Origin of the sequence: Pseudomonas fluorescens (assembly GCF_900636825.1) — a bacterium.
GTDB classification, from domain to species: domain Bacteria; phylum Pseudomonadota; class Gammaproteobacteria; order Pseudomonadales; family Pseudomonadaceae; genus Aquipseudomonas; species Aquipseudomonas fluorescens_BG.
Genome location: NZ_LR134318.1, coordinates 835172 through 888906 on the forward strand (window position 1 = coordinate 835172; position 53735 = coordinate 888906).

The 53735-nt window shown below is 56.2% G+C and carries 66 protein-coding genes and 3 pseudogenes (2 of these 69 running past the window's edge); 54 read left to right on the forward strand and 15 right to left on the reverse strand.

Features of this window, described 5'->3' with window-relative positions; translation table 11 throughout:
* Positions 1 to 453, reverse strand: partial view of a ribosomal protein S5-alanine N-acetyltransferase gene (gene rimJ / locus EL257_RS03630; RefSeq protein WP_126359909.1) — the 5' portion only. 135 nt of this gene lie to the left of the window's left edge; only the first 453 of its 588 coding nucleotides appear in the window; the start codon lies at positions 451 to 453; the stop codon falls past the left edge of the window.
* Positions 454 to 780: 327 nt separating this feature from the next.
* Between rimJ and EL257_RS03635 the strand changes: the two genes are divergently transcribed.
* From EL257_RS03635 to EL257_RS03670, 8 genes are all read left to right on the forward strand, one after another.
* Positions 781 to 1674 carry an amidohydrolase family protein gene (locus EL257_RS03635; protein WP_126359911.1) on the forward strand — a complete coding sequence of 298 codons (894 nt, stop codon included), beginning with the start codon at positions 781 to 783 and terminating at the stop codon, positions 1672 to 1674.
* Between the two features lie 35 nt (positions 1675 to 1709).
* Positions 1710 to 2684 carry an alpha/beta hydrolase gene (locus EL257_RS03640; protein ID WP_126359913.1) on the forward strand — a complete coding sequence of 325 codons (975 nt, stop codon included), beginning with the start codon at positions 1710 to 1712 and terminating at the stop codon, positions 2682 to 2684.
* A 166-nt stretch (positions 2685 to 2850) separates the two neighbouring features.
* A complete protein-coding gene (locus EL257_RS03645; RefSeq protein WP_126359915.1) occupies positions 2851 to 3846 on the forward strand; it encodes a GlxA family transcriptional regulator in 996 nt (331 codons plus the stop codon).
* 324 nt (positions 3847 to 4170) lie between these two features.
* Positions 4171 to 4860 carry an ABC transporter permease gene (locus tag EL257_RS03650; protein ID WP_126359917.1) on the forward strand — a complete coding sequence of 230 codons (690 nt, stop codon included), beginning with the start codon at positions 4171 to 4173 and terminating at the stop codon, positions 4858 to 4860.
* Complete coding sequence (locus EL257_RS03655) at positions 4857 to 5855, forward strand: ABC transporter ATP-binding protein (RefSeq protein ID WP_126359919.1); 999 nt, start codon at positions 4857 to 4859, stop codon at positions 5853 to 5855. Before EL257_RS03650 ends, EL257_RS03655 begins: the two co-directional genes overlap by 4 nt.
* A gap of 2 nt (positions 5856 to 5857) precedes the next feature.
* Positions 5858 to 6526 carry an ABC transporter permease gene (locus EL257_RS03660; protein WP_126359921.1) on the forward strand — a complete coding sequence of 223 codons (669 nt, stop codon included), beginning with the start codon at positions 5858 to 5860 and terminating at the stop codon, positions 6524 to 6526.
* Positions 6527 to 6625: 99 nt separating this feature from the next.
* Positions 6626 to 7462 (forward strand): glycine betaine ABC transporter substrate-binding protein, encoded by an 837-nt coding sequence (locus EL257_RS03665; protein ID WP_232013063.1) that lies wholly within the window; start codon positions 6626 to 6628, stop codon positions 7460 to 7462.
* Positions 7463 to 7602: 140 nt separating this feature from the next.
* Positions 7603 to 9147: an amidase family protein gene (locus EL257_RS03670; RefSeq protein WP_126359925.1), complete on the forward strand. Its 1545-nt coding sequence runs from the start codon at positions 7603 to 7605 to the stop codon at positions 9145 to 9147.
* Positions 9148 to 9592: 445 nt separating this feature from the next.
* Here the strand turns inward: EL257_RS03670 and EL257_RS03675 are convergent, their stop codons facing one another.
* Both EL257_RS03675 and EL257_RS03680 read right to left on the reverse strand, forming a co-directional pair.
* On the reverse strand, positions 9593 to 11461 hold the full coding sequence (locus tag EL257_RS03675; protein WP_126359927.1) for a DUF2075 domain-containing protein: 1869 nt from the start codon (positions 11459 to 11461) through the stop codon (positions 9593 to 9595).
* A 24-nt stretch (positions 11462 to 11485) separates the two neighbouring features.
* Positions 11486 to 11869, reverse strand: a complete 384-nt coding sequence (locus tag EL257_RS03680) for a nucleotide pyrophosphohydrolase (RefSeq protein ID WP_126359929.1) — start codon at positions 11867 to 11869, stop codon at positions 11486 to 11488.
* Between the two features lie 732 nt (positions 11870 to 12601).
* On the opposite strand from EL257_RS03680, the gene EL257_RS03685 reads away from it, so the two are divergent.
* A complete protein-coding gene (locus EL257_RS03685; RefSeq protein ID WP_126359931.1) occupies positions 12602 to 13864 on the forward strand; it encodes an AAA family ATPase in 1263 nt (420 codons plus the stop codon).
* Positions 13861 to 14592 (forward strand): HNH endonuclease, encoded by a 732-nt coding sequence (locus tag EL257_RS03690; protein ID WP_126359933.1) that lies wholly within the window; start codon positions 13861 to 13863, stop codon positions 14590 to 14592. The genes EL257_RS03685 and EL257_RS03690 overlap by 4 nt, the downstream gene beginning before the upstream one ends.
* Positions 14593 to 14905: 313 nt before the next feature.
* Here EL257_RS03690 and EL257_RS03695 read toward each other — a convergent pair whose 3' ends face one another.
* From EL257_RS03695 to EL257_RS03710, 4 genes are all read right to left on the reverse strand, one after another.
* The gene (locus EL257_RS03695; RefSeq protein ID WP_126359935.1) at positions 14906 to 15835 is read right to left on the reverse strand and encodes a sce7725 family protein; all 930 of its coding nucleotides are present in this window, start codon (positions 15833 to 15835) and stop codon (positions 14906 to 14908) included.
* On the reverse strand, positions 15796 to 16683 hold the full coding sequence (locus EL257_RS03700) for a sce7726 family protein (protein WP_126359937.1): 888 nt from the start codon (positions 16681 to 16683) through the stop codon (positions 15796 to 15798). The genes EL257_RS03695 and EL257_RS03700 overlap by 40 nt, the downstream gene beginning before the upstream one ends.
* 222 nt (positions 16684 to 16905) lie before the next feature.
* The gene (locus EL257_RS03705) at positions 16906 to 17181 is read right to left on the reverse strand and encodes a hypothetical protein (protein ID WP_126359939.1); all 276 of its coding nucleotides are present in this window, start codon (positions 17179 to 17181) and stop codon (positions 16906 to 16908) included.
* Positions 17181 to 18158, reverse strand: coding sequence for an integrase domain-containing protein (locus EL257_RS03710; RefSeq protein ID WP_126367979.1), 978 nt, complete (start codon positions 18156 to 18158; stop codon positions 17181 to 17183). Before EL257_RS03710 ends, EL257_RS03705 begins: the two co-directional genes overlap by 1 nt.
* Positions 18159 to 18788: 630 nt before the next feature.
* On the opposite strand from EL257_RS03710, the gene EL257_RS27665 reads away from it, so the two are divergent.
* Positions 18789 to 18965 (forward strand): hypothetical protein, encoded by a 177-nt coding sequence (locus tag EL257_RS27665; protein ID WP_161981172.1) that lies wholly within the window; start codon positions 18789 to 18791, stop codon positions 18963 to 18965.
* A gap of 146 nt (positions 18966 to 19111) precedes the next feature.
* On the opposite strand, the pseudogene EL257_RS03720 reads toward EL257_RS27665, so the two are convergent.
* Positions 19112 to 20193, reverse strand: a pseudogene (locus tag EL257_RS03720) (tyrosine-type recombinase/integrase).
* Positions 20194 to 20371: 178 nt separating this feature from the next.
* Here EL257_RS03720 and EL257_RS03725 point away from each other — a divergent pair.
* Entirely contained in the window at positions 20372 to 21547 is a 1176-nt protein-coding gene (locus EL257_RS03725) for a hypothetical protein (RefSeq protein ID WP_126359941.1), read from the forward strand.
* Here EL257_RS03725 and EL257_RS03730 read toward each other — a convergent pair.
* Together EL257_RS03730 and EL257_RS03740 are read right to left on the reverse strand one after the other, a co-directional pair.
* Complete coding sequence (locus tag EL257_RS03730) at positions 21537 to 22730, reverse strand: Arm DNA-binding domain-containing protein (RefSeq protein WP_126359943.1); 1194 nt, start codon at positions 22728 to 22730, stop codon at positions 21537 to 21539. The two genes, EL257_RS03725 and EL257_RS03730, sit on opposite strands and share 11 nt — an antisense overlap.
* Positions 22731 to 22889: 159 nt before the next feature.
* On the reverse strand, positions 22890 to 23150 hold the full coding sequence (locus EL257_RS03740) for a helix-turn-helix domain-containing protein (RefSeq protein ID WP_126359945.1): 261 nt from the start codon (positions 23148 to 23150) through the stop codon (positions 22890 to 22892).
* Positions 23151 to 23437: 287 nt separating this feature from the next.
* On the opposite strand from EL257_RS03740, the gene EL257_RS27865 reads away from it, so the two are divergent.
* On the forward strand, positions 23438 to 23770 hold the full coding sequence (locus EL257_RS27865) for a hypothetical protein (RefSeq protein ID WP_126359947.1): 333 nt from the start codon (positions 23438 to 23440) through the stop codon (positions 23768 to 23770).
* Here the strand turns inward: EL257_RS27865 and EL257_RS27870 are convergent.
* From EL257_RS27870 to EL257_RS03770, 5 genes and pseudogenes are all read right to left on the reverse strand, one after another.
* Entirely contained in the window at positions 23724 to 23936 is a 213-nt protein-coding gene (locus EL257_RS27870; RefSeq protein WP_126359949.1) for a hypothetical protein, read from the reverse strand. The genes EL257_RS27865 and EL257_RS27870 overlap by 47 nt on opposite strands.
* Positions 23933 to 24199, reverse strand: a complete 267-nt coding sequence (locus EL257_RS03755; RefSeq protein ID WP_126359950.1) for a hypothetical protein — start codon at positions 24197 to 24199, stop codon at positions 23933 to 23935. The genes EL257_RS27870 and EL257_RS03755 overlap by 4 nt, the downstream gene beginning before the upstream one ends.
* Positions 24200 to 24378: 179 nt before the next feature.
* Positions 24379 to 24567: pseudogene (csrA, locus tag EL257_RS27875) on the reverse strand (carbon storage regulator CsrA); the annotation flags it as partial.
* An 87-nt stretch (positions 24568 to 24654) separates the two neighbouring features.
* Positions 24655 to 25035 carry a LuxR C-terminal-related transcriptional regulator gene (locus EL257_RS03765; RefSeq protein WP_126359954.1) on the reverse strand — a complete coding sequence of 127 codons (381 nt, stop codon included), beginning with the start codon at positions 25033 to 25035 and terminating at the stop codon, positions 24655 to 24657.
* 128 nt (positions 25036 to 25163) lie between these two features.
* Positions 25164 to 25940 carry a LexA family transcriptional regulator gene (locus tag EL257_RS03770; protein WP_126359956.1) on the reverse strand — a complete coding sequence of 259 codons (777 nt, stop codon included), beginning with the start codon at positions 25938 to 25940 and terminating at the stop codon, positions 25164 to 25166.
* A gap of 61 nt (positions 25941 to 26001) precedes the next feature.
* Between EL257_RS03770 and EL257_RS28240 the strand changes: the two genes are divergently transcribed.
* The 41 genes and pseudogenes from EL257_RS28240 to EL257_RS28340 form a co-directional block, all read left to right on the forward strand.
* Positions 26002 to 26337, forward strand: coding sequence for a Cro/CI family transcriptional regulator (locus EL257_RS28240; RefSeq protein ID WP_172604534.1), 336 nt, complete (start codon positions 26002 to 26004; stop codon positions 26335 to 26337).
* Between the two features lie 472 nt (positions 26338 to 26809).
* On the forward strand, positions 26810 to 27169 hold the full coding sequence (locus EL257_RS03780) for a DUF3077 domain-containing protein (protein WP_126359958.1): 360 nt from the start codon (positions 26810 to 26812) through the stop codon (positions 27167 to 27169).
* On the forward strand, positions 27166 to 27411 hold the full coding sequence (locus EL257_RS03785) for a hypothetical protein (protein ID WP_126359960.1): 246 nt from the start codon (positions 27166 to 27168) through the stop codon (positions 27409 to 27411). The genes EL257_RS03780 and EL257_RS03785 overlap by 4 nt, the downstream gene beginning before the upstream one ends.
* The gene (locus EL257_RS03790) at positions 27408 to 27668 is read left to right on the forward strand and encodes a hypothetical protein (protein WP_126359962.1); all 261 of its coding nucleotides are present in this window, start codon (positions 27408 to 27410) and stop codon (positions 27666 to 27668) included. Before EL257_RS03785 ends, EL257_RS03790 begins: the two co-directional genes overlap by 4 nt.
* Positions 27665 to 28426, forward strand: coding sequence for a Bro-N domain-containing protein (locus EL257_RS03795; protein WP_126359964.1), 762 nt, complete (start codon positions 27665 to 27667; stop codon positions 28424 to 28426). The genes EL257_RS03790 and EL257_RS03795 overlap by 4 nt, the downstream gene beginning before the upstream one ends.
* On the forward strand, positions 28423 to 28755 hold the full coding sequence (locus EL257_RS03800; protein WP_126359966.1) for a hypothetical protein: 333 nt from the start codon (positions 28423 to 28425) through the stop codon (positions 28753 to 28755). The genes EL257_RS03795 and EL257_RS03800 overlap by 4 nt, the downstream gene beginning before the upstream one ends.
* Positions 28752 to 28976, forward strand: a complete 225-nt coding sequence (locus tag EL257_RS03805; RefSeq protein WP_126359968.1) for a hypothetical protein — start codon at positions 28752 to 28754, stop codon at positions 28974 to 28976. The genes EL257_RS03800 and EL257_RS03805 overlap by 4 nt, the downstream gene beginning before the upstream one ends.
* On the forward strand, positions 28973 to 29737 hold the full coding sequence (locus EL257_RS03810; protein WP_126359970.1) for a helix-turn-helix domain-containing protein: 765 nt from the start codon (positions 28973 to 28975) through the stop codon (positions 29735 to 29737). Before EL257_RS03805 ends, EL257_RS03810 begins: the two co-directional genes overlap by 4 nt.
* On the forward strand, positions 29718 to 30521 hold the full coding sequence (locus tag EL257_RS03815) for an ATP-binding protein (RefSeq protein ID WP_126359972.1): 804 nt from the start codon (positions 29718 to 29720) through the stop codon (positions 30519 to 30521). The genes EL257_RS03810 and EL257_RS03815 overlap by 20 nt, the downstream gene beginning before the upstream one ends.
* Entirely contained in the window at positions 30518 to 31894 is a 1377-nt protein-coding gene (locus EL257_RS03820) for a replicative DNA helicase (protein WP_126359974.1), read from the forward strand. The genes EL257_RS03815 and EL257_RS03820 overlap by 4 nt, the downstream gene beginning before the upstream one ends.
* A complete protein-coding gene (locus EL257_RS03825) occupies positions 31891 to 33255 on the forward strand; it encodes a tyrosine-type recombinase/integrase (RefSeq protein WP_331852528.1) in 1365 nt (454 codons plus the stop codon). Before EL257_RS03820 ends, EL257_RS03825 begins: the two co-directional genes overlap by 4 nt.
* Positions 33248 to 33547, forward strand: a complete 300-nt coding sequence (locus EL257_RS03830) for a hypothetical protein (protein ID WP_126359976.1) — start codon at positions 33248 to 33250, stop codon at positions 33545 to 33547. The genes EL257_RS03825 and EL257_RS03830 overlap by 8 nt, the downstream gene beginning before the upstream one ends.
* Positions 33547 to 34095, forward strand: a complete 549-nt coding sequence (locus EL257_RS03835; RefSeq protein WP_126359978.1) for a hypothetical protein — start codon at positions 33547 to 33549, stop codon at positions 34093 to 34095. Before EL257_RS03830 ends, EL257_RS03835 begins: the two co-directional genes overlap by 1 nt.
* 111 nt (positions 34096 to 34206) lie before the next feature.
* The gene (locus EL257_RS03840; protein WP_126359980.1) at positions 34207 to 34485 is read left to right on the forward strand and encodes a hypothetical protein; all 279 of its coding nucleotides are present in this window, start codon (positions 34207 to 34209) and stop codon (positions 34483 to 34485) included.
* A gap of 91 nt (positions 34486 to 34576) precedes the next feature.
* Positions 34577 to 35044, forward strand: coding sequence for a hypothetical protein (locus tag EL257_RS03845; protein ID WP_126359983.1), 468 nt, complete (start codon positions 34577 to 34579; stop codon positions 35042 to 35044).
* Between the two features lie 67 nt (positions 35045 to 35111).
* Positions 35112 to 35483 (forward strand): chemotaxis protein, encoded by a 372-nt coding sequence (locus EL257_RS03850; RefSeq protein ID WP_126359984.1) that lies wholly within the window; start codon positions 35112 to 35114, stop codon positions 35481 to 35483.
* Positions 35483 to 35821, forward strand: coding sequence for a hypothetical protein (locus EL257_RS03855; protein ID WP_126359986.1), 339 nt, complete (start codon positions 35483 to 35485; stop codon positions 35819 to 35821). Before EL257_RS03850 ends, EL257_RS03855 begins: the two co-directional genes overlap by 1 nt.
* A 27-nt stretch (positions 35822 to 35848) precedes the next feature.
* On the forward strand, positions 35849 to 36190 hold the full coding sequence (locus EL257_RS03860) for an HNH endonuclease (RefSeq protein WP_126359988.1): 342 nt from the start codon (positions 35849 to 35851) through the stop codon (positions 36188 to 36190).
* 147 nt (positions 36191 to 36337) lie between these two features.
* Positions 36338 to 36823 carry a terminase small subunit gene (locus EL257_RS03865; protein WP_126359990.1) on the forward strand — a complete coding sequence of 162 codons (486 nt, stop codon included), beginning with the start codon at positions 36338 to 36340 and terminating at the stop codon, positions 36821 to 36823.
* Between the two features lies 1 nt (position 36824).
* Positions 36825 to 38519 carry a terminase large subunit gene (locus EL257_RS03870; RefSeq protein ID WP_126359992.1) on the forward strand — a complete coding sequence of 565 codons (1695 nt, stop codon included), beginning with the start codon at positions 36825 to 36827 and terminating at the stop codon, positions 38517 to 38519.
* 7 nt (positions 38520 to 38526) lie between these two features.
* On the forward strand, positions 38527 to 39738 hold the full coding sequence (locus tag EL257_RS03875) for a phage portal protein (protein ID WP_126359994.1): 1212 nt from the start codon (positions 38527 to 38529) through the stop codon (positions 39736 to 39738).
* On the forward strand, positions 39725 to 40366 hold the full coding sequence (locus tag EL257_RS03880) for an HK97 family phage prohead protease (protein ID WP_126359996.1): 642 nt from the start codon (positions 39725 to 39727) through the stop codon (positions 40364 to 40366). The genes EL257_RS03875 and EL257_RS03880 overlap by 14 nt, the downstream gene beginning before the upstream one ends.
* Positions 40363 to 41568: a phage major capsid protein gene (locus tag EL257_RS03885; RefSeq protein WP_126359998.1), complete on the forward strand. Its 1206-nt coding sequence runs from the start codon at positions 40363 to 40365 to the stop codon at positions 41566 to 41568. Before EL257_RS03880 ends, EL257_RS03885 begins: the two co-directional genes overlap by 4 nt.
* A gap of 57 nt (positions 41569 to 41625) precedes the next feature.
* Positions 41626 to 41844 (forward strand): DUF7302 family protein, encoded by a 219-nt coding sequence (locus EL257_RS03890; protein ID WP_126360000.1) that lies wholly within the window; start codon positions 41626 to 41628, stop codon positions 41842 to 41844.
* A complete protein-coding gene (locus tag EL257_RS03895) occupies positions 41845 to 42153 on the forward strand; it encodes a head-tail connector protein (protein ID WP_126360002.1) in 309 nt (102 codons plus the stop codon).
* A 9-nt stretch (positions 42154 to 42162) separates the two neighbouring features.
* Positions 42163 to 42573, forward strand: coding sequence for a head-tail adaptor protein (locus EL257_RS03900; protein ID WP_126360004.1), 411 nt, complete (start codon positions 42163 to 42165; stop codon positions 42571 to 42573).
* Positions 42566 to 43087 (forward strand): hypothetical protein, encoded by a 522-nt coding sequence (locus tag EL257_RS03905; protein WP_126360006.1) that lies wholly within the window; start codon positions 42566 to 42568, stop codon positions 43085 to 43087. The genes EL257_RS03900 and EL257_RS03905 overlap by 8 nt, the downstream gene beginning before the upstream one ends.
* A 20-nt stretch (positions 43088 to 43107) precedes the next feature.
* Positions 43108 to 43698, forward strand: a complete 591-nt coding sequence (locus EL257_RS03910) for a phage tail terminator protein (protein WP_126360007.1) — start codon at positions 43108 to 43110, stop codon at positions 43696 to 43698.
* Positions 43695 to 43901, forward strand: a complete 207-nt coding sequence (locus EL257_RS03915) for a DUF2635 domain-containing protein (protein WP_126360009.1) — start codon at positions 43695 to 43697, stop codon at positions 43899 to 43901. The genes EL257_RS03910 and EL257_RS03915 overlap by 4 nt, the downstream gene beginning before the upstream one ends.
* Complete coding sequence (locus EL257_RS03920; RefSeq protein ID WP_126360011.1) at positions 43901 to 45397, forward strand: phage tail sheath subtilisin-like domain-containing protein; 1497 nt, start codon at positions 43901 to 43903, stop codon at positions 45395 to 45397. Before EL257_RS03915 ends, EL257_RS03920 begins: the two co-directional genes overlap by 1 nt.
* 59 nt (positions 45398 to 45456) lie before the next feature.
* Positions 45457 to 45804, forward strand: a complete 348-nt coding sequence (locus EL257_RS03925; RefSeq protein WP_126360013.1) for a phage tail tube protein — start codon at positions 45457 to 45459, stop codon at positions 45802 to 45804.
* Positions 45801 to 46097 (forward strand): phage tail assembly protein, encoded by a 297-nt coding sequence (locus EL257_RS03930; RefSeq protein WP_126360015.1) that lies wholly within the window; start codon positions 45801 to 45803, stop codon positions 46095 to 46097. The genes EL257_RS03925 and EL257_RS03930 overlap by 4 nt, the downstream gene beginning before the upstream one ends.
* Before the next feature lie 130 nt (positions 46098 to 46227).
* Positions 46228 to 48291, forward strand: coding sequence for a phage tail tape measure protein (locus EL257_RS03935; RefSeq protein ID WP_126360017.1), 2064 nt, complete (start codon positions 46228 to 46230; stop codon positions 48289 to 48291).
* On the forward strand, positions 48288 to 49544 hold the full coding sequence (locus EL257_RS03940) for a DNA circularization protein (protein ID WP_126360019.1): 1257 nt from the start codon (positions 48288 to 48290) through the stop codon (positions 49542 to 49544). Before EL257_RS03935 ends, EL257_RS03940 begins: the two co-directional genes overlap by 4 nt.
* 3 nt (positions 49545 to 49547) lie before the next feature.
* Positions 49548 to 50660, forward strand: coding sequence for a phage baseplate assembly protein (locus EL257_RS03945; protein WP_126360021.1), 1113 nt, complete (start codon positions 49548 to 49550; stop codon positions 50658 to 50660).
* Complete coding sequence (locus EL257_RS03950; protein WP_126360023.1) at positions 50657 to 51166, forward strand: phage baseplate assembly protein V; 510 nt, start codon at positions 50657 to 50659, stop codon at positions 51164 to 51166. The genes EL257_RS03945 and EL257_RS03950 overlap by 4 nt, the downstream gene beginning before the upstream one ends.
* Positions 51163 to 51561 (forward strand): phage GP46 family protein, encoded by a 399-nt coding sequence (locus EL257_RS03955; protein WP_126360024.1) that lies wholly within the window; start codon positions 51163 to 51165, stop codon positions 51559 to 51561. Before EL257_RS03950 ends, EL257_RS03955 begins: the two co-directional genes overlap by 4 nt.
* A complete protein-coding gene (locus EL257_RS03960; protein WP_126360026.1) occupies positions 51551 to 52588 on the forward strand; it encodes a baseplate J/gp47 family protein in 1038 nt (345 codons plus the stop codon). The genes EL257_RS03955 and EL257_RS03960 overlap by 11 nt, the downstream gene beginning before the upstream one ends.
* A complete protein-coding gene (locus EL257_RS03965; RefSeq protein WP_126360028.1) occupies positions 52579 to 53178 on the forward strand; it encodes a YmfQ family protein in 600 nt (199 codons plus the stop codon). Before EL257_RS03960 ends, EL257_RS03965 begins: the two co-directional genes overlap by 10 nt.
* Before the next feature lie 10 nt (positions 53179 to 53188).
* Positions 53189 to 53404: pseudogene (locus EL257_RS03970) on the forward strand (hypothetical protein); the annotation flags it as partial.
* 207 nt (positions 53405 to 53611) lie between these two features.
* A protein-coding gene (locus EL257_RS28340; protein ID WP_419866609.1) for a gp53-like domain-containing protein crosses the window boundary here: on the forward strand, positions 53612 to 53735 show its start. Its footprint extends 191 nt past the window's final position; only the first 124 of its 315 coding nucleotides appear in the window; the start codon lies at positions 53612 to 53614; the stop codon falls past the right edge of the window.

A 53735-nucleotide genomic window follows, 5' to 3' on the forward strand; every position in this document is an offset into this window, starting at 1 on the left:
ACGCTCAAGCAAACGGGCACTGCGCTCGTTACCGGGAATGTAGTTGGCCATGATCCGGTGCAGATTCTGAATATCGAACATATAAGAGATACCCGCCTCCAGCGCTTCGCGCATCAAGCCCTGACCCTGCCGGGCCTCGTCGATGTGATAACCCAGATAACACGCCTGAAACGCCCCGCGAATGATCCCGCTGAAATTGCATGCGCCGATCATCTCCTGCCCGTCCGGCGTCAGCAGCCCGAAATGCATCGCCAGCCCGGCCTCGAAGGCGCTGGCCTGAATGTCCAGACGACGGCGAATCTGCTCAGTGGAAAAATATTCGGTGGTGCGGATCGGCGACCACGGCGCGAGATGGCGCTGATTGCGTTGGTAGAAAGCGCTTTCCAGTTCGGCCTGATCGGGGGAGAGGATCGCCAATGTCAGGCGCGGGCAAGGCAGGGATAACAGCGGCATCGAACGCTCCTTGGCGAGGGATCTGCTGGCAGAGTCGCGCATATGGTGGGGAGCGGCAAAATGTGGGGAAATGATGGGCGAAAAAAAGCCCGCTAGGAGCGCGGGCGAACCGTAGTTTCTTGAATGAGCAGGGGGATTTTATAGGGATGCGTGGTTGGGGGCAGTGAAGAAAAATTCATCATGCATGGCGGGACACTGCACGGCCGTTGATGTGTTTTCGCAAAAAACGGCGCATGGCGAAATTTTGATAGTACACGTCGAGTTGGCGGGAGCGACAAAGGGCCGGCGACGATTATTGTTTTCGCACAAAAGCAGGAAACAATAATCATGCTGCCGTCGATCGAAAGAACAGACAGTCACGTTCATTTTTTTACTTCACAAGATCTTCGCCAAGTGGCCGGTTCGCTGCCTTATGCATTACCGGAGCCGCATTCACTGACGGCTTATCTGGATAAGTTGATCGATGCCGGTATTACGCCGACGCTCCTCAATAATGTCCATCTCAGTATTCTGCCGGACTCGGAAAACGTATTTGCGTCATTCGAAGAGCTGAAGAATCTCCAGGCGAAAAACCCTCAGCGCTACGGGGGTGTCACGTTGGTGGGAACGATCAAGGCAGATCCTGAATACGCCACACACGAACGTCTCTCGCACCCCCAAGTGACTGGTGTCCGGATCGTTCTGCACGATGCGCGGCCGGAAACCGTTTCAGACGAGCAATTCAGCGATGGCCAGTGGGCAGCGCTTTATCGCCGCTTGCAACCGCACCAGCACCTGCACATCTACGCCAAAGAAGCCGCGACGAATCTGCGCGTCCTGCGCCAGATCCCTCGCGATGTGCGGGTCGTCATCGATCATCTGGGCACTTGCCATGTTGAACGTGGCGTCAGCGAGCCTGCTTACATCGCGCTACTTGGCGAGGCCAAGGCACGCGGCAACGTTTGGTTCAAGGGGCCCGGCTACCGCACCTGCGTCCATCCCGAGGAAACCGCCCGTTTCGTCACGCAAATTATCAACGCAGTCGGCGCGGACAGGATTGTTCTGGAAGCAACGGATGCACCGCATGTTGGAACGGACAACAGGGGAGTTGCGTATTCCGACCAGTTTGATTCAGACAAGGTTTTCAACTTTGTTGATGCCGTTGCACTGCAAGTTTCTCAAGAAACCCGAATCCCTGTTGGCCAACTTCTGCGAGGAGCATTTGGCCAGTTGGTAAGTTGATCTACGCCCACGCCTCCACTTCGAGATAACCAGCAATGACAAACATTACAACAAGAGACATCAACTTCGCCGTGAAGTATGGCGATGAAACCGTGAACCTCAAAGGCATGGTATTTCAGCCGGAACAACTCGATGCTGCGGCGCAAAAATTACCACCGGTGATCTTCAACTCCGGCTTCACCGGCGGGGTCACCATGTATGGCCAACTGTTCGGTCGCGCCCTGGCAGGCTTGGGTTATCGCGTCATGACCTACGATGTGGCCGGTTTTTTTTCCAACAAGCACATTCGTAACACCATCGAGTCGGGTGACAAAGTCATCACCAACGTCATTCTTGAAGATCAGAAAGATGAAGTGCTCGGTGCCGTTGCATGGGCACGCGAGAATTTCGGCGAGATGCCGGTGGTCGCATCGTGGGCGATGGGCTCGGTGGCCAGCCTCGGTGCTGTGGCTGAGCTCGCTGCGGCCGGCGGTGAACAGATCCGCTTCTGGGTACCGATGAGCTACACCAATATTCGCCGACTGCAAGCGTTGCGCGCTGACCAGGCGGCGGCTGACGCGGCCATTGCGCAGCTCGCCGATAACGCGCCAATCCCTCCGTTCGATACCGGCACCGATGAGACCCGTCTGGGTTACTACCCGCTGGATCCTGACACCCAGGCATATGTCGATCAGCAATTGGGCGGCTACACCGAAGCGGGCGGCGCCGATCGCTGGCCGGGCTGCACTTACGTGACGGCAAAGTCCTACAAATCCTACGTCGAATACGACCCGGAGCGGTCCATTGAGGGTGCAAAAGGCTTCCCGCCCGCGCTGATCATTCATGGCGCCGACAACACTTTGCACATGCCTGCGGAGTCTGTGCGTTTGCATCAGAACTATCCTGGCGATGCCGGTCCGAACGCATTGATCATTGCCAATATGCAACATGGTCAGCAGAACCAAGTCGACAGCCCAGTGTTCAAGTCGATGATCCAGAGCATCGACCAAGCCATCCGCGCGCGCGGCTGATCCGCTCGCCATTCGCCTGCGAGACGTCGGCTATCGAGGTCTCGCAGCAATTCCCCGGCATTGCGCGATTCTGTTGCTGTCTGGCTAAGTTGCGTGTCCAGCCCCTAACATGCGGGTCGAACGTCGTTCATTCGAACGGCTGCAACCATCATGAAGGGATCTGGCGATGACAGCCTCCAGCGATTCGGCGACGCCTGTGAACAGCGGCATGACCAAGCGAATCGGGCTGCTCATTCTTCCTCAGTTCTCGATGATGGCTCTGGCCGGCGCCAGCGAGCCTTTGCGTGCGGCCAATCGGCTGTCCGGCAAAACGCTGTATGAATGGATCCTGCTGACGGAATCGGGCGGACCGGTCAGCTCCAGCAGCGGTATCGAAATTCAGACGGTGCCGGTTGATCAGGCGCCGGAACTGGATCGTGTGTTCGTTCTGGCGAGCCTGGACATCGAACATCAGAAGCCACCGAAAATCCTCCGTTTCCTGCAGCGCGCCGCATCCCGCGGCATCACGGTTGGCGCACTGAGCACCGGCACGTTCATCCTCGCCCGCGCCGGGTTGCTGGATGGCAAGCGCTGCACGTTGCACTGGGAGTCCATCGGGCAGTTTTCCGAAGAATTCCCGACGATCGAAGTCACCAAAGAGCTGTACGTCAATCATGGCAACCGCTGGACGTGCGCCGGGGGGACTGCGGCCATCGACCTGATGCTGGCGCAGATTGCGCTTGATTGCGGCAACCCGCTCGCGGCGAGCGTCGCCGAGCAATTTCTTCACGCCCGGATACGCGCGCCGGAAGAACATCAGCGGATGTCGATCCAGTGGCGCTTCGGCATCCATGATCGCCGGTTGACCGCCGCCATCGCGTTCATGGAAAACAATCTGGAAAACATCGTCGGCATCGAGGAGATCGCCGACCGCTGCAATCTGTCCCACCGTCAGCTCGAACGGCTGTGGCACCAGCACTTCGGCATGACGCCGAAGAAATTCTATCTGGAGCTGCGGTTGAACGAAGCGCGCCGATTGTTGCGTGAAAGCACCCAGCCCATTGCGTCTATTGCCTACAGTTGCGGGTTCGTTTCGGCGTCACATCTGGGGGCTGCTTATCGTCGTGTCTGGGGCTGTACGCCCGGCGAAGAGCGGCGGAAATTTGATGATGCTCATTCCTGATTTCATTCCAGAGCGCCTGCCTGTAAAACCTGCGAAACACTCGCCGCAAGTAAATCCCATAGCTAGCTAATGACTTGCCCCGTCTGGCGGTAGTCTCTTGCGAGCGTTATGGAATGGCGACTCTGCCTGCGGCTGTCTGCCATCGATCCCACATCCTGAAATGCGCGCTGACTGGCCACGGGACGTCGGTTTTTTGATAGAAATCGTCGAACTCGAAGCTCAGAGTACACGCAGTACCGCGGTACTGTTTTCGTCAGAGACGGCGTTCAATTCCAGATGCACGACCGATAAAAACAACAATGACGCACAGAAGGCATAACCTCTATGGAAACCCTGAGTTTCATTCTGGAAAACGGCGGGCTGATCAGTCTGCTTCTCGGGCAGCACCTGCTCATCGTGGCGATAGCGGTGGGGCTGGCAATTCTGACCGGCGTTCCCGTGGGGATCTTCATTTCCCAGCACCCCAGAACGCGCCGATGGGTCCTGGCCTTCGCCGCAGTTCTGATGACGATTCCCTCCGCCGCGCTGTTCGGGCTGATGATTCCGGCCTTGTCACTGATCGGCTACGGGATCGGTATCGTACCGGCGGTCATTGCGCTGTTTCTCTATTCCCAGCTGCCCATCATCCGCAACACAACCACGGCGATCTCCAATATCGATCCGGCCTTGCGTGAAGCCGCGATCGGCATGGGCATGTCGACCGGGCAACGTCTGCGCAAGGTTGAACTGCCGATTGCGGTGCCGCTGATCATGGCGGGCGTGAGAATGGCGACGGTGATCAATATCGGCATTGCGGCCATCGCTGCTTACATCGGCGCCGGCGGCCTGGGCAGCCTGATCATTCGCGGCATCGCGCAATCGGATACTCGACAACTGTTGGCCGGTGCGATCGTCATCAGTGTCATCGCCATCGCGGCCGATTATGCGCTGTATGGCTTGCAGCGCCTGCTGACGCCAAACGGCTTGAACAAAAACAAAGTGGCCGCCGGCCGAATGAAGGAGGCTACGACGTGATCCAGATCGAAAACCTGAACAAGCAATTTGGCGCTATCACAGCGGTTGAAGATGTTTCATTCAACGTTGAAGAGGGACAGATCTGCGTACTGCTTGGGCCGTCGGGCTGTGGCAAAACCACAACACTGAAGATGATCAATCGACTGATTACGCCGACGTCCGGCACGATCAGAATCAATGGTCGCGACACGTCCGAGCTGGACAGCGTTACGCTCAAACGGTCCATCGGCTATGTGATCCAGCAAGTCGGTCTGTTCCCGAACATGACCGTTGAGGAAAACATTTGCGTGGTGCCCAATCTGCTCGGGTGGGACAAAACCAAGAGCCGTAAGCGCGCCGCGGAGTTGCTGGAAGTGGTCGCCTTGGATCCGGCGAAATTCCTCAAGCGCTACCCGTGCGAGCTTTCCGGTGGACAACAGCAACGTATCGGCGTGGCCCGGGCCTTGGCAGCGGATCCACCGGTAATGCTGATGGACGAACCTTTTGGCGCGATCGACCCGATCAACCGCGAAGTGATCCAGGACGAATTCATGCGCATCCAGCGCCTCGTCAACAAGACCGTTTTGTTCGTCAGTCATGACATCGACGAAGCGGTGAAGATGGCCGACTGCGTCGCGCTGTTCCATAACGGCAGAATCCAGCAGTTCGGCAGTTCGGATGATTTGCTCGCCCGGCCCAACAGCGAGTTCGTGGCGAATTTCATGGGCGGCGACCGCATCATGAAACGTCTGCGCCTGCTGCGCGCGGCAGACGTCGTGAGCAAGATCGCGCCGCGCGAACATATGCAGATCGTAGGTGGAAACAGCGGCATCGCTGCTCACACACATTTGATCGTCAAGCCTGGAGATGACCTGCGCCAGGTGCTCTCGCAACTGCTGGGTCGCGGCCAGGACTGGGCGTTGTGCAACGACAGCGACGGACGCTTTATCGGCTATGTCCACCAGGCAGATATCCTCGCGCGACTGGTCGATAACATCACTCCGGCGGTGAACTGACGATGTCCGAGTTAATCATCAGATTTTGGCAAGGGCTGCAGTTTTACTGGGGCGACATCAGCTATCTGACGGTCCAGCACCTGCAGATTGTTGCGATCAGCGGGATGTTGGCCCTGGCCATTGCGCTTCCATTGGGTGTGTGGATGAGCCGTCCGGCGAACCAGCGTTATGCCATGGCCAGCATGCAGGTGCTGAACGTGGGGCAGGCGATTCCCAAACTTGCGCTGTTGGCGTTGGCCATGAGCTTGATCGGCGTTGGCAGCGGGGCGGCGATCATCGGATTGTTTGTCGCCACCTTGCTCCCCGTCGCGGTGAATACCTATGAAGGCCTGCGTGCGGTGCCACAGCATTTGGTCGAAGCGGCCGAAGCCATGGGCATGACGCGACGGGAGACGCTGTGGAAAGTCGAAATACCCAATGCGCTGAATGTGATTTTCGCCGGCATCCGCACGGCGCTGGCGATCAACGTCGGCACCGCCCCACTGGCCTTCCTCGTCGGTGGCGGCGGATTGGGCGAGCTGATCTTCACCGGCATCGACCTGAATGACTTCGGCATGATGCTGGCTGGCGCCATATCGACCGCACTCCTGGCAATTGCCGTCGATCTGGGCTGCGGCCTGATTCAACACGTTGCAGTCTCCCGAGGCTTGCGCATGGCCGGACGCCAATGAATCCGAACACCCTTCACCTAAATCAATAACATGAGGTGCACGATGATTTATCGCATGCTAGCCAGATTGATCTTAAGTCTTGGTCTTGTTTCAGGGGCTGTGGGCAGCGCTTCAGCCGACAACGCCATTGTGGTCGGCGGCAAGAAGTTTACCGAGCAGCAACTGGTTGCGGAGATGACCGCGCAACTGCTGCGCGCCAATAGCTACAAGGTCGATAAGCGAGCGGACCTTGGCTCGTCGGTATTGCGCGCGGCGCAAGAGAACGGCCAGGTCGATGTGTATTGGGAATACACCGGCACTTCGCTGATTACCTACAACAAAGTCACCGAGAAACTCAGCGCAGAAGAAACCTACAAGAAGATCAGCGAACTGGATGCGCAAAAGGGCATCACCTGGCTGAACCCTTCCAAGGCGAACAACACCTACGCACTTGCCATGCGCAAAGTGGACGCCGAGAAAGATGGCATCGTCTCGATCAGCGATCTTGCAAAGAACATCGAAGCCGGCAAGTCCTACAAATTCGCATCGAACGCCGAATTCTTTTCCAGGCCCGATGGCCTGCGTCCGCTTCAGGAAGAGTACAAGTTCGAATTCGAGCGCAAGAACATCGTGCGCATGGATGGCGGGCTGACGTATCAGGCGCTGAGGGACGGGCAGGTTGATCTGGCGTTGGTCCTGTCGACTGACGGGCGGATTCCGGCCTTCGGATTTGTAGTGCTGAAGGACGATAAAGGCTTCTTCCCCAGCTATGCGTTGACGCCGGTTATTCGCACTGAAGTGCTTAAGGCGAATCCGAAGATCGGCGAATTGCTGAATGCGCTTTCTTCCAAACTGGATGACGAGACCATCGCGGGTCTCAACTCCCGAGTTGATGTGGGTCGGGAATCGATCGAGAGCGTGTCCAAGGCATTTCTGCAACAGAGCAATTTGCTCTAGTTCTTACGCGGCCGCGTGAGTGTCTGGGTCAGCTGAATAACGCTGGCCCGTTTTTATCCTGCTTATTGATAGCGCTCACCCCAATCAACTTGGGGCATGAGCTCATTTCGTTCGCCTGTAAATTACCGGGAGAGTCACCCATGCAGTTGAATAAAAGATTCATGGCTTGGTCGTTTTTGCTGTTGGCGGCAAGTGCTCAAGCGGATGACGGTATCAACCGCATGACCCTCACCGAAATGCGTCACGCGCTGGACAGCGGTGCCCTCAGTTCCGAGCATTTGGTCCGGCATTATTTGGAGAACATTCAGGCGAACAACCACCAGGGTCAAAATATCAATGCCTTGATAACCATCAATGAACAGGCGATCGATCAGGCCCGGAAGTGGGACGCGCAACGGGCGAAAAATCCCAAAACCAAATACGCACCGCTGGCCGGCATTCCTTTTGTTGTTAAGGACAACTTTGACACCGCCGCTATGGTCACTTCCGGTGGTTCTTACTTGCTGCGTTCGTCGGTGCCGAGCCAGGATGCTTTCGCCGTCAAAAAGCTGATCGACGGGCAAGCGATTCTTCTCGGCAAGGCCAACCTGTCGGAACTGGCCGCGTCCTTTGGCTGGTTTGGCTACAGTTCGTTCGGCGGCCAGACGCTCAATCCAAGAAATACCAAGCGGGACGCTTCTGGCTCAAGCAGCGGTTCCGCTGCCGCCGTGGCGGCAGCATTTGCACCGTTTGCGCTGGGTTCGGACACCAGCGGCTCAGTCCGCGCCCCGGCCAGCGTCACAGGCACCGTGGGCTTCCGACCCTCACTCGGACTGATCAGCCGCAGCGGCATCATTCCGCTGTCGCTCTCGTTTGATACTGCTGGCGTGATTACCAACAGCGTGGCGGATCAGGCCATCGTCCTCGATGCGATCAAAGGCCAGGACAGCAACGACGCGGCCACCCTCAATCTATCAGCCGCCAACATTCATTTCGAAACCGCGCTGAACCGTGCCTCGCTGCTGGGCAAGAGCATCGGCGTCATCACCAACTTCAAAGGTGCCAATCCCGAGGTGGACGCGGTCTACGCCGCAGCCCAAAAAACCCTGCGCAAGCGCGGCGCGCGTGTTGTCTCCATTGTCCTGCCCAAATCTTTTGAAACATTGTGGAGCGACGTCTTGGGCCCCGTTGGCGAAAGCGAATTCAAGCCGCAATTCGAACGGTATCTGGCCACACTCAGCCCGAACCAACCGCGAACGCTTGCGCAATTTCTCGATCTGGCGAAACGCAATCAGGCTGAAAACGGCGCGCACGGCATGAACCCGGCACGCTTGGCCGGACTGGAAGCGGTAGCGAATACCGCGAGTACCGATTCGCCGCTGTATATCTCCATCCTCACGAAAAAGATTCCTCAGTTGCGTGCGCAGCTGATGGAAATCATGAAGGCGAATAGGGTGGAGAGTCTTTTCTTCGCCACGATCAATTGCCCAGCGTCGGTGGTGCACGGGGTGACGGATGACAGTTATGTGTGTGCGGCCGGTGATACTTATGCGTCGTCGTATATTGCGTCTGCGACGGGGTTTCCTGAAGTGACGGTTCCTGCAGGGGTTATCAAGGGGAACTTGCCGGTGGGGGTTTCGTTTTTGGGTGGGTATGGTGAGGATGCGAAAGTTTTGGGGTTTGGGTATGGGTTTTTTGGGCGGTGATTGGGGGCGGGATTGGGGGGATGGAAGGTAAGAGCGGGGCGATGGTTATGGTGATGGTTGCGCTGTTGCGAATCCTCCTTATGAAGGGGGTTCACTTTGAGTGAACGGGGGATTACGGCTGGGCGAGTTGCATGGGGACCGCGTTTTGCTTGAATTCGAGGCATAAAAAAAGACGCCGTAAGGCGTCTTTTTTATTGGCCGGGGTAATTTGAAACAAGTCGGTATCTATCTGTTTTCGCAAGTTAATAATTGATTGGTCAACTTGCTTGGAATACCAGTTGGAACGCTACGTGGTCTGGATTCCGATGGACGGTGCTTTTGAGCTCCGTCCCCAGAAACGAATCGGGATTGAATCTATCAAGCAAATGGTCGCGCCGTTGATTGTTGCCCCTGCGCGTACGATGTCCCCACTCGCAGGTACAGGGGGCCCTAGCAAACGATACCGTCAATGATTGCTGTGTTGGCTAAGCCGACTCTCGAAGTACTGCGCAGTCTCTTTGTCGGTGCAGTACAGGTAGCAACCCTTCATCCCACGTGTCATCAGAGTTCGGTATGTATTTTTGATGATCAGGTCTGTTTCTTTTTTCGCCAGGGTAGGTTGCTCTTTCATCATTTTTTTCCAGCCGCGAATCGATTTATCGTGCTTGTCGCGCTCGTCCGGGGATGTCACTACCTTACCGTCACGTACGATTAGGTCTGGCCCGATGATCACCCCGATGTAGTCGACTTCCAAACCTTGGCAGGTATGAATACAGCCAACTTGCTCAATGGAGTTCTCAGCGATGATCCATAGGCTGCCATCCTGATCCAGGTTCCATTGGCGTTTGTAGTCACCAATGACGATATCAGCAGCGGTGGAGTCTTTCTTGCTCAGCCAAGGCCAGCAATAGCCCGCGACCACACGAGCTTTGTTTCCGTGGTTTTTCTCGTTGATTGCTTCATGCATCGCCTGAGGTGAGTCGAACACCTTAAACTCGTACTCTTGAGTCTCAAGCGTCGGATTTGCCGTCGAGCGAATGCCTAGCGTGTCATCCAGCCATGCTAGGTAACCGTCAGAACCACTGCAGCGAAACTGCGAAGACAGCACGTGTTCCTCGACCACAGCACCCTTGGCTTTTGCAAAGGCGCGTATCGCCTGCTTGCTGCCGATATCGCCCAAGGTTACACGCTGGTCTTCATCAATGAAGAAAATTGAGCATTTCGCTGAATCAATCAGCTCCTTGATCTGGTTTTCCCCAAGGTTTCCATAAAGCCCGCTTTTCTCATTCAGCCGGTGAGCTTCGTCCACGATAAGCGCATCGAATGTGTTGGGCTCAGTGTCGATGAATGCCCCAGAGCCTGAAAAGAAATTCGAGAATTGGCTGCGCTTGATGGTGCCAACCAGTTTGCTCTCGTAGACCTTGCGCGGGGCAGCGTTCTTGGAGACGTATTTGCTCATCAGCTTCAATTCGGTGAGCTTCACGAGCAGATTGATAGCCAGAACGGTCTTCCCGGTGCCCGGTCCACCTTCGATGATCATCACCTTGGGTGCTTGGTCCGAGGCCTCGCTTGCCGCTGCCACCGCCGACTCAAAAATTGCTTTCTGATCGTCAATCAATACGAACTCTGGTTTGCCTTTCATCAGCCCACCGAGGGCATCGGCTAGCGCCTTGGACGGGCGAATTTTTCCAGCGGACAGCTCGTAAAGAACCTCTTTGTTGTCGCCATGACTTATATGCTTTTTCAGAAAGCTCCTGAGTTTGCTGAGCTCTTCCGGGCCTTTCAGAAACAGCGGAGCTTTGCTGATGTGGGGCTCGTAGTGAGCTGAGTCTATGATGCCGTCGCTGACGTAGTTATGGAGGTAGGCACACGGACGGATTTCGATGCTTTTGTCATACACCGCCTCGTTGAAGCCTTCCAGCAGCGCTGCATATGACCATACCTGATAGGACGGGTGAATGGTCTCAATGAGGCCGCCACCCAAGGCCGTTTTGACGATGGCATCCTTGGTTGTGGCGTTGGCCTTACTCCATTGCTTCAATTCGATCAGTACGGCTTTTTTTGCCTGGTTTTCGTCGCGACCGGTGAGTAGAAAGTCGATTCGCTTCGACGACTGCGGAATGTGCAATTCGATGGCCAGGCCTGCGTCGCTCGGCAGGCCCTCATCTCTAAGGACCTTGGCCATGTACGTTAGAGATCCTTGCCACGACCTGATTTCCGAGGTGCCAACGTTTTTGCCGGTAGCTTCCTTGTAATGCCTGAGGATCACCTCCTCGATATCATCGTTATCGTTGTCTTTAAGAAATTGCTGTTTGGTCGCAGCGTAAACGATCACGGGTTGTCCTTAGATTCGGGGCGGTCAGAGTCGGTCGTACTTTTTGCTGTTGCTTTTGGCTTTATCCACGGGGTACTTCTGGCCATTCGAGGCGAGTTTTCGTGTCACCGCCTCGTTGAGGTCAATGCCGAGTACGCTGCTCAGGCGAACCAGGTACATCAATACGTCCGCCAATTCGTCCTTAACGGCTTGGCCGATTTCGGGGTCTGTTGCGGCGGAGATCGAATCGGCATCGCTCATCCATTGGAAAATCTCGCACAGCTCTCCTACCTCGCCAGTGAGAGCCAGGATGAGATTTTTGGGGGAGTGGAACTGCTGCCAGTCGCGATCATCTGCGAACTGCTGAAGGGATGCGGCAAGCTTCATTACGTCAACCAGTGGCGCGGATGAGCTGTCTGAGTCACTCACGGGGCTATCTCTTGGGCATCAGTGGGGGGAAGTGTGTAGGAAATCCGGCCTTGGATTGTAAGAGTTTTTTCTGCTTTCGCAGATTTTTTTGCGTGTTTTCTCAAATGTTGGCTGCCGGCAAGAATTGCTTGCCAGTGTTCGCTATCTGCATTGAGCGTGGCAGCCATTCGTGCTTGCAAGATAGGTGGACAGTCCAATTATGGTAATCGACAGGAAACGACCCAAAACTATGGTTGGTAGAAGGCCGCTTTCGACTCTTAGCTGCTCTTTGCAGATGGCAGTTCACGGCCAGAAGCGCTCAGTCTTAACCAATAGCGTTCAACCCACAGTTGTTGGCGAGAGGGGTAAATCCGCCAATAAAGGATGTATGAGCTTCTGAATGAGTTTAAAGCTGATTCAAACGCCCCTAGCATCCGCGCCGACATGGCACTCAAGAAAATTCACCGCCTCCTGGTACAAGCGGACTGAATGATTGCAATACCTGCTTAATAATCACCTCAACAGCACTTTCCGTGGGCAGAGCCACTTGCCATTCGGTGAGTAGTCTTCGATAATCCAATAGCTGAAGCTGCCAGGTAATTAAATAATTAACTTGTCGGTCTGGTGTTTGTAATGCCCATCAAAGCGTGAATGCATTGAGTTCTTTAGAGTTGCTCTCTAATTTCAATTTTAGGCGAGAGTTGATGTTCAGGAGAGGCTGAGTGGGCTAGAAACCGCTCGTTTAGGGGAATTATGCAAAAAGATAACGGCTACTCTACGACTGAAATTGTTGAGACTATACTAAATCGCCTGAATTCTTCCACTAGAGGTAAGAAGTCAGGCCAATACACTTATGTGATCGGCAATAATGGTACTGGGAAGAGTAGAATATTAGGAGAACTCGCCGAGCGGCTAAAGAAGGTTAGATCGGATAGAGTGGTTGCATGCATCGCCAGTACGGTCCATGACCGATTTGTTTATGGAGAGCACAAAACTGTAATATATATGGGGGCTCGAAATTCTTCGAATGCGGTGTTTCTCTCAGCAATAGATAGACAGCTTGCTAAATATATTCTTCAGGCTATGCGACTAGATCGCCGCTTGTTAAGATATTTACTTGAGGCTGTGAATATGAATTTGTCTTTTTCTATGGGTGAGAAGTCAATAGAGACTATTCTTAATCCACCTGGGAAAGCTACGAGGGATAGTAATAGAATAACCAAAAGAGCAGCTGACTTAGGTTTATTATCTCCGCGACCAATTGCGATGCTTCGGAGAATTACAGAGGGCAATGGAAGGTTTGAGCAATTAACTGACGCTCAAATCCCTATGCTCCTGAACTATCTCGAGCTAAATATTGATTTCACGCTTCGAATTGAGCTGGCTGGAGGAGAGTTTATTGGGTTTGATGAGCTTAGTACAGGTGAACAAAATAGGTTGTTGTTGTTCTCAAAAATTTTAAGTGTAATGCGCGATGGCGCCGTTTTTTTAATCGATGAGCCAGAGATAAGCTTACATCTTCACTGGCAGATGGACTTTCATAAAACACTTGAAAAACTGCTATCAAGACTTAATCGTTTCCATGTCGTCGTTGCAACTCACTCACCTACGATTATAAGCGAAGCTGTCAAGGTTGATGGTAATAGCCTCGATAACATGGTTGCTGTGCTGCACCGAGAGCACGAGACTGGTGAGCGTTTAACATATGCCGGGCCAGGTGCAGGCTCAGTTATTTGTAAATTCCATAACTTTGCAGAAGTAGCTAGTCACGACCAGCTAGTGCTCAGATTTTTTCAAACTTCGCCCTACCAGACGAGGGAGGTCAGTGTAGAGGTCGCTGATGCTGTGCTGAGCGTGGCTGAAGGTGGTATAGAAAAAAGTGATGCTGTGAAGCTTCTTAACGAACTGCGAGCGGTGATCGGGTTATCCAAGGAAGCAGAACAGCAGATTGAAGCCGCTCTAGTCCTGGTAAAAAATGACCTAGTAAACTCTATAAAAATGAAGGATGCAGGATGAGGTCTCTCTGTATAAATGCCGATCAAAAGGAGCACTTAGCGAAACTACTAAGAATGATGAGAGCGAAAGAGCTAAACGGAGGAGAAGCGTGGTCGGCATTTTCATCGCCAGCCCGATCAAAATCATTTACTCGGAAAAACGCTCATTGGAAAACGGTAAATTTCACCGAAGACGAAGTCAATACATATAAAACAATTCGCAAAGAAGTGCAGGAAAGACTTTTTGAACAATGCTTAGGGTGTTGCGCGTACTGTCGTCGCCCGGTAGGGCATTACGGCTGGGCATGGCATATTGAGCATGTTCTTCCAAAATCGAAATATCCTTCACTGGCCTTCAAACTCTCCAACCTAACCGTAGGGTGTGTGCATTGTAATCAGTGGAAAGGAGCTAGGGTTGACAAGAAAGTGTCCAAAAGAGCACTTCCTATTATCAATCCTCTGGTGCCAGAATTTATTTATTCCAATCATTTAACCTATGTTCAGATTAGCACCGAGTCATTGTGCTTCGCAAAATACTCTACTCATTCGGATGAAGGCTTGAAGACGTATGAATTGCTGTCGTTTGAAGAGCTTGAGCGGGCTTATGCCATTAATGGTATGCATGCACCAACAGCTGCCTTACATGAGCGTTTAACTCGGGCAATGAGCGCTGCACTTACAAGCCCAGAAAGGCGGGAGCTTATAGAGCTGCTCAGTGGGTTGAAATCCTCCCTCTATAGGCTTCCATGAGGAGGGGGCTATAAAAGAATGAATGACATCAGTAATTGTTCAGAACGTATAGTTCGAGACTTCTTGCACAATAGTACTGAACATAGCCCGCTAAAGTAGATTGAGTCGTGCAGGACTTCGCTAAATTTTAGAAGTCTGCACGACTATAAAAAACAGATACAGTTAATATTAAGCTATGCGCGCGTGCGGGAGACTAAATTGCGGAAAGTTATATTGCGGGCAAGCAAATCGCTTAAACCCTTCCGAGTGATTTTACGAACAAGTCCCTCTGAGGGTTGGCTAGAAGTCGGCGTGAGAAAGTATGAGGGATGAACTACCATGATGACAGCGTCTGAATATGATGCTTAATTGATATTTTTTTAACAACACCAAGTCCGGGGTAGTGGCGAGTGCCATGAAGAGTTATAAATTCTTGCAAGCCAGCAGTGTTGACGAAATTTCCTGGGTTCGTTGATACATAGGAAATAAGCAAATCTAAAGCTTCACGAAATTTACCGCCGGGGTCACTTTGGCTGTCATTATCAGAATATGAAGAAAAGTGACGGACATACATTTGATTTGACCGGAAAGGATCAAGATAAGACATGTGCAGGGTAACGACAAATGCTGGGCCGCCGCCTTCAACGAGACGTTCGCTGAGAATCGTATAATCACCAAATCCAATAGCATTTGGAAACGATCTATACCCATTATGAAAGTTTGAATAGTACGATTCTGTACCGTAATCTAAGTTCCTGGTTTTTTTGTCAAAGCCATCATGATAGAGGACGGCTCTTGGAAGAACTCCCCATACCGAAAAATCTGTCTTATCTGGATTAAGTGCCACAGCAGAGGCTTTCATTAGGTCCACAACTAGAGCAGGAGTAACAACACCTTCAACATAAGCGACGAAAGGTATGGTAAAGCTTCTTAACAATGCTATGGCAGGCGCATCAGACGCATCACGTATTTTTATACATGGGACGAATGAGCCTTGGCCGGTCCCTACTGTTGCAAGGTGGGTTCTCAGGGATGCCGTAATATTTGATCCAGAACCAGTCACGAATTCGCTTTGAGACGGATTAATTACCACCCACGAGGTGATTCCAGCAGCTGTCAATTCGGAGACGGTAGTCGCTAGGGGGGCAAGGTTTAAATTTACTGGCTCTAAAATAGGACATACATTGCTGGCGGGTATATGCCCAACGAGTTCTTTGAGTGCGGTTAGTTCAAACTGTTTGCCTTTGAGAATTGGGTAGTACATGAAGCTTCCTTACTTAAAATGGAACTCATATTTTCCACAAGCCCAGCTCGGGCCTTGCGGGTTGATCCAAATTCAACTCCAGCCGCTAATAAGGATGCAGGTAAAGACAGTATAAAGTCTTTGTCCAGAGCCCTGGTCTGTCGAATAATTTTTCTAAACGCAGTACGAACCTTCTCATTGGCGGCAGATGCCAATAATCGTTCACACTCACGAAAAATCTCAGTATTGCTCACATTGGGTACAACGCCAAATAACGATTCGGCGAGCCCCACATATTCGTCACGCCGAAGCGATCTCATCAAGACTCGAACATCAATCCGTGCATCTATAAGTTGCGCAGATCTCACCTCTCGAAAAGTACCACTCTTGTTTAGCAATATAACTCCGACCTGTTCCGGTACTGTGTGCAATACTGAATTGAGATTCTTTGCTGAGACAACTACGTTGACTTTGTCAAATATCTTCAGATAAGAATCAACTTGAGATTTCAGTCGAGTTAGGTTGTCATAGTCAGTTTTTATTTCATAACATGTTGAAATGCCATTTACGATTACACAGTCTGCTTTGCTCGCACCCACTCGGAACTCAGTAAGCATTGTAGAGCTGTTTATTGAATGTCTACCGATGAGGATTTTCTTTACAATAGAGTTTTTATAATAGTACTCATTACGATATTCCCTGCACAGTAGGCTGTAACAAAATTCAAATACACTAGCGACAGTAAAGACATCATCAAAGCTATCTTGATAGCATTTAGCCACTCTCGTGACAAGAGAGAAATCACCCTCCGAAACGGAATTGATGTTACTGCTGGAAAAAAGTTTCGCTATCTCGTTGAAATTCAACATGTTTTATATCCAGTCAACGATTTCATCATGAGTAAAAAAATCAAAACCAATCTAGAGATGCTTCCGGTCGGCGCACATTACCACGCTCGCGCGAGCCGTGGCTCCGCTTGAACTCACTCCCAAGCTGCTGGTGGCTAGGGGCGCTATAGTTGAACGGTAGCTTTTGGCTGTCAGATGCCCTTCACGAGCGGCTGGCATGGGGTCGATAGCAGCCGGTGTCACTCAGAGATTGAAAACCCATGACTTTTCTAGACGCCGTGCGAGCAGTCGGGCCGTTAGCAGGTAGTAATACCGTGTAGCCTCACTGCGGTGGTTCATGCGATGCTCGAGAAACCAAGCCACATGCTTTCTCTGCCAACCCCAAGGCGTTTCTTGCCGCCAGCGCTCTGCAATTTCAGCCTGGATGAGCTTTGCTTGCCGTAAATGGCGCTGCCGTGTTGCGTACGAACCCGTCAGCACCGCAGCCAGGAACAGCTCCATATTGAATGGCTTGTTCATTAGCGACCTCCTACGTAGGCTGCGACCACATCAATCCGACCGTGCCCCAGCTCATAGCTGATTTGCCTCCTGGCCTCACGATCTAGGTTCCTATCTATCTGGCAACATTGGCCGCCGTTGATAGGTGCGCGGTGTTGGGTGATTTGGTCATAGCGCTCACATGCGTACGCCGCTCGTAGCTCATGGAAGCCTTTGAGGTTGTGTGCATGCAGCATGTCCCGCGCAGGGCGGATGATTTTTTGCAAAAGATTCAGGTAGCTTTCGTGTGGCGCTAGCAGGTTGCGGCTACTTGCTGGTGATACCTGCTCTGCAAATTCAAGAGCCTTGCGAACATAGTCATCCACCACTATCCAACGGGGTGCAGAAGCACCGGCGCGGCCACCTTTAGTGCCCTCCTGGATGTTGATCTTGCCTAAGTGGCGGGCTTCACGACTTAACCGTGGCAGATCAGCCAAGATGGCCTCACGCAAGCGCATGCCGGTGGCTCGCGCCAGCAGAACGATCGCTGCAGCTCTTATTTGATGAAGATTGCAAAGCGCCTCGACGATCTGCTTAACCTGTTCGCGGTCTTGGCCCTGCGGCACTGAATGTCGAACGCTGGTACGCTGCATTCCCAACGCCTTGCTCGGACTTGGCAGCTTCACGTACTGATCACCGCGAAGCGCCGCCATGGTCCTGTTAACGCTGGATAGCCGGTTTTGTGCGGTGCTGACGGCGAGGTCACCGCGCCGAACCTGGTCGCGCAGGTACGTCGCATAGTCGGCCAACATCTTCCGATCAATCAGCCGCGAGTCATTGATGCCGGGCCCCTGCTCGGAGCGGCACCATTTCACGAATGCCAACCACCGATCACAGTGCGCTTTGACCGTCCCGTAATGACCACCGCCGAACATATCCTTTAGCGCCTGCGGCCCTGCGTAGCTCAATTGCCTGCCGTAGCCGAAATTACGACCATCGCGTCTACCCACCAATGCCATGTCGGTCACCTCATCTCCCGTGCTCCAATCCTCGCCCCACGTCATCCCGCCAAGAATGCTGAGTGTTATCAGGGATCAAGGCCCCTGCGACCTGTGAGGGTGTCCACTGACGCAGGACTGGCGGCTCCTTACGACCGGGAGCAAGGGCATCTCATGATCTGGCCTCCTGAGCACCGTTACCGGTGGGCGGGTGGAGGCTGCACTGGCTGACGAGACCTGTGCCGCGAGATTCTGAGCCGGGTGAACGCAGCGGTGCGATGACCGGGGCATGCCTGACTGTCAGTCAGGTGCAGTCCATTCCCTGGTCTGCGGCACCGTCATCTGCATGGCTGTTGCTGGTGACATCGGCGTTTGTCACGCCGATTGTCACGAGGGGGAATGCCGCAAAGCCATGTGCGATCAGGGTTGCAGCAGTGCTAGAAGTGCCCGTCTCTTTCCAGAAGAAAGAGACGGGCACAGGTTGGCGCAAGATTCGGCCAAGCGGATAGGTTGCTGCAGGGCAGCGAAGTAGGAGGTGTTGTCTGGCGCACGAGGGCCATGATCTGAAGTAGGCATCCATCACCGGGGAGGTGACCGGGCGAACTGCCGGATGCGAATCGCCATTTGGCGGAGAACCACCACGAGAGCGGCGTGACCTTCAAGGTTCGGGCCACCTGGGTTGCTGTCATCGACAGCTCTTGCACGGCCAGTTTTACGCCTGTGGATAAACCCGGTCAAGGTTCGAAATTCAGCGCCACTTTTGACTTGAAGAACGGTTATCCACCGGTGGAATTCCGTGGTAAATCCTGGACAACGTGGTCGCTTTGAGCTCTTCAAAGTAAGGTCCTGCCAAACAGGGCGGCTTTGCAGCCCTGTTTGGCAGGACCCGTGCTGAGAAGCGGATAAGCGAGGCTGCTTGCCCCGAATCTTGAGCGCTCAGTTGCTGTCGCCGCCGTTATTGCGCCTGTACAGCGCTAGCGGATCGGCACCACGTTCTTGTCTCTGACTTGGCCGTATGCAGAGGCGAGCATGCTGCCGGTCGCGGCTTTCTGGATGTACTCACTCCACCAAGCCATCATCGGGCGCCGGCGCTCGATGTAGTCGGCTCGGTTGTAGGCGCTCCGCACCTCATCCTTGTCGACGTGCGCCAGTGCCACTTCGATGAGCTCCGGGTCTCACCCATGTTCATTCAAGATGGTGCTGGCCATCGAGCGCATGCCGTGGCTGACCAACCGATCTTGGAAGCTCATACGTTTCAACGCCATGTTGGCAGTCTGGCTATTGGCGCGGGTGCGTGGATTTCTGTCTGCCGGGAAGACGTATTCGCGATGGCCGCTGTGAGTCTTCAGTGACTCCAACAACGCGATGGCGTGATCACTCAACTGGATGCTGTGTGGGCGGCGCTTCTTCATCCGCTCCGGTGGGATCGTCCAGACACGCCTTTCAAAGTCGATGTCTGCCCAGCGAGTGGTCGCCGCCTCGCCGGGGCGAGTCATCGTGTGCAACTCCCATTCGATCAAGCAGCGGGTCGTGCGTTTGATACTGGCGTTTGCGATTTCCAGCATGAGCTCGGGGAGCTCTTCGGGCGGAAGCGCAGCCATGTTCTCTTTCTTGGGCTTCTTGAAGACTGCCTGATGCCGCTGAGCGGGTTGGCGAAGATCAGGCCGGAACTTACGCCGTAGGTCATGATTTCGTTAAGCCGCTGACTAAGGCGCTTGACCGTCTCCAGGCTGCCTTTCGCTTCGATTGGGCAAAGCAATGCGATCACCATCGGCGCGGTGATTTTCACCAACGGTGTCGTCTTCAAGTCGGGGAACACGTGCAGTGTGAGCGACCGCCAGATGTCCTCGGCGTAGGCAGGGGTGACCGAGTCTTTCTTGAGTTCGAACCAAGCGGTGGCCACGTTCTCGAAGGTGTGTTCAGTTTCTGCGCGCTTGGCTTCATTCAACGTGTTGCGCTGGACCTTCGGATCAATGCGCTGTGCGAGTAGCTCGCGCGCATCGACCGCCATCTTTCGTGCGTTCGCCAGTGACAGTTCGGGGTTTTGAGCAGGCATGAGATTCTCCTCAGGCACTGACTCGGCATTCCAAAGATTAGCATCGGGTGAGGTGGAATACCGCCTGGAATACCCCAACGGTTGCAACTCAAAAACTCTCAAAAGACCGCAAAAGCGCTGGAGGCCGCGTATTTACTGGATCGCAGGCACAAAAAAAGACGTCCGTGGACGTCTTTAGATGTTGAAGTGGTGGAGCCGGGGGGATTTGAACCCGCATCCATCCCGCGTATTACTTGGCTTTCAGCCCGCAAGCTGCCATTTTGCTGTCATTTCATTAATCACGCACATGGGGCTCAAGTTTTCCCGTCTTCTGCCGAGACTCTATCTGATGGCCCAGAGCCAGCAAAAATCATCACAAGGGATCATGATGCGCCTTCCACATTTCATTCTGGGAATTTCGCTCCTCTTTGCTTCTGCCGTCTCCATGGCCACAGATGATGATATGCAGGGGAGCTTTCACGGCGAAGTTTCCGATGGATCGGAGTTGGTCAAATACAACAGATTCATTGAGCGAATGAAGGACTGGGGATTATGGGTAGTAATTAGCAACTATTCCGACCCTGGAAAGCTCATACCTTTTGATACCTACGCTGCCACTCGAGACATGTTTATTGACATGATTGAAGAGAATGGTGGCGATAAAATTCCTAGGTATCGTGACGGTCATCTCAAACTGAATGGACTGTCTGATTATCGGGTTTATGCAAATAAGCTGATGTCTGATAGCGCTTTTGTTGCCTCTCCAGAAAGTTGTGGAGTCGCGGTAACCTATGTCCTTCCAGAGGCGGTGGCAGGAATGCTATCCGCAAAGCGCCCTAAATATGTAGAGCCGTCTGTTCAAGCGCTGTCTTCTACCGAGCAGATCATTAGTCGTGGCAAGGATTTACAATTCATGTCGAAATTGTGCGCTGCGCAAGGGGCGAAATTTACTAGTGATCTCAGAGCTTTTTTCGCAAACCTTAATTCAGGTATTGACAGTATTGTTTCCGACGCTGATAAAACGCACGCCGCATATGTTGCTTCCCTTCCTCCGCCTCCGCCACCTGCTTTCTACACGGCAACCATTACGTGCGGTATGAATGGACAAAACTACAATGTAGTAGCTTGCTTCAAAGATTCAGATCTGAAAATCACGACTGCTGAAGGAGGGAAGCTATATAAGCTTTATAACCTCCAGCAGGCAGGAGTAATTGACCAGCAAGGCCTGCATATTTCTTTGCCTGAGCACTTTCAGCTGAGCGCTCAAAACAGCCAAAAAACACTCGTTCTATCTGTTTCGATCAAAGATTCCATTGGTAAAGTTATCTATTCAGATCAACAAGGGCAATGGGGCGTAGTGTCTGTTAAGAACTAGATTTTATGTCAAGTAGAGCGCTCGCCTCCGGGCGTTCTACCTTGCTCCAGATCAGTTCCGCCTTCCCTCCAGCATTTGTATCCGCTGAAGGCATCCACCTGCCATATACCCGGGCGATCATGGTCCAATCAGTATGCCCCATCTGCTTGGCCACCCACATTGGGTGCTCGCCGGCCGATAACATCATTGATGCGTAGGTGTGCCGAGTCTGATAAGGCCGCCGGTACCTGACGCCTGCCTTCTTCATCGCCGGCACCCACATCGTTTTCCGGATCGGCCCGTCACCCGCCCAGCGTTCAAGCGTGCGCGGGTTTTGAAACACCTCGGCATCTGCGAGAAAAGTGTGCGCCTTCTGCGCCTTCAGCGCTTCCATCGCAGGACGAAGCAGTTTCACGCTACGCCTACCTGCCGCGGTCTTCGTCGTCTCGGCCTTTCCTTTTCCAGCCTGGGTCATTGCGCGGCTCACCATGACCTCCTCCCGCAGCCAATCAATATCGCCCCAGTCCAACGCGACGAGCTCGCTGGTGCGCAGGCCGGTCCATAAGGCGAACTGCATCATGTTGCGAGCCTGGCCGGTGAGGGCGCCCAGCACCGCCTGCTGCTCCTCCGGACTGAACGGGTCGACGTCATCCTCCTTTGGCGGCGCTGCCTTGCGCGTATAAGTCCAACCCGCCAATGGGTTCTGCTCGATCAGTTCCTCCTCAGTCGCATCGTTTAGCGCGGAGCGGAGACAGCTCTGGATATTGCTCAACGTCTTGTTGCTCACCTCCAGTGTGTCCAGCCAGTCCCTCACAGCCTTCCGCTTCAGGTCCACCAGCATGGTGTCGCCCAGGGCGGGGATCAGGCGGAGGGTGACCAGCTTTCGATAGCCATCGAACGTGCTGCTGGCGACGTGCTTCTTCTTCGCCTCGAGCCACCTGGTCAAAAAGCCGTTCATGGTTTCGCGCGACGCCTCGGGCGCGAACTTCGCCGCCCGGGCCGAGCCAGGGAAGGTTACCGAGTAGTCGAAGGTGCCGATCGATATCGCATGCTCGATCGCGGCCTTGTGCTGCTCGGCTTTCTTCAGATTAGTGGCGGTGGGCTTGAGCGTGATCCGCTCGCGGCACCGGACGCCCCGATACATGAACGTGATTTCGATGCTCGAATCGGAGACTGCCCGAACTCCCCGCCCGCCTCTACCCATGACTCATATCCTTCTATGTCGAGAAGCGTCCGGCCATCCGGCGCTTTGATCCATATCTCACCGAGCCGCCAGATCCCGTCACGGATCTTTGAGCGGATCGCGTCTTCTGTGTAGCCAGACTCGCTGGCAAATTTCCTGACGGTCACGTAGCGCATAGCTTCACCGCTTATCGTGTCGCGACACGTTTTCATTATCCGTGAGTGGTGTCGCGACCTTCACATACAGCCCGCCGTGCTCAACGCAAAACGCTTCCTCCAGGCGCAGCACCGCCTTTAGCCTGGGTTGGCACTTGCCGGCCTCGTACTTACAAATCATGGACGAAGTTGTCCCGACGTTTTCAGCAAGGTCGCGTTGGGTGGTGCCGGCCCGCGCTCTGAGTAGCGCCAGCTTTTCACCATCGAATATGGGCTTGGTATTCATACGCGGCCACCTGCAATCACTGCCATCAACGCACCGGTGCGCCCGTGAAGCTTGCCACCGGCCTCGTTCAAGAACCGCTCGGTCGCGCTGGTGATCGCCTCATGATTGGCAAGGCCTCGCTGATCGGGATCGGTCACACGCGCGGCGTCGCGACGGCTGTACAGCCCTACTAAAACGTTACACCTGTAACGTTTGTAAGAATCCATTGACGTCCCAATAGACTGGAGGTATCTACAGCTTCTGTTTTTGCGGTCAACAATCTCTCGTAAACAAGGAGTGCGACGAAAATGCCTCATCGCGGATCGACATTTTGGATGTGGGCGGATTGCGAGCTTCACCACAGAACGCACAGTGAGGTCTTGGATGGCGGAATCGTCATAGATGTCCAAGTCCGCCTTTCCCGCAAAGGAGCTACTCAGTTGTTTGTCGGTGTTTACTCCGAGGACCTGAAGATCATTCACGAAGAGGCGTACACCGAACGCCCTGGCGAAACCATGACCACCGCGCTTTTGTGGGGAGTGGGTAAAGCCAGGAGTGTGGCAGCGGATGCGGTTGCGCTTAGCGGTCATCGGCTCATTCATGCGAACGCTCCTGCGAGTCGGCGGCTACGCGCAACTTAAAATTGATGCCACAGGCCTGCGCTAGGCGCCCCAGCTCGCTGACTGTGGTGCTGGGCTCTTGAAGGGCCTGGCCGAAACGAACGAGGCGGGCGCCCAAGCTTGCAAACTCGTTGCCCCCGGTGACGCTCTCACGGTCGCGTTCCAGGAAACTGTTCGGGCTGTTCATAGATTGAACCTCTCATCCTGTGGGAGCGGAATGGCCACCGAAAGCCCTTTCTCAGTCACTGAACTGGCCTGAGACGCCCGGCCTGTTTCACGCTCGGCAGTTCCGTTCTGTGGGAGCGAACTATCCGGCAGGCAGCTGATGCCGGTGTTGTTCAATATCCAGCAGGTAACGCCGCGTGCGCTGTCGTGCCGGACGCTGATGACTTGCTCGCTGGCGCTGGCTTGGCCGGCAATCAGCAGGGCGGCGATGATCATTGCTCGCATGGGGTGCTCTCCATGAGATTGCCGGCCGAGTACCCGAATACTTCTGCCTCGGTGCCCAAGGCTTTTTCACGGAAAGGCAAGTGTTCGAGCAGGGCTTTCGCTTCGCTCAGGCTCGGCAGCTTGAACACGACCGTGAGGAAGGCCGGCTCGGCGTTGACCATCCGGACGCGATCGTCGATGTGCATCGGCTGTTGATCCTTCGGGATGCCTGCCTGAATGCGTTGGTGAATTTCCTCACGGTGCACGGCGACCGACTCCGGCGCGGATATACCGATGCGCGCCTGCTGGCCTGTGATGCCCAAAACAGTGACGCTGACGTCATTGCCAATACGGATCGTCTCGCCAGATCGGCGGGTAAGAATCAACATGGTCCTGCTCCTTTGAGTTGGGAGAAGCTTTCTCAAGGCCGAGCGAATCCCGGCCGCGGTGTTGGCTTTCGCGAAAATCAGGTTGGGTTAAGCGGTGAGGGCAACCTCGATGCGGCGCACGGCCACGCGGGTTTCAATGCGGCGCTCGCCTGGGCGGCGGATGCGCCCAAACTGTTCGGTGTTAGCTTGCTGGGCAGTCATCACCAAGCACAGCAGGACCACGAGGGGCGCGATGATCTGGCGCTTGAATGCCTCCAGCACAAGGCCGCGCATCGTCTTGACACCAAGCTTGAAGCGGGCGCTTTCAAGACGTTTTTCAGCGGTGGCTGGACTGATACTCATTGCACGACCAATTTGCTTCACCGTCATATCGGCAGCAGCCCACAGGGTGGCTTCAAGCTCCCGAGGAGCCAGGCCCATCTTGAGGTTGCCCTGCCAGTTGCCGGCGGTCAGAGTGCTGGTGGTCATTTCGTGAAGCTCCATGCTGGGTGCGATGGAGTAAAAATTACCAAAGGTAATTATTTATGTAAATACCTTTGGTAATATTAATTTTTACTGGGCAAAAAACACCGCTCAACAGCGGCGGCTTTTTGCGACTAGGGTCTGGATACCCTCACACTCCCTCCGCGCCATACCACTCTTCCTATCAAGGGGAGATCGACGGCTGCTGAACTCGGGATCACCTCGTCGGGGAATAGCTGCTTGTCCTGGTTGTCGCATCTGAGCGTCCAGTTTCCAGAAATTTGCTGCGCTACCCGCCTGACGCTAGTCCTGCCATCAGGCATGCGGACGAGATAGACCTCACCATCCTTTAGGGCCGGCTTGTACGTGTCAATCATGACCACGTCGCCGGACAAAATATGTGGGGCCATACTGTCGTCGCCGGCGTAAACGATGTTGAGACTGCTAAACGAAACTCCCATTTCTTGGAGCCAGCCGCGCCTGAACACCATGCCCTCGGTCAACCCGCGATGTTCGTCGTTCACGTTCGGAACGAAAGAGTTATCGTCTAAATACTGCGGTATCAGGACATATTGCTCGCGTGGGGGGGCATCAATGATGCGAGCGGCTTTAGCCCAGGTTGTTCGAAATGAGTCTGCGGTGACGCGCGACGACGCAACCATCTCGATGATCGCCGCCAGACGCGGACTGAAGTCAGAAACCGGCACATCCAAAATTTTGGCGAATGCAGCCGCGATCTCGGTGTTCAGCGGATTCACACCGTTCAGATAGTGAGAGACAGAGCTTTGGTTGATGCCGAGTTGCTCAGCCAGTTTTTCCTGAGTCAGCTTCAGCTGTTTCTTTTTGGCTGTGAAAATTGCCTTCAAGCGTAGGCATTCTTCTTTGCGGTCAGCAGGTAATGGTTTTTTCATCAGTCGATAATATTCCCATCGGTAATAGTTTAACAAATGCCAAAGGTATTGCTTTGTGAAAATGCCAAAGGTACTATTTTGGCAAAGTTCTGTTTGGAGATTTGCTGTGAAACATACCCAGCTGAAAGATTTCGCGAAGGCTCGCGGCCAGCCAGAGGCAGCGTCTCTTTTGGGAATTACCCAAGGTGCGCTGAGCAAGGCATTACGCGTGGGCCGCGACGTTTTTGTCATCGAACATGCTGACGGCAGGTTTACCGCTTTTGAAACCAAGAGCTTTCCATCGCGGCTCAGCTCAAATCCGTGTGTTGCCCCGACCATGAGCCAAAAGATACGCGCCTCATTGCCGCTTGAAGAGTCTGGTGAACCATCTGTTTATCTATCCAGTGCTGGGCAGTGAGTATGAAAGTTTTCGCATGCGCTCAGGTCAATGATTCCGCGCATGCGCGGTTTCCTGAGCTATTTGTATGCCGTTACCGCCAAATCGTATGTGGTTTCAGCCAAATGGCTCTATGCCGAAATTTTCTTTCCTTATCGGGGGTAGTTGCCAAGCACTACCTAGGTAAAGGCAAGAAATTTCGGAGGAATTACATAATGGCGCTGGCATGCGTACTCGAAAACTCGCCCCTCCTGAGGCCCTCGATTCATGGGTACCTTACGGATTTACACAATACGGGTGAAAAGGGAAGGCCCTCGCCAGGGCCTGTTGAGCGACTTCCACTGGTTGGCTTTTGCCTGCCCAATGAAAAGGAATACGGCATGAGCCAGCACGCCCCCGCCAAGTTTTTGCTGTCCGGCTGACTTTTCTCCGGGCAACAAAAAGCCCGCTGTAGGAAGCGGGCTTATCACGCCACTCGGTAGGACGAGTGGTTATGTACTTCTTCGTTCTGGAGAACGATATGACGCACCCGAAAAATAGCACCGGACATAACCGGATGCAACAGCAGATGCTCACCACGCATTCGAATTTTTACCACCAGAGCGTCAGCGCAGACGGCATTCACTCGCGTCCTCTTTTTGCTGTTCAGGCCGGGCAAGACTGCGAGGAGGCTTTGAATTCAGCCTCGATGCTGCTCGGGGCGGTCGATGAAATTATGACGGCGCTCACTGATGAGGGGATGGAAACGAACGCCATCTTCGGCCTTCGCATGCTGGTTGAGATTTCGAAAGCTCTGGTGGACTCGACCACCAATGCCGTGATGCATGCGAAAAGCCAAGGCGGTGCCCAATGAGCGCGCCGGTATCGATCGACGTAATTGAAGCGCAGCGCAACCACCGGGCAGGCCTTGGTGCTTACCACCTGGCGAAACTGCTTCGCGAAAACCATGGGACGGGCGACACCGCCGAGGAACGCGCGCTTTCACCGAACGAGGAATACGGGGTGCTGCTGGCGCTTGAGTTCATCACGTACAGCCTGTACTCGACGCTTGAGCAGCAGATGCTTGACGCAGAAGCGGCGGAGGTACGGCCATGACTTCGATTTCTGTTGATCGCCTCAAGATTGAGGCCGATGCAATGAGTCAGGCCGGCTACTTCGTTGATGCGCTGGCGAAGTTCATCGGCACCGTGGGCGCTCATGATCCGGAACTCTGTGACCAGGCGCTGGACGGTTACGTGGTTGGTGGCTTGGCGGCAGGCCTGCGCCTGATCGGCAGCGAGCTGATGAACCGTGGTGATGAGTTCGCCACGCTCATTGCCAAGTCCGAGAACGCCGGGGGAGGTGTTCAATGAATCTGACCCCCTTGAATTTCAGCGGCGCTGAGATCCGCGTGATCACCGATGCCCAGGGTGAGCCATGGTTTGTCGCCAAGGATGTCGCCGATCTCCTCGAGTACTCGAACCCTCATGAGGCGGTCCGCACGCATTGCAAGGGGGTGAGGGAAATCCTCATCCCTTCCGCAGGCGGCGACCAGATGACGAAAGTCATGCCTGAGCGGGATGTTTACCGACTGATCATGCGCTCGAAGATGCCCGCGGCAGAGGCATTCGAGGAGTGGGTCGTGGGTGAGGTATTGCCCAGCATTCGCAAGACGGGCAGTTATCAGCAACCGATGACGCCAGGCGAGCAACTGTTGGCGCAGGCTCAAGCGGTGATCAACGTCGAACGCCAACAGGCGGAGCAGCAGGTCGCGCTGGCGCGGATCGAGACGCGCGTGGCCAACGTAGAGCAGGTCCGTTACCTCGACTCAAGGCCGGCCGGTTTCGAATCCATGACCACCATCCGCGAGCGAATCAACTTGCGCCATGGCATCCCGCCGTGGGTGGTCAACGCCGTGATGCGCGATATCCCCGGCGCGCCTCTGCCGTTCGCCATGGTGCGCAGCCACGCCGACGACGGCGCCCAGCCATACGCGATCTGGCCAACAGCCGACATCACCCGTCGCTTCGACCGGTTCGTTGCCGAGTGCACTTTCGTCACGGCCGAGCGAGCCACCCACCCCGATATTCAGCAAGGCCGGTTCAAGCTGCGCCAGAGGACTTCCGCATGACTGAGAAAACAGCGAACCCGACCACGGAACCTACCGTGATCGACGAGGCGTACATGGAGCGCTTCACGAACGACCAGCTCGCATACAAGGCATGGACCGGCGCGGTCTTGGTGCAAGAGATCCTTTTCGACGAAGAGGGCATCGAGTACTGCATGCAGGACGCCAAGTTTGAGGCGGCGCACGCGGCGTTGGCACTGCGCGTGCTGGTGCGCCGACTGACTGGCATTAACCCGGACGAACTCCAGAAGGCTGTGCAGCAAAGGCAGCTTGAAGTTCTGGTGCTGGAGCCTGAAACGCCTCAACTCCCTGTCTGGGAGACGCTGCAATGAACCGCCTCCCGCAAACCACAACCGCCGAGAAAGGCCCCGTGTCGCTAATCGCTGGCCCGTGGCCGAGCTACAGCCAATTCAAAGGATTGCCAGAGTGTGATCGCTGGGTCATGTACTCGAGCGCGAAGGCCTATCGCCAAGCTCTGGAGGATCAGGGGCTGGTGATGGCTGAGACCTATGACGCCTTCGTTCGTCGTGTGACCGGGGAGTTGGATATATGAACACCGACACCCCGCGCAAATTTCAAGGCGTGTGGATCCCGGCCGAACGCTGGCTCGATCGCACGCTGTCGCCCAACGAGAAAGTCATGCTCGGTGAGATTTCGAGTCTGGATACCGGTCCTCGCGGCTGTTACGCGACCAATGCTCACTTCGCCGCATTCTTCAATCTGTCGATTTCTCGGGTCTCCGAGATCATCAGCGGGCTCGTTGATAAGGGGCACTTGCGGGTGGATCTGATCCGCGAAGGAAAGCGTGTTGTCGAGCGACGACTTCGACTTGTCGACCCCTTCGGTTTTCCGAATACCCCTTCGGAAAACGCTGCGAACCCCTTCGGAAAAGGCGTCGAACCCCCTTCGGAAAACACGCAGGGGAGCAATACACACAGCAACAATACAAGGAGCACTAAAAACCATTCGGTATCTGGCGAAGGGAAAGTGCTTTCGGATGAAGGGTTTGAGCAGTTCTGGAAACTGTACCCCAAGAAGAAATCACGCAAGGACGCCGCCAAGGCATGGGCGAAGCTGAAGCCCAACGATGACCTACGCGAGACCTTGATCACCGCTTTGGGCAGCCACTGCGTCTCCGAGGACTGGGCGAAGGATGGCGGGCGTTACATCCCGAACGCCGCGACCTGGCTCAACGGCGAGCGCTGGCATGACGAGCTCGCGCCGGCGACTGGGAAAACATCGACCTTCACCAACCTGCCGCAACACGAAGCAGACGCTTATCCGGAGGTGCCGCATGGCCAAACCAATTTCTAAGTTCAGCCGCGTGCCGGATGTTCGCTTTTTCGAGGCACAGTGCCCGGTGCATGGCACAGTCGACGGCGCCGAGGTGGAGCAATTCGACGGGTCCTATCTAGTGCGCGCTTGCCGCCGGTGCCAGTGGGAGGCGATGAACACCGCCGACAAACGCAGCGAAGCCCACGCCGAGGCGCTGGCCCGCCGTAAAGCGACGACGCTGAACGAGTTGCTGATCGGATCGGGTATTACGCCGCGGTTCGCGGAGTGCACGCTGGAGAACTTCACCACCGGTGCGGTGCTGGAAAAGGTCCGCGCCTTGTCGACCTGTCAGTCGTACGTTGATCAGTTCGAAGTGAACTACCGCGCCGGCCGCTCGCTGATCCTTTCCGGCAACGTTGGTACCGGGAAAACGCATCTGGCCAGCGGGATGGTTCAGCAGGTCATTCGGAAGTTCAGCGCAGCGGCGTTGATCGTTTCGGCCGCAGAGATCATCCGCATCGCCAAGGGCGCGATGGTGCGCGGCGCTGACTACACCGAGCGCGACGTGATCAACGAACTAGCGAGCCTGGACCTGCTGGTGATCGACGAGATTGGCGCGCAGAAGGGGAGCGAGTACGAACTGGGATTGCTCCATGAAGTCATCGATCGCCGGTATCAGCTTGTCCTGCCCACTGTGGTGGTGTCCAACCTGCCGGCCAATGCTCTCGACCAGTTCATCGGAGACCGCGCGCTCGATCGCCTACGCCAGAGCGGTGGTCATGCAGTCGGCTTCAGCTGGTCTTCGATGAGGGCCACCGCATGAGTGAATATCGCGAACTGTTCAGTGATGAGGCTGAACACGCTTTGCTGGGGGCGATGCTGCTGGATGGCGAGCTGTTCGACGCCATCACCAGCCAGGTCTCCTCAGCAGACTTTCATGATCCGGAGAATGCCGCGCTGTTCCAAACGATGATTGGCTGTCATGCAACTGGAAGCCCGGTTGACCCGGTAACGCTGCACGACTTCGCTGAATATCTCCCGAGCGGCACCCGAACACTGGCCTACGCCGCCGAGCTGGCACGCAACACGCCCAGCACCGCCAACTGGAAGGCCTATGCCAAGGTTGTGACCGAGCGCGCCGTGCTGCGCCGCTTGGTGGACGCTGCCGACGCGGTGCGGGAGTTGGCAACCGAGAATCGGCCTGTCGCCGAAATCATCGCCAGCGCCCAGCAGGCAATGGCGGATCTGCGAGACCTGCAGACCGGTGAGCCTGACTACAAGCGCATGGACGAGGTGGTGAATCGCAACATCGACATCATCGACTCCAAGTTCAACGGCAAGCTGCAATCTGGCTTGTCGACCGGGCTGGTCGATCTGGACAAATTGATCCGTGGTCTGCGCAAAAAGACCGTCACCATCGTGGCCGGTCTGCCGGGGAGCGGTAAAACCACGCTCGGCCTGCAGATCGCGCAGCACGTCGCATGCAGCGGCGCCGGCGTAGGCATGGTGTTCTCGTTGGAGATGCCGGAGGAGGAGTTGGGTAATCGTGCGCTGGCATCCATTGGTGGTATTGACCTGCGAAAGCTCGATGACGGACAGCTGCAGGATGATGACTGGCCGCGGCTGACTTCGGCGGTGAGCAGGATCGTCGACGTGCCGCTGTTCGTTTGCGACAAGTCCGGTCTGACGGTGGCGCGCATTCGCAGCATCGCCCGCGAGGTGCAGCGCGCTCATGGTCTCGACGTAGTGGTGATCGATTACATCGGCCTGATCGGCTCCGACGGGAAGGCGTTCAACCGCACTTCGGAACTGGGGAAGATCTCGACCGGCATCGTAAACATTGCCAAGGAGTTGGAGGTGCCGGTGATTCTGCTGGCGCAACTCAACCGCGACTCGACCAAGAGACCGGGCAAGAAGCCGATCGCCTCGGATCTGCGCGATTCCGGCCAGATCGAGGCGGACGCCCACTGCATCATCCTCGTACATCGCGACATGGATTCGGAGGAAGGCCAGAACGGAGTTACCGAGCTGATCATGCCCAAGTGCAGGCACGCGCCGGTCGGTTCATGTCTCGTTCAGCAGCAGGGCCAATACGCGCGATTCATCAATTTCGCCGGCAACCGTGAGCCGAGCAACGAGGAGATCGAAATGGGCCGCTCGTTCGCTAGCCAGTACCGGGGGAGACCGCAATCATGACCCTGAGTCCAAGAAGAACACTCGTTGTGTCCATGAGTGATGCCGAGATCCGCCGGCACCAGAACAGCGACATTCGGCAGCTGCGTGATCCGCGGTATCACCAGTTGCGTTTCCGGTATTCGACGGTGGACCGCGCCAGAGGTGCCTGGCACGTTGTGATCGCCGGACGGTGGGGCAAGGCAGGCGACTATCCCGGAATCAACGCCAAAGCGATGCTGGCCACACTGCCGGCCATCCTTACCCGCCGCTCTGCTGACCCGGCTGCCAAATCCACGGCCACCAGTTGGTCAACGATGGAAGAACTGCTGATTTGGTACCAAGACCGCATGCTCCGCGACCGCTCGCTGTCCGAGAAACGCAAAGCTAGCGCCAAGTCGGCCTTGAAACGACATCTGCTGCCACGCTTGGGGCGATTGTCGCTAGCGGAACTGAACCGGCCAGCGATCGATCGCCTGTTATTGATGCCGATGCAGGAGCGTTATGCGTTGTCGTTCGTGCGCTCGGTTTGGGGTGTACTCGGCGTGGCCGTGCGACAGGCCTACCGCCTTGACCTGCTGGCCATAAACCCGCTGGCTGGCCTGGAGTTCACCGACTTCGTGCGGACCAAGATCAAGGCAAAAGCAGCGCGCCTCCACTCCGACGATGTTCCCGGGCTGCTGGAAATGCTGTCCTGCCAGTTCGACGAATCGCCGGCGGCATGTGCACTGGCTGGGCTGATGCTCTGCCACGGAACGCGCCTAGGCGAAACCCGGCTGGCGCGCTGGAAGAACGTCAACACCGTCACCGGTAAGTGGTTCATCCCGGCAGCCGACACCAAAACCAAAGCGGCGCACACCCTGCCGCTGACCGTCCAGGCCACAGCGCTGATCGAGCGGTATCGGCGTTCCCAACAGGAGCGGGGCTACACCGGGCAGTTCCTGTTTCCGGGTAGCGCTGGGCATGCCCTCAGCGCGACCAAGGCAAGCACCATGTTCACGCATCTGGCGCATGGCGAATGGTCGAGCCACGACCTGCGCAAGGTGGCTCGTACAGCATGGACTGACCTGGGTGTCGACTACATGGTCGGGGAGCTGCTGCTCAACCACGCCATGAAGGATCTCGACCAGGCATACATTCACACTTCCGCCGAGCAGCTCAAGCGGCAGGCCTTGGAGACTTGGCATGCCTATCTCGATCAACGAGGTTTCGAGGCATTGCACGGCGAGACATTCGCGAGACAGGAAGGCAAGTCGTTACCCGCCGAGACCATGAATAACGAGGCTTCCAGCGTGAATCAGTATCCACTTCCGAGGAGGAGGTTTTTAGACAAAAGCGAGACTCCGGACACACCAAACCATCAGCAAGGAGACGGCAATGAGTAACGTCACAGCGGCATTGCCGCGGAAAAGCCTGCTTGAGCATGAGCGTAAATTTTTGAAGATCGCCGGCGAGGGCTTAGCCCAAGAGAAAATCGGCGGTGCCGCCGCTATGGCCTGTCTGCTGGACATGGTCGCCAGTTGGCACGCTACCCGGGTGAACATCGGGTTCGGTGACTACTGCAAGCGTTGGGTCGCCGAAGGAAACGCAAAGAGCAAGACGGCGGATCGTCTATTGCGCAACCTGCTGGGGCTGGACGATGCACCGCCGCCGCGCCGAATCCGGAGGGCTGCCTGATGTCGGTCTACCGAAGCGCCGAACATGGCGTTATGCGAGCGATGAACGTCGATTCGATCTCTTTGCACAAAGGCGCGGGCTGGCAGAACAAATATCCGTCGGAGGGGTGGGAGGCTAAACGGGCTGACAATCCATGCCCAATGGATCGTTTCGACCAGCTCACTCAGGACAGTATGACGCGGTCACTGTTGCGTCGTGTCTTGGCACCGCATCACTGGCAGGTGCTGGTGGCTCACTTCATGGTCGATCTGGACGGCTCAACCCAGCAGCAGCGGATTGCGGCCATCGCTCACCTGGTGCGCTCGGCGCCGGGGAGGGCGCACCATTTGTTCAAAACGAAGTGCGTGACTGCATGGGCGACGCCGCGCCTGCCGGACTCGTTCATGGTGTTGCACACTTGGGACAACGCAGACACGCCAACACCGGAGAAAACTCTGTATCGATGGCGATCGGACATCCGCAACTGGCTGGAGGCCGAGCGCGATACAGCGATTAGTTCGGCGTGGGTAATTCTCAACGAAGCGAAGCTGATTGCAGAAAGTGCTTGATTCGCTGAGAAAATGAGAATTTAATTACCCACATTGCGGTTCTGCGTCTTGAAGATGCGAACCCCCAAAGCCCAACCATCGAGTTGGGCTTTTTACTGATCAGGGACGAATATGCTTCTCATAACTTTGCAAGAAATGCTTTGGCCTCCGGAAGGCGAGCCTGCCGAGGCGCCATCAAAAGCAGTGATTGCAATGGCAACCAACCTACCGCTTGAGCAGGCGCTGTCAGTGATTCTTGAGCACGAACACGCCTATAGACAGCGTTACTCTCAAGCGATCGAGCACAGGCTTCAGGCTGTCAGCAGCATTGATGACGTCAGCAAAAGTGTTCTGATGGGTATGGATGTTCGACTCGTCGAAGATCTCGAGCTAACACCCGAAGCGTTTTAGTCTTTGATTTAAGAAAAAGCCCGGCCATTGCGTCGGGCTTTTTTGTGCCCCCGGTTCGTGACATGCTAATAAGCCATCACGGAAGGATCACATGATGCCTAGTTTTTCCGATCTGCAGGCCGCTTCGAGTGCGGCAATAAGTAAAGAACGTACCTACTGGAGCAACCTTGTTAGGCTACTTGAGGCGTTTGGAACGCAGTTTGTTGAATATTTGCAGCTGCCATCGCCAACCTACGTTCTGGAAGGCCGCGAGCGTCACTACGTAACGTTCACTCAGAAAAAATCAATAGGCACCATCTCGACCTTTGATCCATCGGATTACGAGAAGACGGAGCGCTCAATCCCTTTCACGATCAATGTGGCACTGCCCGACATTTCACAAGGAAATGTTCGTGAGATATCAATTGATCTCGCCTTGAGTGCAGTGGACGGCAAGCCCAGTATTCACAGTGCAGAGTTTATTGGTGGCGAGCGTATTATTCGTTATGACTCCGTCGCATACCGTACTTCGATGGACAAAATTGCAGACGCTCTCAAAAGCAAGGCTGAAACCCTTTAGACATTACCCGTTGTATACCATTCTGACCCCGGCCGATTGCCGGGGTTTTTCGTTTATGGAGTATCGGATGGACCCTACTGACCTCGGCCCAGGCACAGCCACCTGGCTGGGCGGTACTGGAACCGTGTTGCTGGCAGCATTCCTTTGGTTGCGTAAATTCCTGTCGAAGGATGCTGCCGACAGGGCGATGGATAACGCCGATATCTTCACGCTTCGCCGGCTGAATGAGCTGCTGGACTCCGAGCGCGTTGCACGAAAGGAGGCTGAAGCTCGCGCTGACCAGTTCGCCAAGGAGCGGAACGAGCTCGCCGCCGCAGTCGGGCGGATGGAAGGGAAGATTGAAGCCCTCACCAGCCAGGTCGCACAGCTCACCGCAACGGTAACCTCGCAGAGCGAAGAGATCGCCCGCCTGCGTACCAAGCTGGGAGGCATCAGCTGATGGACAGATGCGCAATGGAATTCATCGCTCGCCGCTGGTGGCGCCGAGCAGAGATCTGGGTGATCGCTGCGCTGCTGCTCGCCGGCGGCCTGATCCTGGGTTACCAAGCCGGCGTGTGGTCAGCAAGCAGTGAGCAGACCAAGCAGCTCGCCGAAGTTCGCGCCGCCTACGATGCAGCGCTGGGCAAGCGCGACGTCCGCCTCAGTAGCTTGGCCGAGAAGACGCAGGATGCAGCGGTAAAAGTGCAGGAAGCGTCGAACTCAGCAGTCCAAGCCGCCGATACCGCGAGCAAGGCAGCAGAGAAGGTCAACGAAGCCGTTGAACGGCAAACGCCCTAACGCTTGCTGGATGGCTGGAGGTATTTGATGGCTCGCCTAAAGACACTCGCGACTCGCGTCAAAACGCAGGGTGATCGAGTGGCAACAGCTGAGCCTGACTCATGGCGGGCTGATAAGCGAACATCCAACCAGCGTGGCTACACCTACGAGTGGCAGCAAGCGCGACTCGCTTTCCTCAATGACAACCCTCTGTGTGTGTACTGCGATCGTGAAGGTCGAGTCACTGCCGCGTGCATCGTCGACCACAAGATCCCGCATCGTGGTGACATGGTGCTGTTCTGGGATCAGGCCAACTGGCAGTCCTTGTGCAAGCCCTGCCACGACGCGGTGAAGAAGCGGGAAGAGGCGTTGATGACGCGTCAGGCGTGAAGCACGTCGTTGCCCCGTCTGCCGCACCACCAAGGTGCAGCACGTCACTGCCCCACCGGGGGGGGGTGAAATTCTGGGAAGTGAATTTCTTCTAGACCACTCGCCCCCGCACGGACAGATTTTTTTCCTCTCATAGGTTTTTTGTTAATGGCGTTAACACCCAAACAGCAGGCATTTGTGAATGCTGTTAGGGAAGGTGCGTCCAATAAAAATGCAGCCATCGCCGCGGGATACGCGGTCGACAGCGCATCGGTTGCCGGCTCGCGCTTGGCAAAACACCCAGACGTCATGGCTGCACTTGCTGCGCCCAGCGTTAACAAAATTGTTAAAGCCCGCGCACCCCGTTCTGCACCCATCGCTGATGTCGGCGAAGCATTCGAAGAGGCTACTGAGGCTGGCTTCGATCTTGCCCAAGCGATGCGGCACAGCGACCCAAAAGATTTTCTGCTTGCCGTAATGAACGACTTTGGCAGTGAAGCCAAGCTTCGGGTGGATGCGGCAAAGGCATTGATGCCCTTCATGCACCAGCGTAAGGGTGATGCCGGTAAGAAACAGGACAAGCAGGACGCCGCAAAGCAGGCCGGTGCCGGTCGCTTCGGTACTGGCGCGCCACCGCTCCGCGCGGTGAAGTGAAATGGAATGGACAACAGCTTGCCCTGATTGGGAAAAGCGCATCCTAGCGAGCGAGTCGCTGGTTCCAGTTGCTCCACTGTTCCCTTCGGAACGCACAGAAGCGATGGAGGTTTTCAAGCAGCTTCGTGTTGCGGACATGGCCGGCAAGCCGACGATGGGCGAAGTCTCTCGCGACTGGATCATCGATTTCGTTGGTTCAGTGTTCGGCTCGTACGATCCGGAGCAAGGCCGGCGGCTGATCACCGAATTCTTCCTTCTGATCTCGAAGAAGAACACCAAGTCGACGACCGCCGCGGGAATCATGCTCACCGCGCTGATCCGCAACTGGCGTCATTCGGCAGAGTTCCTGATCCTCGCGCCGACTATTGAGATCGCCAACAACAGTTTCTTCCCTGCTCGCGACATGGTGAACAGCGATGACGAACTGTCGGAACTGCTCCAGGTGCAAGACCACACTCGGACCATCACTCACCGCCTGACCGGCGCCACGTTGAAAGTAGTGGCCGCCGACAGCGACACGGTCGGCGGCAAGAAAGCTACCGGCGTTCTGATCGACGAGTTGTGGTTGTTCGGCAAGCGTCCGAACGCCGAGAACATGCTGCGTGAAGCCTGCGGTGGCCTGGCATCACGGCCTGAAGGTTTCACGATCTTTCTGTCTACCCAATCCGACGAGCCTCCGGCTGGCGTCTTTCGGCAGAAGCTGAACTATGCCCGCGGCGTTCGGGATGGGCGCATCAACGACAAACGCTTCCTTCCGGTGATTTATGAATTTCCGGAAGAAATGATCAAGGCAAACAAACACCGGGATCCTGCCAACTTCTTTGTCACCAACCCCAACATGGGCGCCTCGGTCGACACCGAGTTTCTGCTTCGTGAGTTTCAGAAGGCGAATGAAGACGGCGAAGAGTCAATGCGGGGCTTCCTTGCGAAGCACTTGAACGTTGAGATCGGTTTGGCGCTGCGCTCGGATCGCTGGGCTGGCGCCGAGTTCTGGGAAGCGCAAGCGCGCCCGGCTGGAGTCAGCTTCGAATACTTGCTCGATCGCAGCGAAGTCATTGATGTTGGAATCGATGGCGGCGGACTGGATGACTTGCTTGGCTTTGCCGCTATCGGCCGTGATCGCGATACGAGGGAGTGGCTGTTGTGGACCCATGCATGGGCGCATCCATCCGTACTGATTCGCCGTAAAAGCGAGGCAGCCAGGTTCCATGACTTTGCTCGCGATGGGCATCTCACGTTGGTCAAAGCCATTGGTGACGACGTGACGGAAGTGGCAGAGCTGGTCGCCCGCATCGAAATGGCAGGCCTATTGGACAAGGTGGGGGTCGACCCGGCTGGCGTTGGCGCGATCCTCGACGCACTGGTGGCGGCAGAGGTGCCGGAGGAAAAGGTGATCGGCATTTCTCAGGGCTGGAAGCTCGGTGGCGCCATCAAAACGACTGAGCGCAGGCTCGCGGAAGGCGGTTTGGTGCACGGTGGTCAACCGTTGATGAACTGGTGCTGTGGCAATGCTCGAGTAGAGCCTCGCGGCAACTCGATTCTTATAACCAAGCAAGCATCGGGCTTCGCCAAAATCGACCCGTTGATGGCGACCTTCAACGCCGTATCGCTCATCTCGCTGAACCCGCAGGCCCAGGGCGGCCTCGACAATTACCTCTCCGACGGATTCTTCGGACTCATCGGCTCGAACTCATAGGCTGAATATGGCATCTCGTTGGTACAACCCGCTGACATGGCGCATGTTCGGCTACAACGACCCTGCGACCGGAGAATACATCGAAGTAGAAATGCTGGCCGGCGGGAAGCGCACCAAATCAGGGGTGACCATCACAGCCAAAACCGCCCTTACGATTCCGATCGTGTGGTCCTGCGTGAAGATCCTGAGCGAGTCAGCTGCTGGTCTACCACTGAAAATATTCGAAGATACGTCGGCTGGACGGGTGTTGGCTGATACCAAAACCCGACAAGCTCGATTGTTGCGCAAGCCCAACCCGCACATGACGAAGCTGAATTTTCTGAAGTGCGCCGTTGTGAATATGGCGTTGCGTGGCAACGGTTACAACATTATCGAAAGGGCTGATAACGGTGATTGGATCGGCCTGATCCCGGTCAGTGCTGACGACGTCGAAGTCGACACCTCGGACGATTTGCTCTACTGGGCAACAGTCGGCGGCAAGCGTTTTCCGGTATCACCGGAGAACATGCTGCATTTCAAGCTCTTCAGCGTCGACGGGATCATCGGACTCTCGCCGGTTGAGTACATGGCCGAGTCGATGGGTTTGTCAAAGACAGCGCAAAACTGGTCCGCAATGTTCATGCGCAAAGGTGGGTTCACCGGCGGCTATGTCATCTACGACCAGTTTCTGACGAAGACCCAGCAAGCGCAGATCATGGAAAAATTTCCGGATGTGCGCAAAGGCGACGTGAATGACATTGGCTCCATGGGCATTCTTCAGGGCGGCCCGAAGATCGTTCCTGCAGGGCTGAGCCAGAAAGACAGTCAGTTCATCGAGTCTCAGCAGTTTCAAGAAGAAGCGATCGCCGGCTGCTACGGCGTTCCTCTCTACCTGGCCAATCGCGCCGGGAAGACTTCCATCATGGGGTCGAACCTGGAACAGCAAACCAGTGGGTTCGTTACGTTCGGGCTCAAGCCTTACCTCGACGCTATTGAAGACGAAATCAACGACAAGCTTTTTCGCGACAAGCCCCAGTTTGTGGAGTTTGTCGTAGAGGGTTTGCTGCGAGCCGATAGTGCAGGGCGGGCCACCTACTACCAAGCAGCCCTCGGTGGGTCCGGCGGCTCTGGCTGGATGTGCATCAACGAGGTTCGTCGCAAAGAAAACCTTCCTCCGCTGGCTGGCGAAGAATACGACCGGGTTACCCGGTGGGAGCTGCAAAAAAATGTCAACGCTTGAAGTCCCGTTTGAACTCAAGGCGGTGGACGACGCCGGCAACTTCGAAGGCTATGCCGCCGTGTTCAATAACATCGACCTTGGCGACGACGTCATTTTGCCTGGTGCCTTTACCCGGGTGAAAACCACACGCGGCGGCAAGTTGAAGCTCGCTCTCTACCATGACCTGACTCGGCTTGTTGGCGCTGCTGATTACACGCAGGACGATTACGGGCTGCTGCTGAAGGGGCGCGTGAACTTGGCGGTGAGCTACGCCCGAGACGCGTACGAACTCATGAAGGCCGAGATCCTGGACAGCATGTCGATCGGTTTCAACACCATCAAGGCTGACTTCGAAGAGCGCGCCGGCCGCCGCGTACGAATCATCAAGGAAGCTGAGCTTTGGGAAGGTTCCTTCGTGCCATTCGGCATGAATCCAGCGGCTCAGGTTCTCACCGTGAAATCTGACATTCGACTTTTCGAGAACGCCCTTCGCGAACGAATGGGGCTTTCTCAGAAAGAGGCGGCAGCCGTCGCCTCACTCGGCTATCCCGCGCTACGCCGTGACGGCGGCAGCGAGGCCACGGCGATCGTGGAAGGGCTGAAAACACTCTCCAGCACTTTTGACCAATTTTTTAAGGTGTCGCCATGACCGATGCAATTCAAGAAGTAAAAGCCACGCTCGAAACCCAACTGAAGGAAGGGTTCACTGGTTTGCAAAAAAAGTACGACGCTGTTGCCGATGAGATGCAAAAAGGCAACACCGTCACCACTGAGATGAAATCGCAGATCGAAAAGCAGAAGGGCGAAATCGAGCGCGTCATCGAACAGGTCCAGAAGCTTGAAGAAAAAGGCATCAAGCTGCGCAGCCAGCCGGGCGAGTCCAAAAGCTTTATCGACCTGGTCAAAAACGACGATGCCTACAAATCGTTGCAGGCGAAAAGTGTTTCCCTCGCCGATATCGAAGTGACCAAGTCCGACATGGCCAGCATGAAGGAAATGAAGGTCACCAGCGCCGGTATCGTTGCGCCGAACTATGACCCAGTCATTCAGCCGGGGATCCGCCAAGAACTGCGCATCCGCGACTTGCTGACCACCGTTCCGGTCACGGGCCAGCAATACACCTTCTTCAAAGAAAACCTGCACACCCGCGGCGCCGCGCCGGTTGCTGAGGGCGGCTTGAAGCCCACCAGTAACGTGACTTTCACGACCCAAACCGACCGAGTGAAGAAGATCGCCGTCTGGATGCCGGTGACCGACGAGGCGCTCGACGACGTTCCTCAGCTGATGGCCTACCTGCAGGAACTGCTGCGTTACGACCTCAAGCTCGAGGAAGAGCGCCAGATCCTGAAGGGGGACGGCACCGGTGAGAACCTGAATGGCCTGATGACCCAGGCCACTGTGTACGACGCGGCGCTGACCAAGGCTGGCGATACTGCTATCGATCTTGTGCGGCGCGCAATCTACCAAGTTCGCAAGCAATCGATGCTGTCCGCCGACGGCATCGTAATGACTGAACTTGACTGGATGAACATCGAGCTGCAGAAGGACGGCGAGAACCGCTACCTGTTCGCGAACCTGCAAGGGCTGGTCACCCCAGTTCTCTGGGGCCGTCCGGTGGTGACTTCTGACAGTGTCGACGAGGGTGACGAAGATACTGGTGGCGAGTTCTTGGTCGCTAACTTCGCTCGCTCGTCCGTGCTGTTCGATCGCATGTCGTTCCTGTTCAAGATGGGCTTGATCAACGATCAGTTCATCAAGAACGAGCGCGCGCTGCTGGTTGAAGAGCGCCTCGGCCTGGGCGTGCGCCGCCGTGAAGGGCTGGTCAAAGGCCGCTTCACCGTCGTGGCCTAATCCCCGCATCGACCACTGGCCGGACTTTGTGCCGGCCTTCTCATTTCAGGAGACAACATGAAAATCAAAGCGCTGTGGGGATTTGTCGGTAACGCGCAATTGCTGGGTGCCGACTCGAGTTCTGTGAAGGCCGGTCAGGTGTTCGAAGATGTAGATGATGAATATGCCCATACCTTGATCGGCAAGGGGTTGGCAGAGGAAGTCGACGGTGAAGGCAAGTCGAAGCCTGCAAAGCCAAAAGACACCAAGCCGACTGGCCCTAAAGAGAGCAAGTAAATGATCGAGCTATCCCTGGTGAAGCAGCATTTACGTGTCGATCATGATGATGAAGATGCCTCGATCCAGGGATATATCGATGCGGCCCTAGCGCACGTTGAGCAGCACTGCGACAGGGTGCTTGTCGAAGGAGAGCCGCTACTGCCCGAGCAAATGGGTCTGACTAAAGACGTCCGTCAGGCTGTGCTCTTGTTGGTCGGTCATTGGTACTCAAACCGAGAGGCCGTGATGATTGGATCGAACGGTGTTTCCGCATCTGAAGTTCCGCTCGCTTATGAAAGGTTGCTCTGGTACCGCAAACGTTTCTGAGGAACTGCCATGGCTGCTTATCGCGAACCCGCCGCCGGCGAATTGAATCGGCGCTTGGCGATCCGCCGCAGGATTGATCTGCCAGCAAATGACATGGGGCTGGATCCGTTGTTCTCTGTGCTCAAAGGGCGCTGGGGGAAGATCCAGCCTGTTGGCACGGCGGTGTATGCCGAAGGCGTACAAACCGACGCCAAGGTGACGCATCGAATCTGGTTCAGGATCCTCAAAGGTATTACCGATGCACATGAAGTCGTGCATGTTGCCAAAGTGCCAGGTGCTGAAGATGTTTATGAGGTGGTCCCTGATACCCCGCTCTATCGAGTAAAACGCTCTGCGGACATGAATGGGACTAGGCGCTTCACGCTGCTCGAAGTCGAGGAACTCAGCCCATCACAGTCTGGGACGGGAATCTATGTCTAACTCAGCATCGATCGATGGTTACCTGCACGTCGAAGGGTTCGATAATTTCGAGCGTGACGCCTTCGACAAAAGAAAGATCCGCGCAGGCATGCGCAAAGTTGGGCTTCTGATTACTCAGCGAGCGCAGATGAATCTTATTCTTGGCAAAGGCCAAGACGGTTACCCGGTGAATCGAACGGGCGCAACGGTTGAGTCGATCAGCTTTAAGGTATCCCGATCCGGCTTCCTCGTCCGTATATCCCCAACCAAAACTTCGGCGATGGAAGAGTTCTATCCGGCGTATCTGCACTACGGTGTGAAAAAAGGCCGAAAAATTGGAAAGCTCGCACCGGGGCAAGGGAAAGGCAAAACCAATCGGCGCGCTAAGGGAGAGCGAGCGGCGGCGCTCGCTGAGCGCGCTTCTGGCGAGTGGCGAATAAACCCCCGCGATAACTACATGGCCGATGCTCTGCAAGACTCGGCCTCGCAAGTTCAATCGATTCTCTCTGCCGCGTTCGCTAACGCGCTGGGCTGATCGCTACTCCGGACACCCGCATGAAATTGAATCCTATCGTTGCCCATCTGCGGCTGACGTGCCCGACCTTTGCCGATCGCGTTGCGGGCGGTATCGACTGGGATTCTGTCGTCGACAGTGCCCAACTTGAGTTGCCAGCCGCTTACGTGATCGCCACTGCCGACGCGGCCGCGCCCAGCAAAGCGCAGAACGCGGTTGTTCAGGACATTACCGATCAGTTCAACGTAGTGATCGTGTTGAAAACATCGGACGAGCGCGGCCAAGCCGACAACGATTTGTTGCACGACATCCGCGCCGAACTCTGGCGTGCTCTGGTCGGTTGGAAACCGGGACCTGAATACACGCAAATCGAATACGGAAAGGGTGCCTTGCTGCATATCAGCCGGGCGCGGGTGGTTTATCAATTCACCTTCTTCTCCGAATTTCAGCTCGGTCGCAATCGATCGGACCAGCCGCCAGAGACGTGGCAGGAAATGGAACTCGACGGCCTTGTGCCATTCACTGGCGCGACCATCAACATGGACTGCATCGACCCCGCAGATCCAAACCTGAAACGACCTGGCCCTGACGGTCGCATTGAAGTTGTATTCACTGGAGACGTAACACCATGACCAAGCGCATCACTGTGGTGCCGGCCGCTGGCCGCTCTGTGCCCGATCCGGAGGCTGGCGACCTGTTGCCCGTTGAAGGCCGGGAAGTTCCTGACAACGCCTGGTGGCGCCGCCGCCTCGCTGACGGCGATGTAAGAACCAAAAATGTCGAAGCCCCACCCACCAAAGCCGGCAAAACGGCGCTGATCGAGGAAGGCAAATAATGGCCATCGGATTCAGCAACATCCCCGCCGATATCCGTGTGCCGCTGTTTTATGCGGAGATGGATAGCTCGGCGGCAAACAGCGCTTCGAGCGTGATGCGCCGGCTCATCGTCGGGCAGGTCAATGACGACGCCCAGAGCGAAAGCATCGGCAAGCTGGTGCTGGTCTCCAGCCTCGCGATCGCCAAGAGCATTGCCGGCCAAGGCTCGATGCTCGCCGCGATGTACGAGACCTGGCGCAAGGTCGATCCGATCGGCGAAGTCTGGTGTCTGCCCGTGCAGAACGAAACCGGCACAGCTGCCTCGGCAACCGTCACCATTACCGGCGCGGCAACCGAGACCGGGCTGTTGAATCTGTACATCGGCGGCGTCCGGGTACAGTCGGTGGTTGCGTCGGCGGCAACACCAACAATCGCTGCCGCTGCGCTCGCTGTGAAGATCAACGCGACGCCAGATCTTCCGGTCACCGCTACCGCCGCCAATGGCGTGGTTACGCTGACCTGCAAGTGGACCGGCGAAAGCGGCAACGACATCAGCATTCAGATGAACCGCCTGGGCAAATCCAATGGCGAATCCACGCCGGCAGGCTTGAACGTCGTGGCCACGGCGATGAACGCGGGCGTTGGCGCGCCGGACGTGGTCGATGCGATCGCAGCGCTGGGTGATGAGCCCTTCGAGTTTCTATGCCAGCCATGGTCGGACACGACCACGCTGAATGCCTGGAAGGACACGATGGACGACAACACCGGCCGCTGGAGCTGGGCCAAGCAGTTGTTCGGCCATGTGTACACCGCCAAGCGCGGCACCATCGGTACGCTGGTCGCCGCCGGACAGGTACGCAACGACCAGCACATGACCATTCAGGGCGTCGAAGTCGGCGTGCCTCAACCGGTGTGGGTGGTAGCGGCATCGCTTGCGGCGCGTACGGCGGTGTTCATCTCTGCCGATGCCAGCCGTCCAACGCAGAGCGGCAGCATGCCCGGTGTTGATCCGGCGCCGGCCAGTGATCGCTTCACGCTTACCGAACGCCAGTCTCTGCTGAACTACGGAATTGCGACGTCGTACTACGAGGGCGGTTACGTACGCATTCAGCGCTCGATCACCACCTACCAGAAGAACGCCTATGGCCAGGCCGACAATTCGTATCTGGACAGCGAGACCATGCATCAGTCGGCGTTCATCATCCGCCGCATGCAGAGCGTGATCACTAGCAAGTACGGTCGGCACAAGCTGGCGAGCGATGGCACCCGCTTCGGCGCCGGTCAGCCGATCGTCACTCCAGCGACCATCCGCGGCGAACTGATCGCCCAGTACGCCAAGCTCGAGCTGGAAGGTCACGTCGAAAACGCGGATCTGTTTGCCGAGCACCTGATGGTGGAGCGCGATCTCAACGACCCAAGCCGGGTCAACGTTCTGTTCCCGCCTGACTACATCAACGGCCTGCGCATTTTCGCGCTGCTCAACCAGTTCCGCCTCCAGTACGACGAAGCGGCGTAACGCTCAACTGAACACCCAGCCCGCCCAGTGCGGGCTTTTTCATTCTGGAGACAAAGACCATGGGCGAAAAAGTAGCCGGCACCGCGTACGTCAAAGTAGACGGTGAACAGCTGACCATCACGGGGGGCGCGGAAGCCCCGTTGATGGAAGTCAAACGAGAGACGATCTATCCGGGGTTCTTCAAGGAGGAAGAGCTCGCGCCGTACCTGAAAATGACGGCGCTGATGCCGCAGGGCTTTCCGATCAAAACGTTGGCCAACGGCCGAGATATGACGGTCACATGTGAATTCAACAACGGCCGCGTGTACGTTCTGTCCGGTGCTTATCTGGTTGATGAGCCTTCGTTCAAAGGCGACGACGGCACGCTTGAACTGCAATTCGATGGCATCAAAGGGAGCTGGCAATGAGTGATTCAGTAAAGCTGCAGGTTGCGATCGAGGCTCACGGCGAGCCGTTGGCTGAATTGACGCTGCGCCGACCAACGGTGCAAGAGGTCAGGGCTATCAAGGCGCTGCCTTACAAGATTGATAAAAACGAAGAAGTCAGCCTGGACATGGACGTGGCCGCCAAATACATCGCAGTGTGCGCTGGCATTCCTCCGTCGTCGGTCAACCAGTTGGATCTGTCTGACCTCAACGCACTGAGCTGGGCGGTGGCAAGTTTTTTCATGACTGCGGCGTCGTCTCCATCACCGACCTAATCGCAGTCGCCTACGACCTCGCCTGGTTCTGGAAGGTTGACCCCGAACAGATGATGGACAGGCCACTGGATGTGCTTCGCGAATCGCTGGAGCACGCCCAACGAATCAACCGGATCCAGCAGGTGCAGTGATGGCGGACAAGTTCCAGCTCAAGGCGTTGATCACCGGCGTCGACAAGCTGTCGCCGACGCTGAAAGGAGCGGCAAAAAACGTTGCGGGCTTCCGCAAGCAATTGAACAAGTCGGGTCTCGGCAACATCGGTTTTAAGGATGTGGTTCAAGGCGGTGCGTTTGCGGCGCCTTTCATTGCAGGCGCTCGCGCTGCGATGGAGTTCGAAACATCGATGGCGGACGTGAAGAAGGTTGTTGACTTCGACACGCCTGAGCAGTTCAAGCAGATGGGCAAAGACGTTCTCGATATGTCCGAGAGGATGCCCGTTGCGGCGAGCGGCATTGCCGCGATCGTCGCTGCTGGTGGTCAAGCCGGTTTCGCCCGTGGCGAGTTGAAACAGTTCGCCGAAGATGCGGTGAAGATGGGGATCGCTTTCGATCAGACGGCGGATCAGTCCGGCGACATGATGGCGAAGTGGCGGACCTCGTTCAAACTCACCCAGCCGGAAGTGGTGAAACTGGCCGACCAGATCAACTACCTGAGTAACACCGGACCTTCCTCGGCGGCGCAGATTGCTGACATCGTTACTCGCATCGGGCCTTTGGGTGCGATCGCTGGTTTGGCGTCAGGCCAGATCGCCGCGATGGGCGCAACGCTCGCGGGCGTCGGTGTGCCGAGTGAGGTCGCCGCAACCGGTATGAAGAACTTCATGCTTGCGTTGACGAAAGGCGGCTCCGCTACAAAACAACAGGCCAAAGCCTTCAAGTCCTTGCGACTGGATGTGAAGGACTTGGCGAAGTCCATGCAGAAGGATGCCCAAGGCACCATTGAAGATGTGCTTGCCCGAATTGCTCAGGTTGATCCTTCAAAGCAGGCTGGGCTACTCACCGAGCTGTTCGGAACCGAATCGGTTTCGGCAATTGCTCCGCTTCTGACTAATCTGGATTTGTTGAAAAAGAGTTTCCGCGACGTTGAGGACGGCTCTGGTTTTGCGGGTTCGATGCAGAAGGAATACGCCGCGCGTTCGGCCACAACCGCCAACGCAATGCAGCTCCTGCAAAACCGCGTAACCCGACTGGGCGTTGAAGTCGGGAACGCGCTACTTCCTCCCTTCAACGAGTTGATGACCGAAATAGGCCCTCTGGTTTCAAGGGTTTCGGCCTTGGCATCTGAGCACCCTGGACTGATCAAAGGGGTTCTAGGTGCTGGCGTGGCTTTCGGTGTGATGCGCGTGGCAGTCACCGCGGCCATGTGGGCCATGAAGTTGTTCAGCGCCGTAACGGCAATGAGCCCGGTCGGCATCATCGTGCGGGTCATTGCTCTGGCCGCTGGCTTGCTGATCGCGAACTGGAAGACGGTTGCTCCGTTCTTCGAAAGGATGTGGGAGCGGGTGCGGCGTCCGGCAATGGTGTTCTGGGAGTGGATCAAGCTGGCATGGCAGTTCACGCCCATGGCGCTGATTCAGGAAAACTGGGAGCCGCTGACCAAATTGTTCTCTGCAATTTGGAATGTGCTTTACGCCGTATCCACGCCGGTGATGAAGTTCTTGGGTGATCTGTTCGATTGGAGCCCGCTCGGGATGGTCGTCAATAACTGGGAGCCCATTGTGGCCTTTTTCAAAGGCATGTGGGATCGCATCAGGCCAATCCTTGAGCCGATGATGAAACTCCTCGGCATGGAAGAGGGGGGTAAAGGTTTCATCCAGACGGCTACAGACAAGGCGAACGAGTTCGCAGAAGCGCAAACGGCCCGCAATGCCGGTGTCGGCGGTGGTGACGGTTCGCTGATTGAGTCCGGCGCCGTGGAGGGCGCACAGCGCTATCAGCGAATGATGCGTAACGGCATGGGGATTCCCAGCACGGATAAATTGTTGAGCGCTCCAAACCTCGCTGGCGAGTCCAGTGGTGTTCTGCAGCAAGCCTCGGCCAATCAGGCTCAGAAGCTTAACGGTGAGTTGAGCATCAACATCAATGGAGCGCCGCCCGGCACGACTGTTGACCAGCCAAAAACCAATCAGCCCGGACTGAGCATCAAGCCCAGTGTTGGAACACGAACCATCGGCATAATGAGGCCCGGTCAATGACGAAGACGTGGCGTGATGAGATGTTGCCGGCTTCGTTTCGGGGGGTCAGTTTTCTGATCCCCCAAGCGTCGGTGCCTATCGGCATGAAGGTGCAGTTACATGAATTCCCGCAGCGGGATGAACCCTACGCCGAGCAATTGGGCAAGCAGGCGCAAGTGCACCGGCTGGTGTGCTGGATTATTGGTGATGACTGCTTTGAGCGCCGCGACAAATTCATTGAGGCCCTGCAAAAGCCTGGTGCTGGCGAGTTGGTGCACCCTTGGCTGGGTCGCATGCAGGTCAAGGCCGGTGAAGCTGAAGTCACCCATGAGTACACGCAAGGCGGCATGGCCTCGTTCGCGGTCACCTTCTACCCCGATATCCCGCTGACGTTCCCTAAACCGAAGGTCAACACCCAGCAGCAAGTCGTCAAGGCTTCGGAGACGTTTTGGGAATCCGCTTTGAGACGTTACAAGGCCGCGATGGCGGCAGTGGATCAGGCGAAGCTCGGGATTGCTCGACTGCGCAACACACTGTCGGGTGTCTACACCGCGATCCAGCAACAGTTTTCCAGCATCGTCGGTGTGTTCACGAACCTGACTGGTTTTGTGCAATCGCTGATCAATGCCCCGGATGCGCTGTCCGCTCTTTTCGGGAGCTACTTCAGTGACTTTTCGTTAGATGACTATTTCGGCGAAGAGTCCGATTCGAACTACCGCGACTCGGTGGCCAGCGCGACGCAGCAGACTGAATCAATCGTCAGCATCAACACCGTAAGTCAGGCAGGCGGTGTCGACGCCGCTGCGGCGTCACAGGCCACGGCCAACCTGGTTCAAGACGCGCTGCTCATGCAGGTGGCGTTGATCGTCAGTCAGATGCCAATTGCCTCTCAGCCGGTTTCAACGGTGTCCGCGCCTTCGGTTGAACAGCAAGCGGTGCAACCCGTCGTGCGGGCGGAAGTCCCGGTGGCGGATGACGTGATAGAGCTGCGCGATACGCTCAACGAGGCGATCTTTCAGGCATCGCTGAAAGCTGACCCGGAGCATTACATCGTGCTGAACACTCTGCGTCAGTCGATCGTGAAGCACCTGACCGCCGTTGCGGAATCCGGCGTGCGCCTGGTGGAGATCACGCCACCGGAAACCCTGTCGGCGCTGGTGCTGGCCTACCGTCGTTTCGGTGACGCCACTCGCGAATCCGAAGTGGTGCAGCGCAATCGACTACGTCACCCAGGGTTTGTGCCTGCGCTGCCTATCAAAATCGCACAGAGGTAACTCATGGACGACAACAACGCTGTCAGCCTCACGGTTGATGGCCTGGATTACTCTGGCTGGAAATCGGTGGAGATCTCTGCGGGCCTCGAGGATCAGGCGCGCTCCTTCAATCTCGGCATCACATGGAAGTGGGCGGGACACCTCGAACCGCTGCCCATCAAGAACGGTGCCAAATGCCAGGTGCGTATTGGTGATGATCTGGTTTTGACGGGGTGGGTGTTCAGCACGCCGATCAGCTATGACCACCAGCAAATCACCACCGGTGTAGGTGGCCGATCACTGACTGCGGACCTGGTCGACTGCGCGGCCGTCAACAAGCCCGGCCAATGGAACAACCAGAGCGTGCTGGCTATCGTCAGCGCGCTTGCAGCGCCCTACGGCATTCGTGTGCGCAGCGAGATCCCGGAAGGGGCAAAGCTTTCTGATCACACCATTGAGCCCGGTGAAACGGTTTTCGAATCCATCGACCGCCTGCTGACCTTGTTCCGGGTTTTCTCGACAGATGACGCCAAGGGCATGGCGGTGCTGGCGAAGCCAGGTAGCGAGGTCCGCGCATTTGACGCGATCGAGGTCGGGAAAAATATCCTTACGGGGGATGCCGGTCTCGACTTCTCCCCCGTGTTTTCGGAATACCAAGTCCTCGGTCAAAAGAGCGGCAGCGACGATGAATTCGGCGAGCAAGCCGCCGAGGTATCTGCCTCGCAATCCGATCCTCGTGTAACCCGCAAGCGCGTGATGATCATCCAGGAATCCGGGCAGATGACCAATGAGCTCGCGATGGCTCGGGCGAACTGGGAGCGCGGCAACCGGATGGGGAAAGCGCTTACCACTACCTACACCGTACAGGGCTGGCGCCAGTCCAATGGCGCGCTGTGGAAGCATAACTCGTTGGCCCGCGTAATCGATCCCATCATTGGGTTCGATCGAATCATGCTCATCGCCCGCGTGACTTACACGCTCAATGACAGCGGCATGATCACCACGCTGGAGGTCGGCCCGCCTGATGCTTACGAGCCAGAGCCACACGACCCTCACAAGGATCGCAAGCTTAAGAAGGGCGGCAAGGCCGACAACTTCGAATACCTCATTCCCGCAGACTACGAGCCCAAAAAATGAGCCTGAAAAGCGTGATGGCACGCGGCACGGTGGTGCTGGCGGCGGCCGGGAAGATGATGCAGACGCTGCAGGTGAGGCTGACGGCCCGTGAATTGAAGGACAACGTAGAGCACTTCGAGCCCTACGGGCTGACCAGCAATCCATTGCCCGGTGCCGAGGTGCTGACAATGTTCATGAATGGCGACCGCTCCCACGCGATTGTGGTAGTCGCCTCTGATCGCAGATACCGCATCAAGGAATTGGAGTCGGGCGAGGTGGCCATCTACACGGACGAGGGCGACAAGATCCACTTCAAGCGTGGACGGATCATCGATATCGAAACCGGCACCTTGAACATCAAGGCAACGACCGCGGTGAACTTTGACACCCCGGTCATCAACCAGACCGGGCAGATCGTCTCCACGGGTGATCAGGTCGCTGGCGGCGTCAGCCAGATCAACCATCCGCACGCAGGTGTGGAGATGGGTGACGATCAAAGCGGCCCACCTGTACCGGAGGTTGGATGATTATTTCTGCTGACCGTGATGCAGCGCTGACCCGCGCAGTGCTGATCAGTTTGTTCACTTGGCGCCGAGCGCTGACCGACGATCCCGTAGACGATGACGAGCTGTTCGGGTGGTGGGGTGATAGCTACCCGAACATAGCGGACGACCGCATTGGCTCGCGGCTTTGGCTACTGCGCCGGGTGAAGCTGACCGACGCAACGCAACGAGACGCAGAGTTTTACGCGAACGAAGCCCTGCGGTGGTTGATGGATGACGGCCATGCAATCGCGATAGAGGTCACCAGTGAGAAGGCTGAAATCAGTCGCCTCAACCTGACGGTCATCATCACGGTGCCCGGCGGTAACCGCATCGAAATCAAACCCCTATCTTCCTGGCAGGTGATCTATGCCGTTTGAGACACCTTCACTGCCGGTACTCATCAGTCGCACGCAAAGCGATCTGGCCAGCGACGCGCTGCGCCGCTCCGATGCGCAGGTGCTGGCCCGTACCTTGAGTGGGACAGCCTACGGGCTTTATGGATACCTCGACTGGATCGTCGACCAGATACTGCCTGACCGCGCTGATGAGGAAACCTTGGAGCGGGTGGCCGCTCTGCGGTTGAACCAGCCGCGCAATGCCGCTCAGCCTGCCGAGGGGGGCGCCATCTTCGCGGCAGCGGCCGGCGCGGTGCTGGATGCTGATGTCGTGCTTCAGGCTGCGGACGGCCGTATGTATCGAGTTACGGCTGGAGTCACGACCGTGGCCGGCACGAATACCGCAACGATTGAAGCGGTCGAAGCCGGGGCGCTTGGGAACGCCGACGAGGGACTACAGCTGACGTTGGTCCAGCCCGTGGCTGGCGTCACCAATGCCTTCACCGTCATTGCCCCGGGGCTTTCGGGCGGCATCGAAAAGGAAAGCGTGGAGTCGCTGCGTGCCAGAGTGATCCGCTCCTACCGAGTCATACCGCACGGAGGATCGGCGGACGATTACGAGACCTGGGCTTTGGAGTTTCCAGGGGTTACGCGGGCTTGGTGCCGGGGCAACTATATGGGCCCGGGCACAGTTGGGCTCTTCGTGATGCGGGACAACGATCCTGTACCAGTGCCGAACCCTACGCAGTTGCAGGAGATCAAGGATTACATCGAGCCTTTGAGGCCAGTGACGGCCGAACTTTACGTTCTGGCCCCAACATTGAAACCCGTTCTTTACAGCATTCACCCGGTACCGGATACGACGGCGGTTCGCGCGGCGATCACGGCAAGCCTGAAAGACTTGCATGAGCGCGAAGCCGGGCTGGGTGACACGCTGCTGATCAGCCACATCCGGGAGGCCATCAGCGGCGCGGCCGGGGAAACCGACCACTCGCTGACCGTACCAGTCGCAGACGTGCCCGCCGCTGCCAATGAGCTGCTGACCTTCGGAGGCATCACATGGCTGTAGCGAGAACTGCCGATCAGTACCGCCGGCAACTACGCGGTCTGTTGCCCTCCGGCCCGGCGTGGGATCCGGAGTTGGTGCCCGAGATCGAGCTTGTGCTGCGTGGTGTGGCCCTCGAATTCTCCCGCCTCGATGCGCGCGCCGTAGACCTGATGAATGAGATGGACCCATCAGGCGTCAGCGAACTCGTTCCGGACTGGGAAGCCGTGATGAATCTGCCGGATCCATGCCTCGGCCCCAACCCTGCGTTCGAAGATCGGCGGCTTACGGTTCGAAGGCGACTGGTTGAGGTAGGCGGGCAGAGCAGGGCGTATTTCATCGAAATTGCGGTGAGCCAAGGCTATCCCGACGCCACAATCACCGAGCACCGAGCGCCCCGTATGGGGCGTTCTCGTTTTGGTGTTTCGCACTTTGGCACTTGGAATGCGCAGTTCATTTGGACGCTGAATACCGGAGGCCGTAAGCGGCAAGGTAGGCGCTTCGGTGCCAGCTATTGGGGAGGTCGGTTCGGCACTAACCCTGGTGACCCGCTGGAATGTTTGATACGCGGACCCGCGCCGGCGCATACCGTCGTGCACATCAATTATGACTGAGAGGTAGCAAATGGATTATCCAAAAAGTGTGCCCAGTATAGGTCTGGTAGACGGAAAGTTTGTTGATGAAAACCCGCTGACCGGCACGCCAGGTTCATTGATACCGTCGCAATGGGGCAACTCAATCACTGACGAGGTTTTGAATGTCGTCAGCGGGGCAGGGCTTACTCCAAGTGAAGAGGACAATACTCAACTGAGGGTCGCAATCAACCAGCTGGTGCAGTCGAGTGTTATTCCTGCGGCGAGCAAAGCCGAAGCTGAAGCGGGGACGGATAATGTCAAGCGGATGACGCCGTTACGAGTTTTTCAGGCGATTGCCAAGGTGGTAGGGCAAGCCACAGAAGCTGTGTTGGGTTGGGCCAAGGTTGCTACTCAGGCGCAAACGGATGCTGGTGAGGATGACGCCACAATGGTTACGCCGAAAAAGCTTAGGATGGGCGTCGTGTGGAATTTCGGTGCCAATGGTTACCTCGCGCTACCGTCTTGGCTGGGCGGTGTGATTATTCAATGGGGCCAGCAGACGGCGCAGGTAGGTACGGCGATCGCAGCAAACGCCT

Coding starts and splice junctions, on each gene's coding strand:
- EL257_RS03635 (WP_126359911.1), top strand. CDS start 781: ATGCTGCCGTCGATCGAAAGAACAGACAGTCACGTTCATTTTTTTACT.
- EL257_RS03640 (WP_126359913.1), top strand. CDS start 1,710: ATGACAAACATTACAACAAGAGACATCAACTTCGCCGTGAAGTATGGC.
- EL257_RS03645 (WP_126359915.1), top strand. CDS start 2,851: ATGACAGCCTCCAGCGATTCGGCGACGCCTGTGAACAGCGGCATGACC.
- EL257_RS03650 (WP_126359917.1), top strand. CDS start 4,171: ATGGAAACCCTGAGTTTCATTCTGGAAAACGGCGGGCTGATCAGTCTG.
- EL257_RS03660 (WP_126359921.1), top strand. CDS start 5,858: ATGTCCGAGTTAATCATCAGATTTTGGCAAGGGCTGCAGTTTTACTGG.
- EL257_RS03670 (WP_126359925.1), top strand. CDS start 7,603: ATGCAGTTGAATAAAAGATTCATGGCTTGGTCGTTTTTGCTGTTGGCG.
- EL257_RS03685 (WP_126359931.1), top strand. CDS start 12,602: ATGCAAAAAGATAACGGCTACTCTACGACTGAAATTGTTGAGACTATA.
- EL257_RS03690 (WP_126359933.1), top strand. CDS start 13,861: ATGAGGTCTCTCTGTATAAATGCCGATCAAAAGGAGCACTTAGCGAAA.
- EL257_RS03695 (WP_126359935.1), bottom strand. CDS start 15,835: ATGTACTACCCAATTCTCAAAGGCAAACAGTTTGAACTAACCGCACTC.
- EL257_RS03700 (WP_126359937.1), bottom strand. CDS start 16,683: ATGTTGAATTTCAACGAGATAGCGAAACTTTTTTCCAGCAGTAACATC.
- EL257_RS03705 (WP_126359939.1), bottom strand. CDS start 17,181: ATGAACAAGCCATTCAATATGGAGCTGTTCCTGGCTGCGGTGCTGACG.
- EL257_RS03710 (WP_126367979.1), bottom strand. CDS start 18,158: ATGGCATTGGTGGGTAGACGCGATGGTCGTAATTTCGGCTACGGCAGG.
- EL257_RS03725 (WP_126359941.1), top strand. CDS start 20,372: ATGTTGAAGTGGTGGAGCCGGGGGGATTTGAACCCGCATCCATCCCGC.
- EL257_RS03730 (WP_126359943.1), bottom strand. CDS start 22,730: ATGGGTAGAGGCGGGCGGGGAGTTCGGGCAGTCTCCGATTCGAGCATC.
- EL257_RS03740 (WP_126359945.1), bottom strand. CDS start 23,150: ATGAATACCAAGCCCATATTCGATGGTGAAAAGCTGGCGCTACTCAGA.
- EL257_RS27865 (WP_126359947.1), top strand. CDS start 23,438: ATGCCTCATCGCGGATCGACATTTTGGATGTGGGCGGATTGCGAGCTT.
- EL257_RS27870 (WP_126359949.1), bottom strand. CDS start 23,936: ATGAACAGCCCGAACAGTTTCCTGGAACGCGACCGTGAGAGCGTCACC.
- EL257_RS03755 (WP_126359950.1), bottom strand. CDS start 24,199: ATGCGAGCAATGATCATCGCCGCCCTGCTGATTGCCGGCCAAGCCAGC.
- EL257_RS03765 (WP_126359954.1), bottom strand. CDS start 25,035: ATGACCACCAGCACTCTGACCGCCGGCAACTGGCAGGGCAACCTCAAG.
- EL257_RS03770 (WP_126359956.1), bottom strand. CDS start 25,940: ATGAAAAAACCATTACCTGCTGACCGCAAAGAAGAATGCCTACGCTTG.
- EL257_RS28240 (WP_172604534.1), top strand. CDS start 26,002: ATGCCAAAGGTACTATTTTGGCAAAGTTCTGTTTGGAGATTTGCTGTG.
- EL257_RS03780 (WP_126359958.1), top strand. CDS start 26,810: ATGTACTTCTTCGTTCTGGAGAACGATATGACGCACCCGAAAAATAGC.
- EL257_RS03785 (WP_126359960.1), top strand. CDS start 27,166: ATGAGCGCGCCGGTATCGATCGACGTAATTGAAGCGCAGCGCAACCAC.
- EL257_RS03790 (WP_126359962.1), top strand. CDS start 27,408: ATGACTTCGATTTCTGTTGATCGCCTCAAGATTGAGGCCGATGCAATG.
- EL257_RS03795 (WP_126359964.1), top strand. CDS start 27,665: ATGAATCTGACCCCCTTGAATTTCAGCGGCGCTGAGATCCGCGTGATC.
- EL257_RS03800 (WP_126359966.1), top strand. CDS start 28,423: ATGACTGAGAAAACAGCGAACCCGACCACGGAACCTACCGTGATCGAC.
- EL257_RS03805 (WP_126359968.1), top strand. CDS start 28,752: ATGAACCGCCTCCCGCAAACCACAACCGCCGAGAAAGGCCCCGTGTCG.
- EL257_RS03810 (WP_126359970.1), top strand. CDS start 28,973: ATGAACACCGACACCCCGCGCAAATTTCAAGGCGTGTGGATCCCGGCC.
- EL257_RS03815 (WP_126359972.1), top strand. CDS start 29,718: ATGGCCAAACCAATTTCTAAGTTCAGCCGCGTGCCGGATGTTCGCTTT.
- EL257_RS03820 (WP_126359974.1), top strand. CDS start 30,518: ATGAGTGAATATCGCGAACTGTTCAGTGATGAGGCTGAACACGCTTTG.
- EL257_RS03825 (WP_331852528.1), top strand. CDS start 31,891: ATGACCCTGAGTCCAAGAAGAACACTCGTTGTGTCCATGAGTGATGCC.
- EL257_RS03830 (WP_126359976.1), top strand. CDS start 33,248: ATGAGTAACGTCACAGCGGCATTGCCGCGGAAAAGCCTGCTTGAGCAT.
- EL257_RS03835 (WP_126359978.1), top strand. CDS start 33,547: ATGTCGGTCTACCGAAGCGCCGAACATGGCGTTATGCGAGCGATGAAC.
- EL257_RS03840 (WP_126359980.1), top strand. CDS start 34,207: ATGCTTCTCATAACTTTGCAAGAAATGCTTTGGCCTCCGGAAGGCGAG.
- EL257_RS03845 (WP_126359983.1), top strand. CDS start 34,577: ATGATGCCTAGTTTTTCCGATCTGCAGGCCGCTTCGAGTGCGGCAATA.
- EL257_RS03850 (WP_126359984.1), top strand. CDS start 35,112: ATGGACCCTACTGACCTCGGCCCAGGCACAGCCACCTGGCTGGGCGGT.
- EL257_RS03855 (WP_126359986.1), top strand. CDS start 35,483: ATGGACAGATGCGCAATGGAATTCATCGCTCGCCGCTGGTGGCGCCGA.
- EL257_RS03860 (WP_126359988.1), top strand. CDS start 35,849: ATGGCTCGCCTAAAGACACTCGCGACTCGCGTCAAAACGCAGGGTGAT.
- EL257_RS03865 (WP_126359990.1), top strand. CDS start 36,338: ATGGCGTTAACACCCAAACAGCAGGCATTTGTGAATGCTGTTAGGGAA.
- EL257_RS03870 (WP_126359992.1), top strand. CDS start 36,825: ATGGAATGGACAACAGCTTGCCCTGATTGGGAAAAGCGCATCCTAGCG.
- EL257_RS03875 (WP_126359994.1), top strand. CDS start 38,527: ATGGCATCTCGTTGGTACAACCCGCTGACATGGCGCATGTTCGGCTAC.
- EL257_RS03880 (WP_126359996.1), top strand. CDS start 39,725: ATGTCAACGCTTGAAGTCCCGTTTGAACTCAAGGCGGTGGACGACGCC.
- EL257_RS03885 (WP_126359998.1), top strand. CDS start 40,363: ATGACCGATGCAATTCAAGAAGTAAAAGCCACGCTCGAAACCCAACTG.
- EL257_RS03890 (WP_126360000.1), top strand. CDS start 41,626: ATGAAAATCAAAGCGCTGTGGGGATTTGTCGGTAACGCGCAATTGCTG.
- EL257_RS03895 (WP_126360002.1), top strand. CDS start 41,845: ATGATCGAGCTATCCCTGGTGAAGCAGCATTTACGTGTCGATCATGAT.
- EL257_RS03900 (WP_126360004.1), top strand. CDS start 42,163: ATGGCTGCTTATCGCGAACCCGCCGCCGGCGAATTGAATCGGCGCTTG.
- EL257_RS03905 (WP_126360006.1), top strand. CDS start 42,566: ATGTCTAACTCAGCATCGATCGATGGTTACCTGCACGTCGAAGGGTTC.
- EL257_RS03910 (WP_126360007.1), top strand. CDS start 43,108: ATGAAATTGAATCCTATCGTTGCCCATCTGCGGCTGACGTGCCCGACC.
- EL257_RS03915 (WP_126360009.1), top strand. CDS start 43,695: ATGACCAAGCGCATCACTGTGGTGCCGGCCGCTGGCCGCTCTGTGCCC.
- EL257_RS03920 (WP_126360011.1), top strand. CDS start 43,901: ATGGCCATCGGATTCAGCAACATCCCCGCCGATATCCGTGTGCCGCTG.
- EL257_RS03925 (WP_126360013.1), top strand. CDS start 45,457: ATGGGCGAAAAAGTAGCCGGCACCGCGTACGTCAAAGTAGACGGTGAA.
- EL257_RS03930 (WP_126360015.1), top strand. CDS start 45,801: ATGAGTGATTCAGTAAAGCTGCAGGTTGCGATCGAGGCTCACGGCGAG.
- EL257_RS03935 (WP_126360017.1), top strand. CDS start 46,228: ATGGCGGACAAGTTCCAGCTCAAGGCGTTGATCACCGGCGTCGACAAG.
- EL257_RS03940 (WP_126360019.1), top strand. CDS start 48,288: ATGACGAAGACGTGGCGTGATGAGATGTTGCCGGCTTCGTTTCGGGGG.
- EL257_RS03945 (WP_126360021.1), top strand. CDS start 49,548: ATGGACGACAACAACGCTGTCAGCCTCACGGTTGATGGCCTGGATTAC.
- EL257_RS03950 (WP_126360023.1), top strand. CDS start 50,657: ATGAGCCTGAAAAGCGTGATGGCACGCGGCACGGTGGTGCTGGCGGCG.
- EL257_RS03955 (WP_126360024.1), top strand. CDS start 51,163: ATGATTATTTCTGCTGACCGTGATGCAGCGCTGACCCGCGCAGTGCTG.
- EL257_RS03960 (WP_126360026.1), top strand. CDS start 51,551: ATGCCGTTTGAGACACCTTCACTGCCGGTACTCATCAGTCGCACGCAA.
- EL257_RS03965 (WP_126360028.1), top strand. CDS start 52,579: ATGGCTGTAGCGAGAACTGCCGATCAGTACCGCCGGCAACTACGCGGT.